General features: G+C 62.7%; 50 protein-coding genes and 1 pseudogene (2 of these 51 only partly in view). 25 read left to right on the top strand and 26 right to left on the bottom strand.

Annotated elements, in window-relative coordinates; all coding sequences use genetic code 11:
- From GTP69_RS10560 to GTP69_RS10535, 6 genes are all read left to right on the top strand, one after another.
- Window positions 1-102, top strand: partial view of a type II toxin-antitoxin system ChpB family toxin gene (locus tag GTP69_RS10560; protein ID WP_161054847.1) — the final stretch only. The gene continues 246 nt to the left of window position 1, outside the view; the window shows 102 of its 348 coding nt (coding positions 247-348); its start codon lies beyond the left edge, outside the window; its stop codon occupies window positions 100-102.
- A 212-nt stretch (window positions 103-314) separates the two neighbouring features.
- On the top strand, window positions 315-590 hold the full coding sequence (locus GTP69_RS10555; protein ID WP_161054846.1) for a hypothetical protein: 276 nt from the start codon (window positions 315-317) through the stop codon (window positions 588-590).
- Window positions 591-1,141: 551 nt separating this feature from the next.
- On the top strand, window positions 1,142-1,456 hold the full coding sequence (locus tag GTP69_RS10550; protein ID WP_161054845.1) for a hypothetical protein: 315 nt from the start codon (window positions 1,142-1,144) through the stop codon (window positions 1,454-1,456).
- A gap of 165 nt (window positions 1,457-1,621) precedes the next feature.
- Window positions 1,622-2,062 carry a hypothetical protein gene (locus GTP69_RS10545; RefSeq protein ID WP_161054844.1) on the top strand — a complete coding sequence of 147 codons (441 nt, stop codon included), beginning with the start codon at window positions 1,622-1,624 and terminating at the stop codon, window positions 2,060-2,062.
- A gap of 452 nt (window positions 2,063-2,514) precedes the next feature.
- Entirely contained in the window at window positions 2,515-3,039 is a 525-nt protein-coding gene (locus GTP69_RS10540) for a hypothetical protein (protein ID WP_161054843.1), read from the top strand.
- Between the two features lie 54 nt (window positions 3,040-3,093).
- A complete protein-coding gene (locus GTP69_RS10535; protein WP_161054842.1) occupies window positions 3,094-3,597 on the top strand; it encodes a hypothetical protein in 504 nt (167 codons plus the stop codon).
- A 164-nt stretch (window positions 3,598-3,761) separates the two neighbouring features.
- On the opposite strand, the pseudogene GTP69_RS31315 reads toward GTP69_RS10535, so the two are convergent.
- Window positions 3,762-3,868, bottom strand: a pseudogene (locus GTP69_RS31315) (aspartyl/asparaginyl beta-hydroxylase domain-containing protein); the annotation flags it as partial.
- Between the two features lie 136 nt (window positions 3,869-4,004).
- On the opposite strand from GTP69_RS31315, the gene GTP69_RS10525 reads away from it, so the two are divergent.
- On the top strand, window positions 4,005-4,373 hold the full coding sequence (locus tag GTP69_RS10525) for a response regulator (RefSeq protein WP_161054841.1): 369 nt from the start codon (window positions 4,005-4,007) through the stop codon (window positions 4,371-4,373).
- Here the strand turns inward: GTP69_RS10525 and GTP69_RS10520 are convergent.
- The 4 genes from GTP69_RS10520 to GTP69_RS10505 form a co-directional block, all read right to left on the bottom strand.
- The gene (locus GTP69_RS10520; RefSeq protein WP_161054840.1) at window positions 4,370-5,545 is read right to left on the bottom strand and encodes an MFS transporter; all 1,176 of its coding nucleotides are present in this window, start codon (window positions 5,543-5,545) and stop codon (window positions 4,370-4,372) included. The genes GTP69_RS10525 and GTP69_RS10520 overlap by 4 nt on opposite strands.
- Before the next feature lie 71 nt (window positions 5,546-5,616).
- The gene (locus GTP69_RS10515; RefSeq protein WP_161054839.1) at window positions 5,617-7,287 is read right to left on the bottom strand and encodes an alkaline phosphatase family protein; all 1,671 of its coding nucleotides are present in this window, start codon (window positions 7,285-7,287) and stop codon (window positions 5,617-5,619) included.
- 76 nt (window positions 7,288-7,363) lie between these two features.
- Complete coding sequence (mctP, locus tag GTP69_RS10510; protein ID WP_161054838.1) at window positions 7,364-8,842, bottom strand: monocarboxylate uptake permease MctP; 1,479 nt, start codon at window positions 8,840-8,842, stop codon at window positions 7,364-7,366.
- Window positions 8,842-9,021 (bottom strand): DUF3311 domain-containing protein, encoded by a 180-nt coding sequence (locus tag GTP69_RS10505; RefSeq protein WP_110849363.1) that lies wholly within the window; start codon window positions 9,019-9,021, stop codon window positions 8,842-8,844. The genes mctP and GTP69_RS10505 overlap by 1 nt, the downstream gene beginning before the upstream one ends.
- 414 nt (window positions 9,022-9,435) lie before the next feature.
- Between GTP69_RS10505 and GTP69_RS10500 the strand changes: the two genes are divergently transcribed.
- The 6 genes from GTP69_RS10500 to GTP69_RS10475 all read left to right on the top strand — a co-directional run bounded on the left by GTP69_RS10500 (window position 9,436) and on the right by GTP69_RS10475 (window position 17,399).
- Window positions 9,436-9,948 (top strand): hypothetical protein, encoded by a 513-nt coding sequence (locus GTP69_RS10500; protein WP_229260887.1) that lies wholly within the window; start codon window positions 9,436-9,438, stop codon window positions 9,946-9,948.
- Between the two features lie 179 nt (window positions 9,949-10,127).
- Complete coding sequence (locus GTP69_RS10495; RefSeq protein ID WP_371867889.1) at window positions 10,128-11,678, top strand: efflux transporter outer membrane subunit; 1,551 nt, start codon at window positions 10,128-10,130, stop codon at window positions 11,676-11,678.
- Window positions 11,679-11,710: 32 nt separating this feature from the next.
- Window positions 11,711-12,871: an efflux RND transporter periplasmic adaptor subunit gene (locus GTP69_RS10490; RefSeq protein ID WP_161054837.1), complete on the top strand. Its 1,161-nt coding sequence runs from the start codon at window positions 11,711-11,713 to the stop codon at window positions 12,869-12,871.
- A gap of 12 nt (window positions 12,872-12,883) precedes the next feature.
- Window positions 12,884-15,970 carry an efflux RND transporter permease subunit gene (locus GTP69_RS10485; RefSeq protein WP_229260886.1) on the top strand — a complete coding sequence of 1,029 codons (3,087 nt, stop codon included), beginning with the start codon at window positions 12,884-12,886 and terminating at the stop codon, window positions 15,968-15,970.
- Between the two features lie 8 nt (window positions 15,971-15,978).
- Window positions 15,979-16,998, top strand: coding sequence for a GGDEF domain-containing protein (locus GTP69_RS10480; protein ID WP_161054836.1), 1,020 nt, complete (start codon window positions 15,979-15,981; stop codon window positions 16,996-16,998).
- Between the two features lie 8 nt (window positions 16,999-17,006).
- Window positions 17,007-17,399, top strand: a complete 393-nt coding sequence (locus GTP69_RS10475; RefSeq protein WP_161054835.1) for a hypothetical protein — start codon at window positions 17,007-17,009, stop codon at window positions 17,397-17,399.
- Here GTP69_RS10475 and GTP69_RS10470 read toward each other — a convergent pair.
- The 10 genes from GTP69_RS10470 to GTP69_RS10425 form a co-directional block, all read right to left on the bottom strand.
- A complete protein-coding gene (locus tag GTP69_RS10470) occupies window positions 17,396-17,971 on the bottom strand; it encodes an NnrU family protein (protein WP_161054834.1) in 576 nt (191 codons plus the stop codon). The two genes, GTP69_RS10475 and GTP69_RS10470, sit on opposite strands and share 4 nt — an antisense overlap.
- Before the next feature lie 63 nt (window positions 17,972-18,034).
- Complete coding sequence (locus GTP69_RS10465; RefSeq protein ID WP_161054833.1) at window positions 18,035-18,916, bottom strand: MaoC/PaaZ C-terminal domain-containing protein; 882 nt, start codon at window positions 18,914-18,916, stop codon at window positions 18,035-18,037.
- Window positions 18,913-20,304, bottom strand: coding sequence for a serine hydrolase domain-containing protein (locus GTP69_RS10460; RefSeq protein ID WP_161054832.1), 1,392 nt, complete (start codon window positions 20,302-20,304; stop codon window positions 18,913-18,915). Before GTP69_RS10460 ends, GTP69_RS10465 begins: the two co-directional genes overlap by 4 nt.
- On the bottom strand, window positions 20,304-22,697 hold the full coding sequence (locus GTP69_RS10455; protein WP_161054831.1) for a TonB-dependent receptor: 2,394 nt from the start codon (window positions 22,695-22,697) through the stop codon (window positions 20,304-20,306). Before GTP69_RS10455 ends, GTP69_RS10460 begins: the two co-directional genes overlap by 1 nt.
- Before the next feature lie 54 nt (window positions 22,698-22,751).
- On the bottom strand, window positions 22,752-23,258 hold the full coding sequence (rrtA, locus tag GTP69_RS10450; RefSeq protein ID WP_161054830.1) for a rhombosortase: 507 nt from the start codon (window positions 23,256-23,258) through the stop codon (window positions 22,752-22,754).
- On the bottom strand, window positions 23,251-24,081 hold the full coding sequence (gene rhlP / locus GTP69_RS10445; RefSeq protein ID WP_161054829.1) for a rhombotarget lipoprotein: 831 nt from the start codon (window positions 24,079-24,081) through the stop codon (window positions 23,251-23,253). The genes rrtA and rhlP overlap by 8 nt, the downstream gene beginning before the upstream one ends.
- Window positions 24,068-24,772 carry a CPBP family intramembrane glutamic endopeptidase gene (locus GTP69_RS10440; RefSeq protein ID WP_161054828.1) on the bottom strand — a complete coding sequence of 235 codons (705 nt, stop codon included), beginning with the start codon at window positions 24,770-24,772 and terminating at the stop codon, window positions 24,068-24,070. Before GTP69_RS10440 ends, rhlP begins: the two co-directional genes overlap by 14 nt.
- A gap of 124 nt (window positions 24,773-24,896) precedes the next feature.
- Complete coding sequence (locus GTP69_RS10435) at window positions 24,897-27,050, bottom strand: TonB-dependent receptor (RefSeq protein ID WP_161054827.1); 2,154 nt, start codon at window positions 27,048-27,050, stop codon at window positions 24,897-24,899.
- 79 nt (window positions 27,051-27,129) lie between these two features.
- Entirely contained in the window at window positions 27,130-27,447 is a 318-nt protein-coding gene (locus tag GTP69_RS10430) for a hypothetical protein (protein ID WP_229260885.1), read from the bottom strand.
- Window positions 27,448-27,515: 68 nt separating this feature from the next.
- Window positions 27,516-28,211, bottom strand: coding sequence for a LuxR C-terminal-related transcriptional regulator (locus tag GTP69_RS10425; protein ID WP_161054826.1), 696 nt, complete (start codon window positions 28,209-28,211; stop codon window positions 27,516-27,518).
- Window positions 28,212-28,394: 183 nt separating this feature from the next.
- Here GTP69_RS10425 and GTP69_RS10420 point away from each other — a divergent pair, with 183 nt between their 5' ends.
- Entirely contained in the window at window positions 28,395-29,042 is a 648-nt protein-coding gene (locus GTP69_RS10420) for a response regulator (RefSeq protein ID WP_161054825.1), read from the top strand.
- An 8-nt stretch (window positions 29,043-29,050) separates the two neighbouring features.
- Here GTP69_RS10420 and GTP69_RS10415 read toward each other — a convergent pair whose 3' ends face one another.
- The gene (locus tag GTP69_RS10415) at window positions 29,051-32,056 is read right to left on the bottom strand and encodes a ligand-binding sensor domain-containing protein (protein WP_161054824.1); all 3,006 of its coding nucleotides are present in this window, start codon (window positions 32,054-32,056) and stop codon (window positions 29,051-29,053) included.
- A gap of 163 nt (window positions 32,057-32,219) precedes the next feature.
- On the opposite strand from GTP69_RS10415, the gene GTP69_RS10410 reads away from it, so the two are divergent.
- The 4 genes from GTP69_RS10410 to GTP69_RS10395 are packed head-to-tail and all read left to right on the top strand — an operon-like array spanning window position 32,220 to window position 35,446.
- Window positions 32,220-32,483 carry a DUF1427 family protein gene (locus GTP69_RS10410; RefSeq protein WP_161054823.1) on the top strand — a complete coding sequence of 88 codons (264 nt, stop codon included), beginning with the start codon at window positions 32,220-32,222 and terminating at the stop codon, window positions 32,481-32,483.
- On the top strand, window positions 32,483-34,411 hold the full coding sequence (locus GTP69_RS10405) for an amidohydrolase (RefSeq protein ID WP_161054822.1): 1,929 nt from the start codon (window positions 32,483-32,485) through the stop codon (window positions 34,409-34,411). The genes GTP69_RS10410 and GTP69_RS10405 overlap by 1 nt, the downstream gene beginning before the upstream one ends.
- A complete protein-coding gene (locus GTP69_RS10400) occupies window positions 34,411-34,803 on the top strand; it encodes a DoxX family protein (RefSeq protein WP_161054821.1) in 393 nt (130 codons plus the stop codon). Before GTP69_RS10405 ends, GTP69_RS10400 begins: the two co-directional genes overlap by 1 nt.
- Window positions 34,790-35,446, top strand: coding sequence for a YoaK family protein (locus GTP69_RS10395; protein WP_161054820.1), 657 nt, complete (start codon window positions 34,790-34,792; stop codon window positions 35,444-35,446). Before GTP69_RS10400 ends, GTP69_RS10395 begins: the two co-directional genes overlap by 14 nt.
- Here the strand turns inward: GTP69_RS10395 and GTP69_RS10390 are convergent.
- The gene (locus GTP69_RS10390; RefSeq protein WP_161054819.1) at window positions 35,443-36,081 is read right to left on the bottom strand and encodes a response regulator; all 639 of its coding nucleotides are present in this window, start codon (window positions 36,079-36,081) and stop codon (window positions 35,443-35,445) included. The genes GTP69_RS10395 and GTP69_RS10390 overlap by 4 nt on opposite strands.
- A gap of 49 nt (window positions 36,082-36,130) precedes the next feature.
- Entirely contained in the window at window positions 36,131-37,072 is a 942-nt protein-coding gene (locus GTP69_RS10385; RefSeq protein ID WP_161054818.1) for an MBL fold metallo-hydrolase, read from the bottom strand.
- A gap of 122 nt (window positions 37,073-37,194) precedes the next feature.
- On the opposite strand from GTP69_RS10385, the gene GTP69_RS10380 reads away from it, so the two are divergent.
- A complete protein-coding gene (locus GTP69_RS10380) occupies window positions 37,195-38,166 on the top strand; it encodes a LysR family transcriptional regulator (RefSeq protein ID WP_371867888.1) in 972 nt (323 codons plus the stop codon).
- A gap of 20 nt (window positions 38,167-38,186) precedes the next feature.
- Here GTP69_RS10380 and GTP69_RS10375 read toward each other — a convergent pair whose 3' ends face one another.
- The 4 genes from GTP69_RS10375 to GTP69_RS10360 all read right to left on the bottom strand — a co-directional run bounded on the left by GTP69_RS10375 (window position 38,187) and on the right by GTP69_RS10360 (window position 43,922).
- Window positions 38,187-39,134, bottom strand: a complete 948-nt coding sequence (locus tag GTP69_RS10375; RefSeq protein WP_161054816.1) for a tetratricopeptide repeat protein — start codon at window positions 39,132-39,134, stop codon at window positions 38,187-38,189.
- 41 nt (window positions 39,135-39,175) lie between these two features.
- Window positions 39,176-40,435, bottom strand: coding sequence for a D-amino acid dehydrogenase (locus tag GTP69_RS10370; RefSeq protein ID WP_161054815.1), 1,260 nt, complete (start codon window positions 40,433-40,435; stop codon window positions 39,176-39,178).
- Between the two features lie 48 nt (window positions 40,436-40,483).
- A complete protein-coding gene (locus tag GTP69_RS10365; RefSeq protein WP_161054814.1) occupies window positions 40,484-42,340 on the bottom strand; it encodes a DUF885 domain-containing protein in 1,857 nt (618 codons plus the stop codon).
- A gap of 79 nt (window positions 42,341-42,419) precedes the next feature.
- On the bottom strand, window positions 42,420-43,922 hold the full coding sequence (locus tag GTP69_RS10360) for an FAD-dependent monooxygenase (RefSeq protein WP_161054813.1): 1,503 nt from the start codon (window positions 43,920-43,922) through the stop codon (window positions 42,420-42,422).
- Window positions 43,923-44,029: 107 nt separating this feature from the next.
- On the opposite strand from GTP69_RS10360, the gene bla reads away from it, so the two are divergent.
- The 3 genes from bla to GTP69_RS10345 are packed head-to-tail and all read left to right on the top strand — an operon-like array spanning window position 44,030 to window position 46,690.
- Window positions 44,030-44,911, top strand: a complete 882-nt coding sequence (bla, locus tag GTP69_RS10355; protein WP_161054812.1) for a class A beta-lactamase — start codon at window positions 44,030-44,032, stop codon at window positions 44,909-44,911.
- A complete protein-coding gene (locus tag GTP69_RS31710) occupies window positions 44,908-46,185 on the top strand; it encodes a GNAT family N-acetyltransferase (RefSeq protein WP_371867887.1) in 1,278 nt (425 codons plus the stop codon). The genes bla and GTP69_RS31710 overlap by 4 nt, the downstream gene beginning before the upstream one ends.
- A complete protein-coding gene (locus GTP69_RS10345; RefSeq protein WP_161054811.1) occupies window positions 46,175-46,690 on the top strand; it encodes a hypothetical protein in 516 nt (171 codons plus the stop codon). The genes GTP69_RS31710 and GTP69_RS10345 overlap by 11 nt, the downstream gene beginning before the upstream one ends.
- 13 nt (window positions 46,691-46,703) lie before the next feature.
- On the opposite strand, the gene GTP69_RS10340 is transcribed toward GTP69_RS10345, so the two are convergent.
- The 4 genes from GTP69_RS10340 to GTP69_RS10325 are packed head-to-tail and all read right to left on the bottom strand — an operon-like array spanning window position 46,704 to window position 52,595.
- Window positions 46,704-47,255: a YdeI/OmpD-associated family protein gene (locus GTP69_RS10340; protein ID WP_229260884.1), complete on the bottom strand. Its 552-nt coding sequence runs from the start codon at window positions 47,253-47,255 to the stop codon at window positions 46,704-46,706.
- On the bottom strand, window positions 47,252-47,977 hold the full coding sequence (locus tag GTP69_RS10335) for a polysaccharide deacetylase family protein (protein ID WP_161054809.1): 726 nt from the start codon (window positions 47,975-47,977) through the stop codon (window positions 47,252-47,254). The genes GTP69_RS10340 and GTP69_RS10335 overlap by 4 nt, the downstream gene beginning before the upstream one ends.
- Window positions 47,974-48,546, bottom strand: a complete 573-nt coding sequence (locus GTP69_RS10330) for a 4'-phosphopantetheinyl transferase family protein (RefSeq protein WP_161054808.1) — start codon at window positions 48,544-48,546, stop codon at window positions 47,974-47,976. The genes GTP69_RS10335 and GTP69_RS10330 overlap by 4 nt, the downstream gene beginning before the upstream one ends.
- On the bottom strand, window positions 48,543-52,595 hold the full coding sequence (locus tag GTP69_RS10325) for a Pls/PosA family non-ribosomal peptide synthetase (protein ID WP_161054807.1): 4,053 nt from the start codon (window positions 52,593-52,595) through the stop codon (window positions 48,543-48,545). The genes GTP69_RS10330 and GTP69_RS10325 overlap by 4 nt, the downstream gene beginning before the upstream one ends.
- A 137-nt stretch (window positions 52,596-52,732) precedes the next feature.
- Here GTP69_RS10325 and GTP69_RS10320 point away from each other — a divergent pair, with 137 nt between their 5' ends.
- From GTP69_RS10320 to GTP69_RS10310, 3 genes are all read left to right on the top strand, one after another.
- The gene (locus GTP69_RS10320; protein ID WP_161054806.1) at window positions 52,733-54,235 is read left to right on the top strand and encodes an AMP nucleosidase; all 1,503 of its coding nucleotides are present in this window, start codon (window positions 52,733-52,735) and stop codon (window positions 54,233-54,235) included.
- A 163-nt stretch (window positions 54,236-54,398) separates the two neighbouring features.
- Window positions 54,399-57,035 (top strand): TonB-dependent receptor, encoded by a 2,637-nt coding sequence (locus GTP69_RS10315; protein ID WP_161054805.1) that lies wholly within the window; start codon window positions 54,399-54,401, stop codon window positions 57,033-57,035.
- A 71-nt stretch (window positions 57,036-57,106) separates the two neighbouring features.
- On the top strand, window positions 57,107-57,671 hold the 5' end (the start) of the coding sequence (locus GTP69_RS10310; RefSeq protein ID WP_161054804.1) for an MFS transporter. Its footprint extends 788 nt past the window's final position; 565 of the gene's 1,353 nt are visible here — the first part of the coding sequence; its start codon is at window positions 57,107-57,109; its stop codon lies beyond the right edge, outside the window.

Raw genomic sequence — 57,671 nt, 5'->3', positions numbered from 1 at the left:
CGTATGCTGGACTTGGAAGCAAGAAAGGCCAAGCGAGTTGAAACTGCGCCTGAGTATGTGATTGAAGATGCGCTGGCTCGGCTGCGCGCAATTACCGATTAAAGTTTGCTCTAGCTAAGACTCGTAATAATACCCGCGAACAGGTGAGCTGGAAGTTTGAAGGACCGGTATCGGCCAGAGCCAGTCCTTTACGAACCTGACACCACTATGAACACCAATTTAGACACTCCTGATTTTGATGAAGTGATTTCGCTTCGGGAGGCTTATCAATGTATGGAAGTTTTTATTGAGGCTTAGCTCACCTTCAAGATAATATGAACACACTTACTTCAACCGGATGGATTCTCGTAGCGCTTGCTGTGGTGCCGCTTGCCCTTGACGCATTCGCCGTGCGAAAGGTATTCGCCTCGTCGTTTTACGAGCCTGCGCAACAGTGGGCACAAACAGCTCTTATCGTGCTAGTACCTATATTCGGCGCTTACCTAACTTGGCATTTGGCTCGGGAGCACGTGCTGCTTTTTCAATCACCGCCAGTTGACCACGTTAAGGATATTGATCCCACCTGTGGAGATATTGATTATCATGGATGAAATTGCCGGGACGGCATACGGCCAATACCAGACGGAGCGTGTTTGATGAATTCAAAAATGGAGACTATGTTTAAAATAGTTTTTTTGGTGCTCATCTTTGTTGCTGAGGGGCTTGTTCAGGCTGAAGACAAGTCGCCTATGCCGTCGCCACACATGCAAGTTCCCGTGCTACTGCCGAGCGAGGTCGTTGGTCTGGCTTAAAATTATTTAGTCCATGTCAAAAAAATCCCCAGAAATAGATTTCGCATTAGCGACGTGGGATATAGATATTTCTCAATAATTCCTGCGCCGCCTGGTGTCATTGATATTGGCTGGAATATCGATTTCGAATGTGTTCCGGCGAAGTTGGATTGTGGTTATAGCGTCGGCGTGTCAAATTCGAAGTCCCCCAAAATAGTGATGTATCCTGTCCGTTAGAGCGCACTCATGTGCTGGAACAGCAAACCGGTAGAAGTCGGCCACTACCGGACATTCGAATTATGGATGAGAATTGACGCCTTTCGGCCAACAGCTGCCGTTCAAAATCATCCGATAGACTGGCAAGGCTAATCATGAATGAGAATGAAGGATCGCATCGCACGAGTCCTTGGGTGTCGCTACTGAAGACCGCTTTAAAAATTCTTGTAACATGGCTACTTTTGGCTCTTTTTGCATACGTCATGTTCTTGATTTCTCGAACCCTCGATTGTGAGGTCAACGAAGGAGGAACCAATCCATGTTATGTTCACGGAATTGATATTCAAGCATTGGTTATGATTCCTGCGATGCTTGTAGCGTTCGGAGCACCCCTATTCTTGTTGGGAGTCGGCGTTTGTATTTCGTTAGCAGCGGGTGTTTTTTTGATGGAAAAAATATTTAAAAAATGACGCTTAACGGCCAGAAGCGGACACCGAATATCTAAACAATGCTGTTACTGATATTTCGCAAATGAAGAATTTTAAGTACTGTCACTACGCGAATAACGACATCGCAAAGAAACTCAGTCAATAATTCATTAATTTCGCATCTTACTTTTTAAAAGGCGAGTCTAGATGGAATTTGAATCGATTAGACCGATAATTAGTGGTCTTCTGGGCGGTCTACTGGCGATTGCTTTCTGTATAGCGCTGGCTCGCTGGGTTCCCAGAATTTTCAATGGCAAAAACGCGGAAACGCTAATCAGACAAAATCGAATAAGCATCGGGATTGCGAATTTTTTGCTATTTTTAGGATTATTGGTGGGTATCTGTATATATATGTCGGGCTTCCTCTTAAACGATGATTGGCGGGGACTTGCTCTCGGTGCCGGCGGGGGCAGCATTGCCGCCTTGGCGGCACTTCCGTTGGTCGCGTTGGTGACAGGTAATCGTCCAAAAGAAGCTTACGTGGCGTTTGCAATTTCGCAAAAAACACCAGTGCCATTGCTATATGGGGTGCTTGTACTTGCTGTTGCTCTGTTTGTCACTGCTGCGACGAGCTTATTTATGAAGTAATCTGGGAAACTGGGGGCAACGCCCTTCTCAAGTCTACTCGGCTCTAGAAGTTGCCACGTAACCCGAAGGCTGCGTCGACATTCGGCCAGGAGTCGCCCTTCAGACGTGGGTTTGAAAAAGTTATTGGCATTGATGTAGCGGAAACCAATTGGCTTTCCCGCAGAAGTATCTAACTCGACTTCAATCGGCCAAAAGCAGACCATCTGAGGAACAAGTTGTTAATAATATCAAGTCAAGGAAACTGAATGAATTTTTATCCATGGCAAACGCTGATGGCCGACATCTTGTCATAAGTAACGCAATAGAGATTGAACAAGGCGTGGTCACTCATAACATATGATGTCATTTCGGCGAGTGCCGCAAGCGGCCACAACCGGACTTCAAACATATTTTCTGGTTTTCCCAATCGGCTGAAGTAATAATGTCCCTTCGAGACGTAAGTACACTCCACCATGAAAATATCGAATAACACTTCTCGACAAGGTATTCGTTGGCGCTGGCACTGTTTCCGGCTTGTTGGACTGGCGCTGATGCTAGCTGCCTTCTGGTTCAAAGATCGAGCTGTCGATTTAATCGCTACAAGCATCGTGGTCTTTGTCGGCGCTCTCGCGTCAAAGGCACTTGATGAGGATTTGCTCGTCGAAGTGTTCGATGATGGTGATCGATTGCGATTTGAACTAGATGAAGTGCATGTGTCTATTAGCCTTACGGATGTTAAGGAAGTCGTCTTTAAGGATGGGAGAGATGGAAAGGACACTGTCGCGATTTTGATTTGTCACGATACTCCATTTGGCCGGCAGGTTGAATTCATCCCAGAACCGAATCTCAAATTCCAGGGAAACCCGAAGCAGTGGTTCAATGACCTGCAAAAACGAGTATTCGAAGCGAAAGCTAACGTAGCTGTCGCTGTCAATGGAGAGTCTGCTGATGCCTCTTATAAATCCATCTTGGCAGCCGGTGATCAGAACCGGATGTGATAGTACGATGGCTCAGGCCATCTTTCTAACTTCGAACAAGAATTCGAGAACGCCATGCCTATCCCTAAATCAAAAGAAGAGCTAATAAAAATTTTTACCGAGCTCGGGGCTCGGTCCCCGGAATTGTGGGCCAAGTCTCAAATGGAAGAAGATATTCCTCAGCTGCTTCGCTTTCTGTTTTTGAAGAGCGCATGGCATTACGTCGTGGCTGAGGGGGATAGTTTTTGGATCGAAGAGCAGATCAAACTTGCTCGAAAGTGGCCGCAGGCACCATATGCCGGGCTCGGGCAAACATTAGAAAAGCTCAGAAACCAAGGTGCTGCGAACGAAGACCTAACGACTATTGCTCGTTGTCTGCAAGCGCAGATGATATTCTCGCTCGGTTACTTGCTTGATTCCGGGCCATCTGAACAGACGGCGGAAATTCAGGACGTCAGGTGGGGGCTTTTTCAAGTCGATAACGACGGACGTCCGCTCGGCCCCGCTATCTCAGGCCTTCATGAATCTGTGCTTGAGTTGGATCCGACCCAACGCGAAATGCGGCCCACCAAGAGCTGAATTAGTCTCCGACATTCGATGAGCTGGCAGGTCCGCTTCGGGGCGACAGCGTGCATCGCCCCGCATAGCGCTACTCTTCGGTGTCTTCCGCCATTTCTAGCGTTCGTCCGCTGTTGGCCTGACTGTCTAGAGCCAGACAATCAACCCCTCCAAACCGATAATTAGCGCCAGCTATGGCGCTGGCCGTCGACTTCGATGAAGCAGCGGTCATCGTTGGCGCCGACATGCCTAGGCGCTAGCGCAGCGAGTCCGCGTACTGGGCGCGGTGTGGTGCGGGTTGATCTTGGCGCCGTGCGGCCTGCCATCGGCGAGGGGGACGCAATTGCAACAGGGTGCGCTAGCGAACATTCCTTAGCTCATCCGTTTGCTACGATGCTTTCACCGATTAAATAAAAGGCGAGGCAAAAATGGCAAGCGCACAACAAGTTCTGGTAGTGGATGACAATGTCGATATGGTGGAGTCGCTGTCGGCTCTGCTGCAATGCCAGGGCTACGAGACTGCCTCTGCGCATAACGGCTACGAGGCTTGCGATTGGGTGCGTGATGCGATGCCGAAGGCGATCATCATGGACCTCGGCATGCCTTGGATGGACGGCTTTGGCGCGGTGCGCGCGATTCGCCGCATGCCTGGCGCCGAGACGGTGCCGATCATTGCGCTGACCGGTTCAGCCGACCGCGATTCGGCCAAGAAGGCCGTCGCGGCGGGCTTTACGCAGCACTTTTCCAAGCCGCTGAACTTCGATCATTTGAACCAGTATCTGAACAACCTCGGTTAAGCTGCGGCCGGCTGCGCGCCGACTGCGCGGCCGGCGAACACCAGTAGCAGGCCGGCGGCGGCCATGACGGCGCCGGCGACCGGCACTGCGGCGTAGCCCATGCCGGCCGAGATAACGTAACTGCCGATGGCGGCGCCCGCAGCGTTGCCAAGGTTGAAGGCGCCGACGTTGACCGACGATGCCAGTCCCGGCGCCTCGGCCGCCGCGTGCATCACGCGGATCTGTACCGGCGGCACAATCGCAAATGCCGCCGCACCCCACAGCACCACACCGATCAGCGCTCCCCAATGGCTGGTGAACAGCAATGGCAACGCCAGCATGATCACCGCTAGTGACGCCAGGAAGATCTTGGTGGCGCCATCCAGCGACCAATCGGCCAGCTTGCCGCCGATGCCGTTACCGAGCGTGAAGCCGACACCAATCAGCACCAGCGCCAGCGTCACAAACGTGCCAGAAGCGCCGGTCAGCGTGGTGAGGATAGGTGCAATGTAGGTGTAGACGGTGAACATGGCGGCCGAGCCCATGACGGTGGTGGCCAAGGCCATCAGCACCACAGGGCGGGTCAGCACGCGCAGTTCTTTGCGGATGTCCGGCATCGCCCCCATTTCGCCGCGGGGCAGTGCGACCACCAGCGCCGCCATCGCCAGCAAGCCCAGTCCCGCCGTGCCGGCAAACGCCATGCGCCAGCCGATCTGCTGGCCAATCCAGGTTGCCGCAGGCACGCCGCCGATATTGGCGATCGTCAGTCCCATGAACATGGTGGCCACGGCGCTGGCGCGTTTGTCCGGCGTGACCAGGTTGGCCGCCACCACGGAACCGATGCCGAAGAAGGCGCCGTGATTCAGGCTGGTGACCAGGCGCGAAGCGAGCAGCGTCCAGTAGCCGGGCGCCATCGCCGACAGCAGGTTGCCGACCACGAAAATCGACAGCAGCACCATCAGCGCATGCTTGGCGCGCAAACGCGCCAGCAGCAGTGTCATGATCGGTGCGCCGATCATCACGCCCAGCGCGTAGGCGCTGATCAGCAGGCCGGCGCTGGGGATGGAGACGTGGACGCCTTCGGCGATCACCGGCAGCAATCCCATAGGCGAAAATTCGGTGGTGCCGATGCCGAAGGCGCCGACGGCCAATGCCAGCAACGCCCAGGTGGGCTTCTTGTTCGTATCCGTCACTGTGTACTTTCAGTTAACCAAAGGGTCAACTATAGTAGAGTTCCAGATTTCTTGCAGAGGCCCGGCCGGGATCAGCGCAGCGTTTCTGTCAGCACGCGGCCTTCCGAACCGGCAGGCGGGCGGACGTGCAGTAGGTTGGCCAGCGTCGGCGCGATGTCGACCACTTCCGCGTACTGGCCGTAGGCGCCCGGTTTGATCCAGCGTTTACCCATGATCATCAATGGCACGTTGGTGTCGTAGGCGTACGGCGAGCCATGCGAGGTACCGCTGACGCCGGTGCCGAAGTACCAGAACGGCTTGGTGACCACCATCAGGTCGCCCGACGATTCGCGGTTCCAGGCGCGGCGCATCAGGGTGTTGATATGCGTGCCTTGCACTGCGCCGCTTTCAAACTGGGTGCGGGTGAAGGTGTCGACGATGCCGTTTTGCGCCAGCAGGTAGCGGGCGGCGGCGTTTTCCACGTCTTCGCGTTTCAGTTTGTTTTGCTCGGCCAGCGCGTAATCCAGATGGATGTTCGGCAGCGACCAGGCTTGCACCAGTTTAGACACGCCAAACTTGGCGGCCAGGTGCTGGTCCAGTGCGGCCATCATCTTGTCGCCGTCAATGCGCTGGGCGTCGAGGTGCTGGGTCTTGGCGAATTCCGGCGTGTTCGGGAAACCGTGATCGGCGGTCAGCACCACCAGCACGTTGTCCATGCCGACGCGTTTATCCAGGTAGTTGAAGAAGTCGGCCAGCATGCGGTCCAGGCGTTGCAGGTGGTCGTGCGACAGCTTGCTCTCCGGGCCGAAGGCGTGGTTGACGTAATCGTGCGCCGACAGGCTGACGCCCAGCAGGTCCGGCACGCCGGCCGGGTTGCGGCCAAGGTTTTCGCCTTCGACGGCGGCGCGCGCGAAGTCCAGTGTCAGCTGATCCAGGAAAGGACCGACACGCAGGCTGGCGTAGTAGCCGGCGTCGATCTCGCCGCTTTCGCTGTAGTAGGTGTATGGCAGGCGGTTATGCGAACCGGCTTTCGGAATGTTCAGGTCTTCCGGCGCGTCGCCGGCGTAGGCCGATTCCGGCAGCAGCGGCGCCCAGGTCTTGCCGTAGTAGCGGTCCTGCGGCTTGGTGGCCAGGTATTTCTGCGCCCATTCCGGGTGCTGCTTCATGTAGTAGGTGCTGCTGGCGAAGTCGCCGGTTTTGTCCATGTACATATAGGCGGTGCCGGTTTTGCCCGCCAGCAGGATCGCGCCGCGGTCCTTGCCGGAGACGGTGATCACTTTGCTGCGGCTGCCGGTGGCGTAGCGCAGTTCATCGCCCAGCGTGTTGACTTTGAGCTTGGTCGGCGCGGTGCCGTCGCTAGGCTTGGTCTCTTCGCCGATGTAGGTGTAGTTGGTGTCTTCGGTGCAGTAGACCGACTTCTTGGTGACCGGATCGATCCAGTTATTGCCGATGATGCCGTGCACGTAAGGATAGGCGCCGGTCAGCACGGCGCTATGGCCGATGGCGGTGACGGTGACGCCGTGCGCCTGGTGCGCATCGCTGAACGACGCGCCCTGGTCCAGCATGCGGCGCAAGCCGCCCTGGCCGAACTGGTCGCGGTAGCGTTGTACCTGCTCGTTCGGCAGGCCATCCACCACCAGCACCACCACCAGCTTGGGCAGGGTGGAGGCGGTGGTCGGCGCCACAGGGGCGGCGGAAACGTGGGACAGTGCAAGGCAGGATGCGGCGATGGTGATCGCGCGCAGGGACAGATGCTTGGTCATAGAGTGTCGTCAGGTTGGATAGGATAGTTTGGCGTGCGGGATACTATCCTATTCCTGTGACAGTTTTATGACAAGGTTAGGCCTTGCGCTTTTCTCCCGCCACCAGCTGCACGATGACGGCGATGACGATGTTTAGCAGCAGTGCCGTCAGGCCGGTGTAGGCGGTGTAGCCGTCGCCGCCGATGATGAAGGTGTGCACCGGTTTGATGCCGTCGCTGAACGCCAGCAGGCTGCCGGCGACGATGCCGACCGCCCAGCCGCTGAGCAGCGCGCGGGCGCCGAACCAGCCGAAGAACAGGCCGAACACCACCGACGGGAAGGTCTGCAAGATCCACACGCCGCCCAGCAGTTGCAGGTCGAGCGCGAACTTGGTCGGCAAGAACAGGATGAACACCAGCGCGCCGACCTTGACCACCAGTGACACCAGCTTTGCCACCTTGGCTTCGCCAGCCGGCGTGACGGCCGGATTGACGTACGGCTTCCAGAAATTGCGGGTGAACAGATTGGCCGCGCCGATCGACATCACTGCTGCCGGCACCAGCGCGCCGATGGCGATGGCGGCGAAAGCGAAGCCGCTGAACCAGCTCGGGAACAGGGCGTTGAACAGCGCCGGCACCACGTCGTTATTGCTGGCCACGGTGATATGGGCCGCATACGCCATGAAGCCGAGCAGTGCGATCAGGCCAAGCAGGATGGTGTAGGCCGGCAGGAACACGGCGTTCTTGCGGATGGTGTCCGCGCTGTTGGCGGCGAAGATGCCGGTCAGCGTGTGCGGATACATGAAGGCGGCCATGGCCGAACCCAATGCCAGCGTGGCGAACGGCAGGATCTGCGCCGACTTCAGCGTCAGGCCGGTGGCGCCGCCCTTGGCGGCGAAAGCGTCGCCGGCGGCGGAGAACACCGCGCCGTAGCCGCCCAGTTTCATCGGCACCAGCACCACCGCCACCAGCACCACGATGTAGATCATCAGGTCCTTGACGAAGGCGATCAGCGCCGGCGCCCGCAGGCCGGCTGCGTAGGTGTACAGCGCCAGGATGACGAAGGCGGCGGCCAGCGGCAGCTCGCCGGTCAGGCCGAGCGCCTTGATCACCACCTCCATGCCCACCAGTTGCAGCGCGATGTAAGGCATGGTGGCGACCACGCCGGTCAGCGCGATGGCGAATTCCAGTGGACGCGAACGATAGCGGCCGAACACCACATCGGCAGCGGTGACGTGGCCGGCTTTCTGGGCGACATGCCACAGCTTGGGCATGATGGTGTAGACAATCGGGTACACCAGGATGGTGTAGGGCAGGGCGAAGAAGCCATAGGCGCCAACCGCGTACACCAGCGCCGGCACGGCGATCACGGTGTAGGCGGTGTAGAAGTCGCCGCCGACCAGGAACCAGGTGATCCACGCGCCGAAGTTACGGCCGCCGAGGCCCCATTCTTCCAGGTGGTTGCCGTCCTTTTGCTTGCTGCCCATCCAGCGCGAGGCGCCGAAGCCCAGCACCGTCACCAGCACAAAGAAGAAGATGAAGACGCTGAGTGCGGTCCAGTTAATTTCAGTGGGCATTATTCAACTCCCTTCTTCTTGTCGCTCTGGTACACCACCCAGATGATCAGCGCCGTCAGCGGCACCCAGGCAAACTGATACCAGTAGAAGAAGGGGAAGCCAAACAGCGAGGGCAGTTCTTTGTTATAGAAGGGCAGCCAGAGAAGGCCAATGAAGGGTAGGGCTAGCAGGTAACGCACGGCGACTCCATATTCTATGTTGTCGCTGCATGGTATAAAAATGGCGAGAAGTTAGCTACCGCCTATCGAGGTATATATTGTAGCGGGGCTGTTACAAAGGAAATCTATCAAACTGTGATGGCGATTGATTTTCCTAATTGCAACAGTGCGGAAAAGCAACTGTTTGCCGGAAAAGAGCAGTTTTTTACAGTAGATGCCAGCACGAAATGGTAACTCTTGCCAAAACGCTGATAGAATGTAGTTGTGAGGAATCTCTTGCAGGAGTGAATGATGACTATGGTGAACAACATTGGTGGTGGAACGCTGTCGGCAGCTTTGGTTGCGGACAAGGCGCTCGCGCCCGTACGAGTTCAATCTGCCACGGATAGTGGTACTAACGCGGACCTGAGTGCATCGGTTGCCGCGTATTTCTCGTTGCCTGGCTTTAATGCCACCAGTCCCCTGCAGACTGATACCAGCAACTCTGCCGATAGCGGCGATCAGGCCAATGCCCTGGTCAAGGCGGTGTCGGAAGACGATAGCCTGAAAAGCGCGCTGCAGCAGTTTGACGAAGGCCTGAAAAAACTGGTGTCGCGTCCTGAAACGCAGATTTTCCAGGCGCGCTTTGGCGCCGACAATTCGGCCAACGGCGTGGATGGCGTGACTAACGCTACTCCTCCGGACCCGCTGCTGTCGCCTGAACCGCTGCCTGGCGTCGGTGAAGACGGCGTGCTGGGCGTGCCGCCGCCTGCCACCGAAATGGCTGCCGACACCAATCACGACGGCAAGGTAAGCGAAGAGGAGCGCATCCGCTACGAAGCGCCTCTGACCTACCGTAGTCTGGCCCACGCTGATGGCGCCGATGCGCAGACCAATGGTCCTACCGCTTTCTCGCTGACCGAAGTGAATAGCGCTTACGGTGCTGCCGGCGCTGCTGTCCCAGCCTGATTATTACCATCCCGAATTAGAAGGGTCTTGCCAGAAATGGCAAGACCCTTTTTTTTATCCCGTCCGGTAATAAGTCCACACCTGATCCATAAAAAATGCGAACATCATATGTGAATGTACATACATTAACCTTTAGTGTGCATCAATCTTAAATATTAGTAACAGTGCGGGAGATTGTAGTGAAAAGAAGAATCTTCAGGCAGTTCAATGCGCTGGCCTTGCGGGCCGGCGTGGCGGCGTTGATCGCCGCCGGTCTGGGCGGTTGCGCGCTCGGGCCGAATTTTAAATCCCCCGCTGCACCGGCCACTGCCGGCGACAGCTACACGCCAACGCCGCTGCCGCAGCAGACTGCGTCGGCGCCTGGCGTTGGCGGGGCGGCGCAGCAGTTCGCGTTTGGGCAGGAGATTCCTGCCCAGTGGTGGTCGTTATTCCGTTCGCCAGAGCTGGATCAGTTGATCCGCAGCGCGCTGGAGCAAAACCCCAATATGGCCGCAGCCGAAGCGGTGTTGCGGCAGGCGCAGGAGAACTACAACGCGCAAGCCGGCAATCTGGTCTACCCATCGGTCAACGCGCAGTTGGGCGGTGGGCGGCAGAAGATCAGCGCGTCCAGCGCGGGCGCCGCCGCTGGCGTTTATAACGTCTACAACGCTTCGGTCAACGTCGCCTACACGCCGGACGTGTTTGGCGGCACGCGCCGCACACTGGAAGGCGCGCAAGCCGCTGTCGATTACCAGCGTTTCCAGGTCGAGGCGACTTACCTGACGCTGAGCGCCAACGTGGTCACCACCGCCATCCAGGAGGCATCGCTGCGCGCGCAGCTGCAGGCCACGCGTGAAGTGCTGGATGCGCTGACCAAGCAGCAGAACGTGATCGAGAAGCAGTTCGAGTTCGGCGCCATTCCGCGCACCACGGTGCTCAGCCAGCGCAATCAGGTGGCGCAGATTAACGCCACCATCGCGCCGCTGGAAAAAGCGCTGGCGGCCGCGCGCCATCAGCTGTCGGTCCTGGCCGGCAAGCTGCCGGGCGAGGCGGGCATGCCGGAGTTTACGCTGGAGTCGCTGACACTGCCGCAGCAACTGCCGGTATCGCTGCCCTCGGCGCTGGTGCGCCAGCGGCCCGACATCCGCGCCAGCGAGGAAGCGCTGCACCAGGCTAGCGCCAATATCGGCGTGGCGACGGCGGCGCAGTATCCGCAGTTTTCGCTGACCGGCAGCTATGGTTCCAGCGCCACCACCTTCGGCAAGCTGTTTGACTCGCAGACCACCGCATGGAGCTTGCTGGCAGGCGTCGCGCAGCCGGTGTTCAACGGCGGTGCGCTGAGCGCACAACGCCGCGCCGCCGAAGCGGCCTACGATGCAGCATCGGCGCAGTATCGCGCCACCGTGCTGACCGCGTTCCAGAACGTGGCCGACACGCTGCGCGCGCTGGATGCCGATGCCGCCGCGCTCAAGTCGCAGGCGGAGGCTGAGGCGCTGGCCAAGGAAACGCTGGACCTGTCCGAGCAGCAGTACAAGCTGGGTGGCATCAGCTACCTGGTGCTGCTGGACGCGCAGCGCAGCTATCAGCAAACCCATATCAGCCTGGTGCAGGCGCAGGCCACCCGCTATGCCGATACGGCCGCACTGTTCCAGGCACTGGGCGGCGGCTGGTGGAATCGCGCTGACGGCGTGCCGGCCGCGACGGCGGTATCCGCCGCCGCACCATATGGCAAAGACGGTAAAAACCAATAAACGCATCATTCAAATCCGCAGGAGAACGATTCATGGCCAAGCGACCGACGACCAAGCGCATGCTCATCATGGTAGGGTTGGTGATTTTACTGATCGCTGTACTCGCGTTCGGAAAATTTTTACAGATTAAAAAATTGATCGCCAGCGCGCCCAAGCCGGCTGCGCAGGTGGTCACCGCCGTCAAGGCCGCCACGGCCGAATGGCAGCCGCAGCTGACTTCTGTCGGCACGCTGGCGCCGGTGCGCGGTGTCGATGTCACCACCGAGATCGCCGGCCTGGTGCGCGAAGTGCGCTTCAAGTCGGGCGACGAGGTGAAAGCAGGGCAGGTGCTGTTTGAGATGAATGCCGATTCCGACATCGCCCAGCTGCGCGCGTTGCAAGCCAACGCCGATCTGGCCGCCACCACGCTCAAGCGCGACAAGCTGCAACTGTCGGCGCAAGCCATCAGCCAGGCGCAGGTCGACGGCGACGAAGCCGACCTGAAAGCCAAGCAGGCCCTGGCCGCGCAGCAGAAAGCCCTGGTCGACAAGAAGACCATCCGCGCGCCGTTCGCCGGCAAGCTGGGGATCACCGCCGTCAATCCGGGCCAGTACCTGAATCCGGGCGACAAGCTGGTGACGCTGCAAACCATCGACACCGTGTACGTCGATTTCTTCGTCCCGCAAAAGCAGCTGGCCAGCCTGTCCATTGGCCAGAAGCTGAACCTGACCAACGACGCTTATCCGGGCGTGGGTTTTGCCGCCAAGGTGACCTCGATCAGCCCGAAAATCGATGCTGCCACCCGCAATGTGCAGGTGCAGGCCACGGTGCCGAATGCCAAGCGCCAGCTGTTGCCGGGCATGTTCGCCAACGTCAGTCTGGATCAGGGCGAGCTGAAAAAATACCTAACCTTGCCGCAGACCGCCATTACCTACAACCCGTATGGCTCGACCGTGTTCCTGCTGTCGCCGCCGCCGGCCGATTCCAAGGATGCGCTCAAGGATGAAAAAGGCCAGGCTTACCTGGTGGCGCAGCAGGTGTTCGTGACCACCGGTCCGACCCGTGGCGACCAGGTGGCGATTCTCACCGGCTTGAAGGAGGGCCAGACCGTGGTCACCAGCGGCCAGCTGAAACTGAAGAACGGTACGCCGGTCGTGATCGACAACAAGGTGCAGCCGGCGAACAGCCCGAATCCGACGCCGCAGGAACACTGAGGATAACGCGCCATGAATTTTACCGATATCTTCATTAAAAAGCCGGTGCTGGCCAGCGTGATCAGTTTACTGATCGTGGTGCTGGGCCTGCGCTCGCTGTTCAGTCTTCCGGTCAACCAGTATCCGAAGACGCAGAATGCGGTGGTGACCATCTCCACCACCTACTACGGCGCGGATGCAGCCACGGTGGCGGGCTTTATCACCCAGCCGCTGGAATCGGCCATCGCGCAGGCGCAGGGGATTGATTACCTGTCGTCGTCGTCCAACAGCGGCGTGTCGACCATTACCGCCACGCTGCGCCTGAACTACGATTCCAACCGCGCGCTGACCGAGATCACCACCCAGGTCAACTCGGTCAAGAACCAGTTGCCGCAACAGGCGCAGCAACCGGTGCTGACGGTGCAAACCGGCCAGACCACCGACGCCATGTACATGGGGTTCTACAGCGACACGCTGCCGACCAATAACGTGACCGACTTCCTGGCGCGCGTGGTCAAGCCGAAGCTGGATTCGATCCAGGGCGTGCAGACCGCCGAGCTGCTGGGCGCGCGCCAGTTCGCACTGCGCGCATGGCTGGACTCCGACAAGATGGCGGCGCATGGCGTCACCGCGGCGGAAGTCAGCCAGGCGCTGGCCTCCAACAACTACCTGGCCGGCCTGGGTTCGACCAAGGGCCAGGCGGTGACCGTGCCGCTGACCGCCGGCACCGACCTGCACACGGTGGAAGAGTTCAAGCAGCTCTCCGTCAAGCAGCAGGACGGCGCCATCGTGCGGCTGGAGGATATCGCCACCGTCACGCTGGGTTCCGAGAACTATGACTTCAACGTTGCCTTCAGCGGCGTGCGCTCGGTGTTCATCGGTATCAAGGTAGCGCCGGACGCCAACATCCTGGACGTGGCCAAGCGCGTGCGCGAAGCCTTCCCCGGCATCAAATCGCAGCTGCCGACCGGCCTGACCGGCGAAATCGTCTACGACTCGACGGAGTTCATCAACACTTCGATCGATGAAGTGGTGAAGACGCTGATCGAAGCGCTGGTGATCGTGACCATCGTGATCTATCTGTTCCTCGGCAGCTTCCGCGCGGTGATCGTGCCGGTGGTGGCGATGCCGCTGTCGCTGATCGGCACCTTCTTCGTGATGCTGCTGCTGGGGTATTCGATTAATCTGCTGACGCTGTTGGCGATCGTGCTGGCCATCGGCCTGGTGGTGGATGACGCGATTATCGTGGTGGAGAACGTCGACCGCCATATGAAGGAAGGCATGTCGCCGATGGACGCCGCCATCCAGGCGGCGCGCGAGTTGGGTAGCCCGATCCTGGCGATGACGGTGGTGCTGATCGCGGTGTATGTGCCGATCGGCTTCCAGGGCGGCCTGACCGGCGCGCTGTTCACCGAGTTCGCGTTTACGCTGGCCGGTGCGGTGGCGGTATCCGGCATCGTCGCGCTGACGCTGTCGCCGATGATGTGCGGCCACTTCTTCGATCACAAGCAGGACGAGGGCAAGTTCGTCAAGGCCATCGACCGCGTGTTCGCCAAGGTGCATGACGGCTATCTGCGCGTGCTGGGCAGCCTGCTGAATACGTGGGTGGTGCTGATCGTGTTCGGCTTCATCGTGTTTGCCCTGCTGATCATCCAGTTCAAAATGTCGCAGTCCGAACTGGCGCCGGAAGAGGACCAGGGCATCGTGCTGTCGCAGGTGGTGGGTGCGCCTACCGCCACGTCGGACCAGATGCAGACTTACGCCAAGCAGATTTTCGACGTGGCGAAATCGCTGCCGGAATACGATCAGATGTTCCAGATCACCGGCGTGCCGACCACCAATGCCGGTATCGGCGGCGTGCTGTTTAAATCGTGGGACAAGCGTAGCCGCTCGGCGCATGAGATCCAGACCGAGTTGCAGGCCAAGTGGAACCACATCGCCGGCGGCCGCGTGGCGGCGTTCCAGTTCCCGGCGCTGCCGGGCAGCTCGGGCTTGCCGGTGCAGTTCGTGATCACCACCACCGAGCCGTTTGAGAATCTGAATACGGTGGCGCAGGCGGTGCTGGACAAGGCGCGCAAGGACAACAAGTTCTACTTCGTCGACGTCGACCTGAAAATCGACACGCCGCAAGCCAAGGTCGAAGTGGACCGCGACAAGCTGGCCACGCTGGGCCTGACGCAGCAGGACTTCGGCAACGCCATGGGCGCGGCGCTGGGCGGCGGCTACGTCAACTACTTCTCGATTGCCGGCCGTTCGTACAAGGTGATCCCGCAAGTGCTGCAGGTAGACCGCCTGAATCCGGACGATGTGCTGAACTTCTACATCAAGACGCCGGCCGGCGACATGATCCCGGCCAGCACTGTCGCCAGCATCAAGTACAGCGTGCAGCCGGAATCGATTACCCGCTTCCAGCAGCTGAACTCCGCAACGATTTCCGGCGTGACCGGTTCGTCGCAGGGCGAGATCCAGCAGTACCTGCGCGACGCCCTGAAAGAAGTGGCGCCGTCGGGTTACACGGCTGACTTCTCCGGCGAATCGCGCCAGTATGCGGCGGAATCGGGCGGCTTCCTGGCGACCATGCTGTTCGCGGTGATCATCGTGTTCCTGGCGCTGGCGGCGCAGTTCGAGAGCTTCCGCGATCCGATCGTGATCCTGTTCTCGGTGCCGATGGCGCTGTTCGGGGCGATGACGTTTATCTTCCTCGGCTTCGCCTCGATCAACATCTACACCCAGGTGGGGCTGGTGACGTTGATGGGCCTCATCTCCAAGCACGGCATCCTGATCGTGGAGGTGGCCAATCACCTGCGCGAATCCGGCAAGTCCAAGCGCGAGGCGATCGAGGAAGCGGCGGCCACCCGTCTGCGTCCGATCTTGATGACGACGGCGGCGATGGTGTTCGGCGTGATCCCGCTGGTGATCGCGTCGGGCGCCGGCGCGGCCGGCCGTCACGCCATGGGCCTGGTGATCTTTACCGGTCTGTCGATCGGTACCTTGTTCACGCTGTTCGTGGTGCCTGCCATGTATATGTGGCTGGCCGGCGAACATAAAGCGCACACCGAACCAGCGGACGTGCCGCCCGAAGGCCCGACCCAAGGTCCGACCCCTGAGCCGGCCCACTGAGATGCGTCATGAGTAGCACCGACAAACCCGGCGCCGGACGCTGGGGCTGGCTGTCGGGAGGGCGCCAGCGGCGTCAGGAAGAAGTGATCCTGATGCTGCTGTGTGCCCTCAGCATTCCGAGCATTCTTCCCTTTGGTATTTACCGGCTGCTGCAAGGCAGCTGGGCTTCGGCCATTGTCGACCTGGCGCTGGTGCTGGCCATGTCGTCGGTGATCGTGCATGTGTGGCGCACCGGCCGTTATCAGGTGGCCAGCGTATGTGTCACCATTTTCTACACCGGCGGCATGCTGACCACAGTTTATCTGCGCGGCGTGGGGCTGGTGTACTGGGTGTATCCGACCATGATCTCGGCATACTTCGTGCTGCGGCCATCGGTGGCGCTGGCGATCAACAGCGTCGGGCTGGCGGTGCTGGTGGCGGTCTTGCATGGGCGGGTGGAAGTGCTGAACCTGGCCACCATCATTGTCACGGTCGGCCTGGTCAACCTGTTTGCCTACATATTCTCTTACCGCACCGGCGTGCAAAACCGCCGGCTGCATAATGCGGCGGAGCTGGATTTCCTGACCGGCGTGGGTAACCGCCGCGCGCTGGAGCGGCATCTGGCCGAATACGCGCAGGAGCGCAGGCCGCAGCTGGAATCGAGCTTGCTGCTGCTGGATCTGGATCATTTCAAGCAGGTCAACGATCAATATGGCCACGCCGCCGGTGACAAGGTGCTGATGCGGTTGGCGGAGTTGATGCGGCGGCATACGCGGTCGTCGGACCGGATTTTCCGTTACGGCGGCGAGGAGTTCGCGATTATCGCCAGCGGCGCGGGCCTGAATGCGGCGGCCAGCCTGGCCGAGGGCTTGCGCGGCGCGGTGGCGACAGCCACGCTACAGGAAGATCATCCCATCACCATCTCCATCGGCGTGGCCTACATGGACAAGGCGCTGACGCCGGCGGACTGGCTGGCGCAGGCCGACAAGATGCTGTACGCTGCCAAGCAGGGCGGACGCAATGCGGTCCGCGTGGCGGAACCATCCTGACCAACTCCATGCCTATCATCCTCACTACTTTGCTGGCGGCGCACACGCTCGCTGCTGCTGCGGCGCAGAAGGAAGCGGTCGCCGAGCTAATGCCGCCAACGCAGGTTGCACCTGCGCAGCCGGCGCTGACGGATGACGTGATCAAGAAAGCGGTGCGAGAGACCGTCGCCGAAACGCCGCAGCCGGCGCCACCGCTGGCGGTCAATCCGCAAGCCGGCGCTTTCCGCGCCAATTCCGTGGAAGCGCGCATGAGCGCCGCCTTCGAGCAGGCCAAGGTGCCGGACTGCCTGCATTCGGACGCGCTCAAGCTGCAACCGGCGCATATCGGTCCGGTCAATGTGGTCGGTCCGTACTCGCTGCCGTGGGTGATTGCCGCCGTGGTGCGCGGCAAATGCAATTAGAACGGCCGCACGCCGATCAGCGGCAAGTGCAGCCATAACGCGAAGATGATAGCGCTGGCGATTCCGGCCACGATGGTGAGCGCGGTGGCGCCGCCGCTGCCTTGCGGGTAGATCGTGCCCAGCGCCGCATCACGTTTGCGCGAGGCGCGGAACAGCAGGATCGCCCATACGAGGAAGCTGCCGAACAACAGGATGTCGTGCAGCGTGCCGTTGGCGATCAGGTGGGCCAGCGCCCAGGTCTTGATCCCCAGCGTCATCGGATGGTGTAATTTTGCCTTGATGCCGTTGCGCGGGATGTAGGCGGCGGTGATGAAGACGAAGGCGATTACCGCCAGCAGCGCGGCGAGGTGGCGCGTAAATGGTGGCGGCGTCCAGATGACGATGGGCGCCTGGCGCGCCAGGCTGTAGCCCCAGATGATCAGCAGCAGGCTGGTGATCGATACCACGGAATACAGCGCGCGCCATGGCAGGAGGCCCATACGGGCGCGCACGCGGTTGCGCCAGTCTTCCGCAAAGATGCGGATCGAGTGCAGTCCGAGAAAAATTATCAGGCCCAGTATCAGTATCGTCATCGCGCGTTCCATGGTTGTCTGCTGGCGTGACGATACACCGGCGGGCGGTGGCGCGCAACGCTGCTAGCGCAAGTTTCCCGCCAAATGAACAGTATCGCCGACACCAGCCAAACGCACGGGGCGCCAGCCATCAGCGCCAGCCGGCGCTATCTGCACCGACAGCGTTGGGCAGGGCAGGGGCACAGGCTTGACGAAGCGGACGTCGATCTCGCGGAAGCTAATGCCTTGCTGCCTCAGGATCTCGTAGCTGCGCACAAAGCTGCCGAAGCCGTGCAGCACCAGGCTGCGGAACACCGAACGCCGCGCCAATGGGCCGCACCAGTGGATCGGATTGAAGTCGCCAGTCAGCAGCGCAAAGCGCAAACCATCGCGCGCGTCGGCGTGCCATGTACCGGCGGTTTGCCACTGCGGTTCGTCCGGCCGTACTTGCGCCGCCTTCGCTGGACGCGGGCCTGGCAGCAAAAAGCTCATATGCAGGCGGGCTTCCACCAGCGACGGCTGCTGCGTCGTGCCGGTGATGATCTCCACCACCACTTTGATGCGGCCGGGCGTGTGCTCAATCTGATCGACGATGGCGCTGACATGCAACGGCGTGTCGCGCGGCAGCGGGCCATGCACACGCAAGCTGACGCCTTGATTGATTACACTGGTCAGCTTGTACGGCATGCGCAGCAGCAGCTCGCCAACCAGCGGCAAACTCCATTGCGACACCATATGCGGCGGCAGCTCGCCCTCATATGCGCTCGCCGCGCCCGACCAGGCAATGTACTGCGCCACCAAATCCGCCGCCGGCGCATGGATCACCCGCGTCACCGCATCGGTGCCAGGCGCTGGTGGCCGAGATGCCGGCGCGATCGCGTTGAGCACAGTGTGGCCGACGACGCGCGCGCCTATCAGTAGCATCGGCAACTGATGGCGCAGCAGGCGGTACGGCACGCCCGTCATTGCTGAACCGCTTTCACCACCGCCGCCAACAGTGCCTGTGGCTGATACAGCAGCCGATGCGGCGTCAAGCCAAGCCGCACCAGCACCAACTGCTGCGACGGCACGATGGCGATACTCTGCCCATCATGCCCCTCCATCCAATACGTATCGGCAGGAAGCTGAAAACGCGCATCCGGATTCTGCCCCTCCGGCGTAGCACCCGAAGGCCCATACCGCCACACCAAACCCTGGCCATACGCGCCACCCGACGCCGGCGCCACCTGCTGCATCCCGCTGACAAAACCATCCGGCAAATAACGCTTGCCCTGCCAAACGCCGTCCTGCAACAGGAACTGGCCAAACCGCGCCCAATCCTGTGTGGTCGCGTACATATAGCTGGAACCAACCAGATTGCCGCGCGCATCGGCCTCGATCACCGCGCTGCTCATACCCAGCGGTGCGAACAAACGATTATGCGGCAGCGACAGCACCGCAGCCGACACCGCAGCCTTGGCGTCGCCACCAGCAGCCCGCTGCCAGATACGCGACAACAGCACCGTGCTGCCACTCGAATAATTCCACTTGCTGCCCGGCGTCTTTTCCAGCGATTGCGTCGTCGTGAAAGCCGCCATATCCGGCTCTAGGTACAGCATGCGTGTCGCATCCGAGACATCGCCATAGCCCTCATTCCACCGCAAGCCGCTACTCATCGACATCAACTGCGCCAGCGTAATCTGCGCGCGCTCATCGCCAGCCGGCCAGAAACCGCTCTGCTGCAAGGACAGCTTGCCATCCGCGATCTGCATCCCGGCCAGCGCCGCACTGACAGTCTTCGTCATCGACCACCCCAGCAACGGCGACGCCGCCGTGAAGCCAGCGCCATAACGCTGCGCCACCAAGCGCCCGCGATGAATCACCGCCATGCCGCGCATGCCCGGACCGGCCAGCACATCCTGCGCCAGCAAAGCCTGTACCGCCGGATTGGCATCTTCCATCGAACCAGTAGGCCACGGCACATTAGGCGATGGCCCCCAGATCTTGATCGGATTGAATTGATACTGCGAAGCCTGCGCCGCATCACCATCAGGCGCAACCGCGCAGCCGGTGCCGGGGCGGTACACCGCCAGACCGTCGCCAACAAAACCAAAGAACTGCGCCCGCACCGTCTTGCGTTGCTGGTCCACCTGCACCTTCAGATACCTCAGCACCGGATGGCCCGGCGCCTGCACATCATCGGCCAGCACGGCCTGGCCGTCACGGCCGGCGATAAACACATTTGAGCAGACGATCTTTGCGCCGTAATTGGCGCCCACCCGCAGCAACTCGGGCGGCTTTACCGCCAGCGTCGCCACACCGCCCGCCGCAATCACCACCACTGCCGCGGCAGCCAGTAAGAGTTTTGATGCCATTACAAGCTAGCCCTGAATTCAACGCCGATCGCGCGTGGCGGCGTGATGTTGGAATACGGCGCACCGTATTGTTCGGTCTGACCCGCCAGCGTTTGCACATAACGCTGGTCGAACACATTATTGACGATCAGCGCCACGCCGTAGCGCGAGCCTGGACTGTCCCAGCCCACGCGCAGATCGAACTTGCTGGTGGTGGTGCCGGTTTTCAGCGTCGCCGTGCGCAGGCAGCTCAGCGTCGCCGTATCGCTATTGCAGCGCCGCGCCGTGGCATGCGTGCCCTGGAAATTGACGCTGGCGCGGCCGGACGCCGCTTCCCAATTCAGATTGACGCCCGCCATTGCGCTCAGGCGCGGCGTGCCGACCGGCTGGCCGCCCAGATCGAGCGACACATTGCCGGCAGCATCCAGCCGCTGATAGCGCGTGTAGGTCTGATCGATATATTCAAAGCCACCGAACAGCATCACGCGCGACGAGATACGAATGCGGCCATCGACATCCAGTCCGTGCGCCTTCTGGTCGCTGGACACCACGTTATAAGTCGGCAGCGTGCCCACGCTATACAGCTGGATGTCCTGCAAATTCTTGAACTTGTAGACGAACAGTGAAGCGTTGATGGTGGCGCCAAGATTCGGCAACGCCAGTTTCACGCCTGCCTCGAAGTTGGTCATCTTCTCCGGCTCAAAACTGGGATCGCGGCCGGTGCTGGTGGTGGACGCGGGATTCGGCGGCGTGAAGATATTGAAGCCGCCAGCCTGATAACCGCGCGACAGGGATATGAACAGCAGCGTGTCCCGGTCCAGCTTATGGTCCAGCACCAGGCGCGGACTCCAGTCGGTCCAGTCCTTCTCGCGCGACACCGGCGACGACGTCAGTTGCGCCGCCGTCGCAAAAATCACATTGGACGGGAAGGTCGCAGCATTGACGCCGGCCAGCGGGCCAAAGCGATTGAGGAAATCGTCCAGTTGTGACGACACCCGTCCCGGCACATACCACGTCATGCGCTTGCTGTCGCGGGTGTAGCGCAGGCCGACGGTGGCGTTGGTCTGCGGCGTCAGGTGCCAGATGGTGTCGCCGTAGATCGAAGCGGAGCGGGTGCGCACGTCGCTGTAGTGGTCCTCATCCCACGAGAATACACTGTCTGCCTTGATCCCCGCCAGGCCGGCCGCCGCCAGACCGCCGAACAGACGGGCGAAATTCGCCGCACCACCTGTGAACTGGCTCAAGGTGTCCAGCGTGCCGGTGGTAACGTAGGCGCCAGCGTCCTGATGCTCGTTATTGTGATAGAAGCTCACGCCCGCCAGCCAGTCCAGCCGGTCGGTTTTGCCGGACAGCTTGAACTCCTGCTGCAAGCTGCGCGCGCGTTTGGCATCCTGCGTGGTGAGATACAGGTTGGCCCGCGCGCCGCCGTCGTTGTCGGTCAGGTTGTGGGTCTGGAAGCGGCGGTAGGCGGTGATGGAATTGAAGGTCATGCCGCCCAGCGGCGCCTCGATGCGCAGCGTGGCGCCGTCGAACAAGCGGCCTTCGCTGCCTTGCTGGTCGTTGGCCAGCGGCGCGTCCAGCGGATTGACGAAGTTGGCAATATAGGCGGCATCGTACACGCCGCGATAGGCGGCCAGCGGCAGCGCCGGATTCTTGATCACACCGAACGCCGGACGGCCGTACTGCTCCATGTTCTCGTGCTCCCACGCGAATACCACTTTGGCGGCGTCGAAGTCCTTGCGCAGCGAGATGCGGGTAGCCCAGTCCTTGTCGCCGCCGGACTTCTTGCCGGTGGCGGTGTTGTCGGCCCAGCCCTCGCTGCCGTTACGTACCGCGACGATGCGCGCGGCGAAGGTATCGGTGATGGGGAAGTTCATCATCACGTCCGCGTTGGCGCGGCCGAAGTTACCCAGCTTGACGTGGGCTGCGGCATCCAGTTCCTTGCCCGGTTCATTGGTGGCGATGGCGATGGCGCCGGCCGCGCTGTTACGGCCGAATAGCGTGCCTTGCGGTCCCTTGACCACTTCGATGTGCTGGACGTCGATAAAGTTCATCAGCGCACCGCCGGTCTTGCCGGTGTAGACGCCGTCGACGTAGATGCCGACCGGCGAATCGGTGGCGATGCCGAAATCGCCGGCTTGCACGCCTCGGATGCCGAAAGTCGGCTGCGTCGGCTCGATGGTGTCCACTAGCAGGCCAGGGATGTAGCCGTTCAGGGCCGCCAGATCCTTGGCGCCGACAGCGTCGATGTCCTTGGTGGTGAGGACTTGCATGGTCATCGGCACGTCCTGCACCAGCTGCTTGCGCGACTGGGCGGTAACCACCACCGACTGGACGTCATCGGCAGCCCATGCCGGGGGCGCCAAAAAGGCCGCAGCCAGACTGCCGGCGATGACGGTGCGATGTGTGTTCATGTGGTCCTCCTGATCCGGAGGATTATGCCTGCAACAATGGCAGATACTCAAGGCCTAACGTGAAGACGTTCGGACCCGAAGCGCTTTGACCGTCAAGACAGCTGCCGCCGCCCCGAGCAAGTGTGCTTGCCACGCAACGCGTACGCCGGCCGGCAGGTCGGACCAGCCGGTGGCATAGCCGAGGGCTTCCGCGCCGATCTTCACGGCCAGCGCGGCGCCGAGCAGCGCCAGTGCGGCACGAGCGCGGGGACCGGCTTGCGGCCACAAGGTGCATGCCGCCAGCACCACCAGCATTACGGCCATGCCGGACGCGCCGCGGTAATAGATCAGATCCGGCGCCAGAAGCAGCAGGCCGCCGGAAATCAGCGGCGCGGTCAGCGCCACGGCAAGGCACAGCCTTCGCCATCCCAACGCGGGCAGGGCCACCGCGCCCGCCGACGCTGCGGTGGCGAGATCGATCAATGCATGCTGCGTTGAGTAGTGGACCAGATGGCAGGTCCACAGTCGCCAGATTTCGCCCGCCAGAATGGCATGACGGTCGAACTCCAGCAGTTCAGGCATGGCGGCGAACCGCGTACGCCACGCCGGCCAGCAATGCTGCCAGCGCAAGGCTGATCCAGCCCATGGCGCCGCCGCCTTTGTAGCCGGCCTTGTTCTCGACCTGATAGTTGGCGTTGTTCTTGATCCGTTCGCGGAAGCCGTCCAATTCCGTTTGCAGTTGCGGGATCAGCTGGTCGACCGCGCGTGCATAGCCTTCGCCTGCAGCCAGCCGCTGTTTTTCACTGAGACCTGCCCACGTCGCGCCGCCTTTGACGCGGCTGGTGCCCGGCGCGCGGAACAGCAGCTTGTGGCTCTGGACGTCGAACACGGCGGCATCAACCATGGTTTGCACGTCATACTGGTCGCCGTGGATCACGTAGGCGCCGATGATGGTCCAGTACAGCACCGACAGCGCGTTGGTGTCATTGAACTGCACCTGGTCGTAGGAGAGCAGGGTGACCACCTCCACGTCGAACATGCGCGCCACCTGTTCCAGGTTGGTGAAGCCGCCCTTGGCTTGCAGGTACTGGCTTGGAATGATTTCGATCTTGCCGATGTACTGATGCTTTGCGAACGAGTCGCGCACGCGCTCCAGCAATTTGATCTTGGCGGCTTCCGACAAGCCGTTGTTCCAGTTCGCGCCGGGCACGAAGGCAATGCCTACCTTGACCGGCGGCCGCAGTTTGACCACGCTTGGCGCCAGGGTCGGAGCCTCTTTCGCATTCGGATAGAGGTAGTCGACCAGGCTGCCGGTCTGCTTGGCACCATCAGGACTGCGCCAGCCGACGCAGCCACTCAGGCCGGCGGCGACCGCAATGATCAACAGGGCTTTAAGAAATCGCATGTGCTTCTCCGTTCGGTTGCTGGTTCAGGATCTTGTAGCAGCTGATGGCGCCCATCAGCGGTATGCCGATATGGACCACGATCAGCCACCACAGGCTACCGGTCAGCACATAGCCCACGCTGAACAAAATAGCGGAGACGATGCTGAGGGTGATTTGTTTGGGATTGCTGTAGCCATGGCCGGCGCCATACGCCACGCCGGCGATCAGCACCGCGCCCCAGGTGCCGACCAGGGGTGTCAGCACCAGCGTGAGAAAGCCGCGATACAGCAGCTCCCAGCCGCCGCCGATGAACAGCGTGGTCAGCACGAACAGTTTCATTTCGCCGGAGGTGCGTGGCAAGGCGTCGCTGGCGCGCACCTGCTCATACATCTGCGCGACTTTTTCGGGAGGCATTTTCGCTTCGCGCGCCTTGCCGGCGTAGTGCAGCAGGGGCAGGCCGATGATCGGAATCAGCAGGCACCAGAGGGCGGCGCCGGAGGCCGGAACGCCCAGCCCAAGGTCGGATGCGGTGTGGCCACTCCACCAACAGGCTGCCACCAGTGCGATCAACGTCAGGCCTATGCTGCGGATGGTGCCGAGGTAGCGCTGCGCGCGCGACCGCTTGGGCTTATCGCTCTTGTGAATGCTGCGCCATAGCTGTTGGGAAGGGAGAGCCAGGACCAGATAAAACGCCAGCGCAAGATCGATCATATTCGGGCCACCTTAAGGAAAGGACAACGGCCGATTATACGTTACGAAATATGCAATCTGAAAGCGCTGGCGTTCAGGTATCAGTGGGTGCTGCACGCAGTATCGCCGTGCAGCACCGCCGACTTTAGAAGCTGGTCGACAAACCAGCGTAGATGGAGCGGCGTTCGCCGTACTGCGGTGCACCGACGCCGACGCCCGAACCGTCACGCAGCAGGTAGACTTTGTCGAAGGCGTTGATCAGCGCCAGGCGGCCTTCCACGGTGCCGACCGGGGTCGCTTTCCAGGTGTGGGTCAGCGCCAGGTTGACGGTGGCGTAGTGCGGCAGGTGGCCGGAGTTCGGCGCGCCGTTGTCAGGCGTCAGACGCAGGCCGCTGCCGTACAGGAAATCGCCGCTGACCTGCGAATCGCCGAAGTGGTAGTGGGCGCCGCCCGATACCGTTACCGTCTGGTCGTGGTCCACGTGGATGTAGTGGTTGGCGATGTAGGCCAATTCGTCCGGGCCAAACAGCGATTGGCCGGAAGTGATGTTGGTGCCTTCCGCCTTCTGCGTGGTCACGTTGAGGAAGGTGCCCCAGTTTTTCTCGCTGTAGACGCCGGACAGCTCCAGGCCCTTGGCGTAGCCGCGATCGTAGTTGAACGGCGACAGGATCAGCGCCTGGCCGAACTGGCCTTCATCCAGCATGTTGCGGATTTTCTTGTAGTAGGCGTCCGCCGTCACGGTCAGCTGTGGCGTCAGCTGGTGGCTGATGCCGATGTCGTAGTAGTTGGTGCGTTCGGATTTGACGTTATCCGACACGCCCACTTCCGGCGCGTTCGAGGTGCCGGCGTATTTGTCGATGCTGGACTGCGCCGCCAGTTCCTGCGGCGGCGGCGTGAAGTAGCGCGAGTAGCCGGCGTGCAGCGCCGTGCCCTTGGCCAGCTGGTAGGCCACGTTGATGCGCGGGCTCCATTGCTGCTCGTTGACGAAGGCATCCACTTTATCGAAGCGCACGCCGTAGTTGACGGTCAGCGGCGCGGTGATGTGCCATTCGTCCTGCAGGTAGATGCTGGACAGCTTGCCGGTCTTGCTGCTGTTGTCGATGATGGTGCGCGGATCGGTGCTGGCCTGGGTGCCGTCGTCGTTCAGGTCAAACACGCCCACGGTGTTGTCGCTGTGCGTGGTCTGGCGGGTGTAGGCCAGGCCGCTGCGGATGGTGTGCTGGTCATTCAGCTTGTAGCTGGCGTCGAATTGCAGGCCGTTGGCGGTGTTCGAGCGCAGCGTGTTGGATGCGACGCCGTTGTAGGCCAGGTCGCCGATCGCGTCTGGCGTGTAGTGCAGTTCCGAATACTGATGGAAGGCCGAGACCTGGTAATTCAGGTCGCCCAGGCTTTTTTGCAGCGACAGCACCAGGAAGCGGTTTTTCTCGCGCTGGTTTTCGTCCAGTTGCGCCGAGTCGGGCGCGGTGGCACCGGTGACGGCGAATGCCGGTTCCTGATTCGGATTGTTCGGAATCTGGAAGCGGCCGTTGTAGGTGCCGAACATCAGGCCCAGGCGGGTGTTATCGTCCAGGAAGTAGGACAGCACGCCGAACGACTTGGTCTGGTTGGTCTTGTCGTGCAGCGCGCTGGTGGTCGGCAGCGGATTCTCGATCCCCAGCTTGTTGGTCAGGTAGCTGCCGGACAGATAGTAGTTAAAGGCGCCCTGGGTGCCGAAGAATTCCGCGCTCGGCTGGATCTGATCGTGGCTGCCGACCAGCACACCCACGCGGCCGCCCGATTGCGGCAGGCCTTCCTTGGTCTGGATGTCGACGATGCCGGCGGTGCGCAGGCCGAATTGGGCCGGCAGCGCGCCGGTGATGAAATCGGTCGATTCGACGAAACGGGTGTCGATCGACTGGCCGAAACCGCTGATCGATTCCGGCAGCTGCACGCCGTTGACGCGGTACTGCACGTTGGCGTGGTCGTCGCGCACGTGGATCGAACCCGAGCCCTTGGAATCCTGGCTCACGCCCGGAAGACGCAGCAGCACTTCGTTGAACGGCGTGTTGTCGCCCTGGCCCAGCTGGTCGACCATATGTTTGTCGATGCTGTAGATGGTGGTGCCGACGTTCGGCGACAGGTCGATGCGCGCGCTCTTCAGGTGAGCGGCGGTGACTTCCACTTGCTGCATCGGCGCGGCGTCCGGCGCGGTGGCGCTGGCATTGGCGTCAGGGGCGGCATCCTCCGCATAAGCATGGTTGGCATAGAAAGCGGCGGCGATCAGCAGGGGCAGAATACGGAGTTGTGGCTTGTGTTGCATGTTAAATCCTTGAATATACAGACGTGACGATGCACTGGTCCCCTCGCGCAGGAGTGGGCAGCAATGCAGCGATTAAAATTCAGATGGAGAAAACAGCAACGCCGGGCGGCGCGTGAGACGGTGGCATGAGGTAGCCGGTTTGCGCAGCGCGCACCACAGTGCGTGGCGCCAGCACCGGCAGGCTGCTGCTTTGCAGCGCGACCGGGGCCACCAGCAAAGTGGCCGGCGGCACGCCGCCGGCAGGCAGGTGAACCACCGCGCAGGCCGCGCAATCCGGCTCATGCTCGGTGTAGGCGTGGGTATGCGAACTCGCGCCGATCAGCTGCAACGCCAGGAACATCAGCACGAAGAACATCATGACGCGTTGATAACGCGTCTGGCGATGTGGAGTGCTCATAGTGATGGCCGGGGCATGCATCCCCTGATTTTACAGGGGATCTACCATGTTAGACAACGGTTTCCGCGTTAGTGCGCCTGGGAGGCGGCCGAATCGCCCACCAGGCCGCGCCGCGTGGCCAGCACCACGGCATGGGTGCGTGCCGTTGCGCCAAGCTTGTCAAAAAGGCCTTTGACGTGGGTTTTGACGGTGCCGACGCCGATGCCCAGCTCCCGCGCGATCGACTTGTTGCACTGGCCCTGGGCCAGCAGTTGCAGCACGTCGGTCTCGCGGCTGGTCAGGCCGATGCGGGTAAAGCTGTCGGCCACGCAGCGGCTCAGGTCCGCGCTCAGGTAGCGCATGCCGCGGCTCAGCGTGCGCACGGCGGTCAGCAGCTGTTCCGCATCCGAGTTTTGCAGCAGGTAGCCGTGCACGCCGGCCATCATCGCGGTGCGCACTTCCCATTCGCGTTCCAGCTGGGTGACGATCAGCACGCGCGGCTGGCTGTCGCCGTGGTGGGCGTTGGCGGCGCGGCGCATGTGTTCCAGGCCGTTGCGGTGATCGAGGACGATCACGTCGGCGCCGCCAAGGCTGGCCGCCTCGCTGCTGGCAACGGTGATCTGCATGTCGCTGTTGGCGCTCAGCAGGGCGGCCAGGCCGGCGTTGACGATCGGGTCCGAATGTGCGATCAGCACATGGACTTTATCGCCTTGCTGGACGATGCCGTTGGTGTTACCGGTGCCGCCGACGGCAGACTGAGGCCAGGATCGGGTATCCACTCGCATGTCACTCTCCTAAATTGAAAAACTGGTGACTAGAAGATTAAGCTTTTCCAGCGCGTTTGCCACGCCCCGATCCGGGAGGATGGCCATCCCTAGATGGAGGTATAGCCAGACCCTTGCGCCTGTGGCATCCTTGCGCTACATGCCAGAATTTTATCCACGATGTACGAGAAGTACGAGACGCCTATGACTGCCCCGCCTATCAAGATCCTGAGCGTGGACGACCACCCGATGTTCCGCGAAGGCATAGCCAGCGTGATCGCCGATGAGGAGGACATGCAGCTGCTGGAAGAGGCCACCAACGGCGTGCAAGCCGTGGAAGCTTACCGCCGCCTGCAGCCGGACGTCACGCTGATGGACATCCAGATGCCGGACATGAACGGCATCGACGCCACCATCGCCATCCGCAAGGAATTCCCCAACGCCCGCATCGTGGTGCTGACCACGTATGAGGGCGATGTGCTGGCGCAGCGCGCCATCGCCGCCGGCGCCGCCGGCTACCTGCTCAAGAGCATGCTGCGCAAGGAGCTGCTGGCGACCATCCGCACCGTGCACGAGGGGCGCCGCAGCATTCCGGCGGCGGTCGCCAGCGGCATCGCCGAACACTGGCACGAAGGCGCGTTGAGCAAGCGCGAAACCGAAGTGCTGCAACTGGTGGCCGGAGGCCAGAGCAACAAGCGCATCGGCATGCATCTGGCGATTTCGGAAGAAACCGTCAAGGTCCACATGAAGAGCATCCTGGCCAAGCTGAATGCCAGCGACCGCACGCACGCGGTCACGCTGGCCATCGAGCGCGGCATCCTGGACCTGCATTCCTGCGGCGTGATCCAGTAATCCAATACCTATGCGGCCTCGCGCATCAGCCAGCGCCGCAGCGTGCCTGGCTTGCGTTCATACACGGCCGCTCCCGGCGCGCTGACCTGTGCCACCGTGCCCATGCCGGGACGGCACCACAGATCCAGCGCCGCATCGATTTTCATGGCCCGTTCGCGCATGCCGATCAGGCCCCAGTGGCCGGGCAGCTCGCCGGCCGCGAGTACTTTTTCATCGATGCCGCGGCCGTCATCGCGCACCACCAGCGTGAAGTGATCGGCCGCATAGCCCAGTTCCAGCTCGATGCGGCTGGCGCCGGAGTGGCGGAAGGCGTTCAGTAGCGCCTCGCGGCCGATGTGGTACAGGTGTTCGCGCGCGGACTCGGTCAGCGTGGCCTGTTGGCCGGTGACGATCAGCGCGAAGTCGGCCGCGTGCTCCTCGCGCAGGTGCTGGCTCAGTTCACCGAACATATGCGGCAGGTCGTCCAGGTGCGGCACGCTGCGCAGGCCGCGCACCTGGTTGCGGCCTTCGGCCAGCACCTGGTCGGCCTGGTTCAGGATTTTCTCCACCAACTGATAGGCTTCGCCGTCGGGCGGCAGGCGCTTGAGCAGCGTCTGCACGCGCAGCATCAGCCCCTGCACGCTTTGCAGGAAGGTGTCGTGCAGCGTGCGGGCGATGCGTTCGCGCTCGTCGGCGCGGTCCTCCAGCCGCGTGCGCAGCTGGCGGGTGACGTGGCGCAGGCGCAGGCGGTACACCGCTCCTAGCAGCGCCGCCAGCACCAGCACGCACACCAGTTTGAACCATGCGGTTTCCACGAAGGTGGGCGGAATGCTGAAGGCCAGTTGGGCCTCCTGCGGATTCCATACGCCGTCTTCATTGGCCGCCATGACGCGGAAGCGGTATTCGCCCGGATCGAGGTTGGTGTAGAAAGCCTGGCGGCGCGCACCCGGATCTTGCCACTCGTTGTCGACGCCGTCGAGGCGATAGCGGAAGCGCACCCGCTCCGGAATGCTCAGGCTCAGCGCCGTGTAGTCGATGCGCAGGTTGCTGGTCGATTTGGGCAGCATCAGGCCGGGCAGGGGGCTGTAGCGCTGCTCACCGACCGCGATGTCCTGCACCAGCACCGCCGGCGGCACCGGGTTGCGCGTGATGTGGGCCGGATTGATCCAGTTGATGCGGTTGGCGGTGGCCATCCACAGCAGGCCGTCGTCGCCCATCACCAGCGACGGCATTGGCCGCAGTTGCGAGGCGGCGCCCAGCAGGCCATCGTGGGCATCGAAGCGTTCGTATTCCACTTCATAGCCCGGTGTACTCATGGCCCGCGCCACCTGCGCGGCGGTGATGCGGCTCAGGCCTTCGGTGCCGAACAGCCACAGGTCGCCCTGCGCGCTGCGGGTAATGCCGGACACGCCGCGGAATATCTCGCCGCGCAAGCCGTGCAGAGTGGCGAAGCGCTGGCCGTCAAACCAGGCCACGCCACGTTCGCCGCCGGCCCACAGTTCCGTGCCGATGCGGTGCAGGGTCAGCACGTGGCCCAGGTCCAGTCCCTGGTCGGCGCTATAGATATCGACTTTGCCGTCGGCCAGGCGCACGATGTAGTTGCGAATGTAGCCGGCCCACAGCGCACCGTCACTACCGGTTTCCAGCGAGGTGGGGAACTGGTCGCCCATGCCAGGCGTGGACAGCGGCAGCGCCGGCTGGCGGCGCCACTGGCCGTCCTTCAGCAGATACAAGCCCTCGCGCACCACCGACACCCACATGCCGCCGCCGCTGGCGCGGATCAGCGCCTGCACCTCGTAACTCTGCGCTTCCGGCGGCAGCGGATAGCGTTCCACGCGGCCGCCTTCCACGCTCCAGACTTCTTCGTCATTGCCGGCCCAGAGCACGCCGTCCGGATCGCGGTACAGCGCCGAGATATGCCCGGACAGCACGCTGCGCCGTTCGCCCTCTGGCCCCAGCACGCGCAGCGCGCCGACACGGTCGCCGGCCCAGACGCCGCCGCCGGTCACCGGCGCAATCGCCGGGTGGTTGAATACCATTTGCAGCGGTAGCGTCAACAGCCGGTTGTGGCGGAAGCGGTTCAGGCCCGCCGACGTGCCGATCCACACATTGCCTTCGCGGTCCTGGAAAAAGCTCTGCGGCAGGCCGCCGCTCAGATCCTGCCGTTGCGACTCGCTGCTGCCGGCGTTGCGGCGTTCCAGGCCGCCGGCGCGGAAGATCCACTGGTTGCCTTCGCGGTCGAAATACATATTGCTGCCCTGGAGTGCCGTGCGCGCGCTACTGTCGCCGCTGGGCGCCTCTGGTTGCAGGCGATAGTAACTGTCGACGTCCGAGGCCCACAGCGCGCCATCCGGCGCCAGCGCCATGCCGCTCAAATCCCCGTGCGGCCAGGCCGGCATGAACTGCGCGCGGCTGTCGGTGCGGCTGAAGATCCCGCCCTGCATGGCCACCCACTGGCGCCCGCTGCGGTCGAACAGCACCTGGCGCGCGCGCCGCGCCGGCAGGCCGAAGTCGGCGCCGATGGTGACGAAATGGTCGCCGTCCAGCCGCGCCAGGCCGTCGCGCGCGGCGATCCACAGCACGCCGTCCGGCGCGCGCGCAATGCTGGTGATGGCGCCGGACGGCAAGCCCTGGCCGGCGGCGAAGTGGCGCACCTGGTTGTGGCTGAAGTAGCTGATGCCGCCACCGACGCGGTAGCCGACCCACAAGCCGCCTTCCGGCGGCGCATATAAAGTGCGGACATTCGACGACAGCAACGCGTGGCCTTCGACGCTGTCGACCCGTTCATAGCGTTTGCCGTCGAAGCGGTACAAGCCGGTGCCGGCGGCCAGCCATAGCCAGCCATCGCTGGTCTGGGCGATACTGAGGATGTCGACCGGCGCGCTATCGAGCGCGCCCCAGGAGGTATGGGTGAATTGTTCCAGCAGGCGTGCCGGCGGTTGCTGTGCCAGCGCCGGCGGCAGGGCGCACAAAAGCAGGCCGCAAAGGGCGGCAACGGCGGCATGCAGGAGCAGGGAAGCGCGTGCAGTCGTCATGGGGTGTAAGGTATTGGGAGTATGGTCATTTTAGCACCTATTCAAATGCAAGGTGACCCCTCCCAAAAGAGGGGGGAAATGTCAATCAATCCCGGTGATGCCATAGGAGAGAGACATGACTACACTATGCGCACGTCTTAAATTACCGGAGCTCCGCTAAATCATGAAAATGTATATTTTGTCGCTGGCCGTCGGCCTGCTGGTCGGCCTCCTTTACGGCTTCCTTAACGTGCGCTCGCCGGCGCCGCCTGTGATCGCGCTGGTTGGCCTGCTTGGCATCCTGCTGGGTGAACAGCTGCCGCCGCTGCTGCGCCAATTGTGGCAGCCGGAGGCGCCGAAAGTATCGTGGATCGAAGACCACGTCAAGCCGCATTGTTTTGGCCAACTGCCATCCGCACAAAAGTCTGATGAAACCCGGAGCACCTAATGACGCAAACGCATACCACCCCTGACCTGATCCTGCACCGCGGCCTGTTCACCACGCTGGACCGCAGCAACCCGCACGCCGAAGCCGTCGCCATCAAGGATGGCAAGTTCACCGCCGTCGGCCGCGCCAACGAGGTGATGGCCCTGGCCGGACCGAATACCAAGATCATCGACCTGCACGGCAAGCGCGTGCTGCCAGGCCTGATCGACAACCACTGTCACATCATCCGTGGCGGCCTGAATTTCAACCTGGAGCTGCGCTGGGACGGCGTGCGTTCGCTGGCCGACGCCATGGCCATGCTGAAGGCGCAAGTGGCGATCACGCCGGCGCCGCAGTGGGTGCGCGTGGTGGGCGGCTTCACCGAACACCAGTTCGCCGAGAAGCGCCTGCCGACCATCGAGGAACTGAATGCGGTGGCGCCGGATACGCCGGTGTTCATCCTGCACCTGTACGACCGCGCGCTGCTGAACGGCGCCGCGCTGCGCGCCGTCGGCTACACCAAGGACACGCCGGAACCGCAGGGCGGCCAGATCCTGCGCGACGCCAACGGCAATCCCAATGGCCTGCTGCTGGCCAAGCCGAACGCCTCGATCCTGTACGCCACGCTGGCCAAGGGGCCAAAGCTGCCGCTGGAATACCAGGTCAACTCGACCCGCCACTTCATGCGCGAACTGAATCGCCTGGGCGTGACTGGCGTGATCGACGCCGGCGGCGGTTTCCAGAACTATCCGGAAGACTACCAGGTGGTGCAGCAGCTGTCGGACGCCAAGCAGCTGACGGTGCGCATGGCCTACAACCTGTTCACGCAGAAGCCCAAGCAGGAGAAGGAAGACTTCCTGAACTGGACGCAGAGCGTCAAGTACCAGCAGGGCGACGACTACTTCCGCCACAACGGCGCCGGCGAAATGCTGACCTTCTCGGCGGCTGACTTCGAGGACTTCCGCCAGCCACGCCCGGACATGCCGGAGTCGATGGAAGACGACCTGGAAGGCGTGGTGCGCGTGCTGGCGCAGAACCGCTGGCCATGGCGCATGCACGCCACTTACGACGAAACCATCAGCCGCGCGCTGGACGTGTTCGAGCGCGTCAACCAGGACATTCCGCTGGAAGGCCTGAACTGGTTCTTCGACCACGCCGAAACCATTTCGGACCAGTCGATCGACCGCATCGCTGCGCTGGGCGGCGGCATCGCCGTGCAGCACCGCATGGCCTACCAGGGCGAATACTTCATCGAGCGTTATGGCCACGGCGCCGCCGAAGCCACGCCGCCGATCAAGAAGATCATCGACGCCGGCGTGAAAACTTCGGCCGGCACCGACGCCACCCGCGTGGCCTCGTACAATCCATGGGTTTCGCTGGCCTGGATGATCACCGGTAAAACCGTCAGCGGCGCGCAGCTGTACCCGCGCGCCAATTGCCTCGACCGTGAAGCGGCGCTGCGCATGTGGACCGAGAACACCACCTGGTTCTCCAACGAAGAAGGCAAGAAGGGCCGCATCGAAGTGGGCCAGCTGGCCGACATGATCGTGCCGGACAAGGACTTCTACGCCTGCGCCGAAAGCGAAATCTGGGATCTGAGCTCGGAGCTGACCATCGTCGGCGGTAACATCGTCTACGCGGCCGGCACCTTCGCCAGCCACGACCTGCCGCCGCCGCCGGCCATGCCGGACTGGTCGCCGGTGCGCCGTTTCGGCGGCTACGCCGGCTGGGGCGAGAAGCAGGGCACCAGCCGCGCCGCGCTGAAGGAACTGGAACAGCGCCAGTTGCAGCAGAAGCGTGAGCGCGAGCAGCAGGCCGCTGCCTGCGGTTGCGCCAACAACTGCAATGTGCACGGCCACCAGCACGCCAACTCATGGGGCAGCAAGGCGCCGGTATCGGACCTGAAGAGCTTCTGGGGCGCGCTGGGTTGCGCCTGCTGGGCAGTCTGATGCGCTCGCAGTGGATTGAGCGATTCTTTCTGCTGCTGTTGTGTGCCGCCTATCTGCAGGGCGGCATCAACAAGCTGATGGATTTTAATTCGGCCATCGGCGAGATGCAGCATTTCGGCCTGTCGCCGGCGGCGCCGCTGGCGGCGCTGGTGATCGCGCTGGAGCTGGGCGCCTCGGTGGCCATCATCGCCGGCGTGTATCGCTGGCTGGGCGCAGGTTTCCTCGGCGTGTTCACGCTGATGGCAAGCTTCGTCGCCAATCGCTTCTGGGAGATGGGTGGCCAGGAGCGCTTCATGGCGGCGAATAGTTTTTTCGAGCATGTGGGTTTGACCGGCGCTTTCCTGCTGGTGGCCTGGCTCGATTTCAAGAAAGGTAGTAATGGAACGCGGTGATACTAAACAAGGCGTAGCGCTCGGATTTTTGGCCGGCTACGTCGATACGCTGGGCTTTGTCGGCCTGTTTGGCCTGTTCACGGCCCACGTGACAGGCAACTTTGTGCTGATCGGCCGGGCCTTGATCGAGCCTTTTGAAGCCGTCGGCATCAAGCTGCTGGTGTTCCCGGTGTTTATCCTGTTTGTCGCGATGGCGCGGCTGGCGATTGTGCATTGGGATCGCAACGGCAGCAAGACGCTGCGCAACAGTTTCCTGTTCCAGCTGTTCATGATGCTGGCGACCGTGATCTGCGCATGGCAGGCGGCGCCGGTGGTAGAGGCCTCGGCGCCATTGACGTTATTGACCGGCTCCCTGTGCGCCGGCGCGATGGCGATCCAGAATGCCTACGGCAAGCTGTTGTTGAGCAAAACCTCGGCCACCACCGTCATGACGGGTAATGTGACCGGGCTGGTGATCGAGCTGGTGGATTCCATGCGGGGCGACCCGGAAGCCATCGGCCGTTGCCGCAAGCTGACCTGGCCGGTGTTGGCGTTTGCCGCCGGCTGCATGAGCGGCGGCGTGGCGTTCGTGCAGTTTGGCTTCCACGGCCTGCTGCTGCCGTGCGCCATCCTGGTAGCCCTGGCCGCGACGGCCAAGGACTAAATTGAAATAATGCCGCGCTTGAGGGCGATCGTTACCGCGTGGGTGCGATCGTTGGCGGCCAGCTTGGCCAGCACGTTCTTCATGTGAGCCTTGACGGTTTCCTCGGAAATCGTCAGGCGCTCGGCGATGCGGCGGTTGGAATGCCCACTCGCCGCCAGATTCAACACTTCCATCTCGCGCGAGCTCAACGGACCCTGGCCCATGTGCTGGGCCAGTTCCATCGCGATCTCCGGCGGAATGCGGCGCTGTCCCATGTGGACGCCGCGCACCGTGTCCAGCAAATCCTTGCGCAGTGTGCTCTTCAACAGGAAGCCGGCGGCGCCGCCTTGCACGGCGCGCAAAATCTGCGCGTCGCCCTTGTAGGTGGTCAGCATGACGACGCGGGCATTGTTATGCTCGCGCCGGATCTCATGCAGGGCCTGCACGCCATCCAGCTCCGGCATGGCGATGTCCATGATGGTGACATCGGGCCGCAGCTGGGTGTAGGCGTCCACGGCTTCGCGGCCGTTGCAGGCTTCCCCCACTACTCGCATATCCGGCTGGCTGGAGATGGCCTCGCCCAGGCCGGCACGCAGCAGGGGATGGTCGTCGACGACGAGCACAGAGATGGAATTAAATGAGGTACGCGTGTCCATGATGATCAGTATTCCTGAAGTTGCTGACGGATTGCTGACGGGGTGCTTACTAGCGCAACTGGGAGTAGGCAACCGGCAGCCAGTCGTAGCCCTTGCCGTCCACCCGCAGGTGGCCCAGGCCGGGGAACGACAGGTGACCGGCGCCAACCAGCGCGCCTTCCTTGGCGACCGCCTGGAACACCTTGGTGCGCGAAGCCAGGGCCGACTTGGCGTCGCTGTCAAAGCCGATCGTCACTTCCGGGTGGTCCAATTGTACCGCTGCCACGTGGATCAGGTCACCCACCAGCACCATTTTTTTGCCTTTGCTTTCGAAGGTGTAAATGGTGTGGCCCGGCGTGTGGCCGTAGGCCGAGGTGGCGCGCACGCCCGGCGCCAGCTCGGTGTCGCCGCTGAACGGTTTCAGGTGCTGGGCAGTCGCATACGGGGTCAGCGAGGCCATCGCGCCCTGGAAGAAGCCTTTGCTGTCGGCCGGGGCCTTGTCCAGGTTGGCCTGGCTCAGCCAGAAGTCGGTGTCGTGCTTGTCGGCGCGGACGATGGCGTTGGGGAACACCAGCTTGCCGTCGGCCGCCAGGCCGCCGACGTGATCCGGGTGCAGGTGGGTCAGGTAGATTTCATCGATCTGCTCAGGCTGGTAGCCGGAGGCCTTGATGTTGGCCAGAAGCTTGCCCAGCGTTGGGCCGAACAGGCTGCCGGCGCCGCTGTCCACCAGGATCAGCTTGCCGCCGGTGTTAACCAGGAAGGCGTTGACCGAAGCTTCGGTCGGCACCGACTGGTAATTGCGGGCCAGGGCTTTCTTGGTGACGTCGGCCGGCTCGTGCAGCAATTTGTCGAACGGCAGGTCGACGGTGCCGTCGCTGATAGCGGTAACTTCGAAATCACCCAGCATGACGCGGTAGAAGCCGGGAGCGTTGGTGCCGGCCAGCGGCGCGGCGGCAAAGGCAGGGGCAGCGGAAGCAAAGGCCAGCGCAGCGAACAGTGGTGTGAACTTCATATTGGCGTCCTTAACAATTCAGTGATGAACGAAGTATGCATCTTTGCAAAAAATGGCACAATACGGAATAAAGCAAAGAGTCTTTGCAGATTCGACAAAGATGTATGGCTATGGAGAGAACTGTGATAACTGGCCTGAAATGCTTTGTGACGGTGGTGGAACTGCGTAGCTTGTCCAAGGCGGCGGTGCACCTTGAGATGGCGGTATCGTCTGTTTCCCGAAAGATAGATGCGCTGGAAGCGGAGCTGGGCGCGCGGTTGCTGTTGCGCAGTTCGCGCCAGGTGATTGTGACCGACGCCGGCGAACGCTTTTTGCCGCGCGCCCGCAATATACTGGCTGAACTGGCGGATGGCAAGAACGCCGTGCAGGAACTGGACAGCGAACCGCGCGGCCTGCTGACCGTGACGGCGCCGGCCGCGTTCGGCCGCTTGCACGTGGCGCCGGCGATTGCCGCCTTCCTGCAGCGCCACCCGCTGATCGAGGTCGACCTGCATGTGAGCGACGATGTGGTGGACTTGTCGGCGCGGCGAGTGGATGTGGCGGTGCGCGCCGGCGTGCTGCCGGCCAGCGACCTGGTGGCCACCTGGCTGGCCGGCATGAACCGCGTGGTCAGCGCCAGCCCGGCCTATCTGGCGCGCCATGGCTGGCCGCAGAAGCCGGAAGATCTGCTCGATCATCAATGCCTGACTGTGAATGGCAGGGTGGCGCCACGCGGCTGGTGGCGCTTTGAGGGCGTCAATGGCAATCAGCCGTTGCCGGTGCGGGGCAAGCTGCGCTGCGACGATACCGACTCATTGCTGCATGCGGCCATCAGCGGCGCCGGCATTGCGCACCTGGCCAACTGGCTGGTGAGCGACGCCATCGTGGCCGGCCAGCTGGTGCCGGTGTTCCCGATGCCGCCGGTCGAACGCAGCGAGATTGCACCGCGCCGCGATCCGGCCGATCCGGCCATCCATGCGGTGCACATGCCGGGCCGCTCAAACCAGGCCAAGGCGCAGCTGCTGATACGTCATTTGAAGGAATATTTCGGCAGTCCGCCGTATTGGGACCTCGCGATGGAGGCCGCCGGGGCGGGCGAACGCCACGCCCCGTGAAGGAGAGAGGGTGGGGAGGGTTAATCCCAGTCGCCACCACCACCACCGCTGCCGCCGTCATCCCAGCCGCCGCTGACGCCGAAGTCGTTGCCGCCCATGTCGTCGCGGCGCAGCAGATCGTCGCGCGCCGCTGGGTCGTCATAGACGATGTCGTTGCGCGACTGGTCTACATTGCTGGCGTTGGCCTCGTGGCCGCCGGTGAACTGGCGTGCCAGTGCCTCACCCGCGACGATACCCGCACCCACCGCCGCACCTGTTGCCAGGCCGCCCATGATGCGCGAACCCATGCCAGGCTGCGCCGGCTGCTGCGGATAGCCGCCTTGCTGGCCCCAGCCGGCCTGGCCGTAGCCCGGTTGTGGCGGCACGCCGCCCGGAGCATAGCCTGGCGCCGCGCCAGGGTTGTAGCCGGCCGGGCTGTAACCGTCATTAACAGCTGCCTGTTGTTGGCGACGCGCCATGAAGCGGGTCGCCAGCCAGATAAAACCCGCCAGGCCGGCGCCGATGATCAGGATGCCGCCCCAGCCGATGCCGCTGCTCTGCGGTGCGTTGGCGTAGCCGCCGCTGCCGTAGTTGCTGCCGCCATTGCCGCCGGTAGTCGCATGGTTGCTGCTGCGTTTTTGCGAGTAATCCGTCTTCTGGCCTTCAGCCAGCAGCGTGCGCAGCTTGCTCACGGCCTCCGGCTTGACCTTTGGCAGGCCGGGTGACAATTCCTCGGCCTTGGCCAGCGAAGTCTGGGCGGCAGCAAACTTGCCTTGCTTGGCAAGCAACTCCGCTTCGACAAAATGCGCGCTGGCGCTCTTCGGATGGGCCGCCAGCACCTGGTCCATCATGGACTGGGCTTCGGCGAACTTGCCGGCATTGGCCGCCGCATAGACCTCCTGGATGGTGGGCTCGGCGGCAAATACGGGGGCTGCCAGCGCCAGGGCGCTAGCCAGCAGAGTGATACGTGCAATAGATTTAGCCGTCATGTCATACCTCCTAGTGAAGACGAGCCTAAGATGACGCCAGTTTACGCCATTTTCAAGGGGCTGGCGGTGCGTTGCCGCACCGCCTCCCAAGAGGAGGAGATGGCGCTGGCCACGAGATCGGCGGTGGCGGCCGATAAAGTCCAGCCCAGATGACCGTGGCCGGTGTTGTAGAACACCCCCGGCGCCTTGCCGGGACCGACGCGCGGCATCAGATCCGGCATCATCGGCCGCAGCCCGGCCCACGGCGTGATGCTGCGCGTGCAGACCTCGGGGAAGTTTTGCCGCACCCAGTCGGTCAGCGGCGCGATGCGGTCGGCGCGGATGTCGCGGTTATGGCCATGGAATTCGGCGCTGCCGGCCACCCGCAGGCGATCCTCGCCCAGCCGGCTGCATACCAGCTTGACCGTGTCGTCGACCAGGCTGACGTTCGGCGCGGCGGCGCGGCTGGCCGCATCGTCCAGCTGCACGGTGACCGAATAGCCCTTGACCGGATAGACGTTGACGCTGTCGCCGACTTGCGCGGCCAGCGCGCGGCTGGCGGCGCCGGCGCAGATTACCACCGCGTCATAGCGGCTGGTCTCGGCGCCTTCGCCTTGCAGCACGGTGACGTCGACGCCGTCCGCACCGGCGTCCAAATGCACCACCTGCTGGTGATAGCGCAGCTGCGCACCGAGGCGCTGCGCCGCCTGCGCCAGGCCGGTGGTGAACTTGTGGATGTCGCCGCTGCTGTCGCTGTCGGTGAAATGGCCGCCGTAAAATTCGCCGCGCAGGGCCGGTTCGATGGCGCGCATCTCGTCCGGTGTGACGGCGCGGCGCGTCACGCCACCACGCGCCAGCAGCTTGCTGACCGCCACCGCATGTTCGAACTCCGCGCGGTCGCGGTGGATGTGCAGGATGCCCTGGCGCTGCAAATCAAATGCGATATGTTCATCTTCTGCCCACTGGAACAGATGGTCGCGCGCCGCCACCGCCATACGCGCCAGGGCAATCGTGTTGTGGTGGTAGTTGGGCATGGCCGACACAAACTCGGCAAACCAGGACAGCTTGTGCCAGGTGGGATGCAGGTGCACCAGCAGCGGTGCGTCGCTGCGCAACATCCATTGCAGCGCCTTGCCGATGGTGGCGCGGTGATTCCACACTTCCGCATTGGAGGCCGACAGCTGGCCGCCGTTGGCATACGAGGTTTCCATCGCCGGATAGCGATGACGTTCCAGCAGGGTGACGGCGAAGCCGCGCTTGGCGAGGGCATAGGCGGTCGTCACGCCGGTGACGCCGCCGCCGATGATGGCGATGGTTTTCATGATGGTGCTGACAAGCTTACAAGAAAACCATCGACCTACAAAAGATTTTTATGCCTTCTGTTGTTTGGTGATATAGCGATCGATCACGGTCGGCAGCACCGTCAGCGGCACGCCGCAGCTTTCCACCAGCGCGTCGTTGAAGCCGGCCAGGTCGAACTTGCCGCCCAGGGCCTGCCTGGCGCGTTCGCGCTGGCTGATGATTTCGTTATGGCCCATCTTGTAGCCGCAGGCCTGGCCCGGCGATACCGTGTAGCGGTCGATTTCGCTGGTCATGGCTTGCTGGCCGCGGCCGGTGTTCTCGACCAGGAAGCGGATCGCCTGCTCGCGCGTCCACTTCATCGCGTGCATGCCGGTGTCGACCACCAGGCGGCAGGCGCGGAATTGCTGCGCTTGCAGGTAGCCGATCTGGCTGAACGGATCGTTGGCGTACAGGCCGAATTCGTCGACCAGCTGTTCCGAATACAGGGCCCAGCCTTCGACAAACGCGTTAAAGCCAATCAGCGAGGAAATCAGCGGCAGGTCGGCGTGATGCTCGGCCAGATAGGCGCCTTGCCAGGCGTGGCCCGGAATGCCTTCGTGCGCGGTCAGCGTCGACAATTCAGACTTCGGCCACAGCTTGGTCGATTTCAGGTTGACGTAGTAGATGGCCGGGCGCTTGCCGTCCAGCGACGCAAAGTTCATATAGCCCAGCGGCGCGCCGGCTTCGATATCGATCGGCACGCGCTTGATTTGCAGCGGCGCTTTCATGTCCAGGTGCGAAATTTGCGGCATCAGCTTGCGCACCGCGTCGACGCGCTCGTTGCAATAGGCGATCAGCTCCGCGCGGCCCTTGTCGTTGTCGGCGTAGAAGCGGCTCGGGTCTTTGGAGAGACCGAGCAGGCGCTGGCCGACCGTGCCCTGGGTGATGCCCTGTTTTTTCAGGATGGCGTCGATGCGCGCTTGCAGCTGCTTGTTCTGTTCCAGGCCGATGGCGTGGATTTCCTTGGCGCTGTGGGTGGTCGAGGTGCCGAGGCGCAGCGCCCACTCGTAGTAGGCCGCGCCGTCCGGCAGGCGGTGCACGCCGGCCACGTTGGTGGCTTTGGCGGCGGCCTTGCTGAAGGTGGCGATCTGGCGGTCCAGCGCCGGATAGACCGAGTCTTCCACCAGTTTCAGTGCGCGCGCGTGCCAGTCGCCGGCGATGTTGAGTTTCTGTGTGCGCTCGGTGATCGAAGTCACCAGCTTTTGACTGGCGGCGGCGGTCTTGCGGAAGTCCTGCAACTGGCCCAGCGCGGTCTTGCAGATGAAGTCCGGCGGCGCGATGCCCTGGCCGGATTGTTCGGCGATGCGGGCGGTTTCCTGGTCCAGCAACCTGGCCATGCCGGCCAGGCGCGCCAGGTAGGCGTCGGCATCGGCGGCGTTGGCGATCTGGTGCTGCGAGTCGAGGAATTCCGGAATGCGGGTCAGCGTGCCATCCTGCTGCGTGACCGGGAACGGCGCGGTGCCGCCATTGAAGCCGCTGGCCGCGCCGCCGAACGGGAAGCGCAGGCCTTGCACGCCCGATTCGGCGGCGTAGGCGATGGTGTCGTAGCGGATTTGCGCATCGGCGCTGAGCGTCGCGCGGTTGATGCCGCGCAGGCGGCTCTGGATCGATTTGACTTCGTCGGCCCAGGCTTTGTCGCCGGCCGGCGACAGGTCTTCCAGCTGCGCCTTCAGCGCGGCGCGCACGCCGCTGTCCAGTCCCAGGCCGGTGGCGCTGGTCGGCGACAGGCGCAGGACTTCATCGGCGATATCGTCCAGCAGCTTGGAGAAGCTGGCGTCGGCCGGTGAAGCGGTGGCGGCCCAGGCCAGGCCGGGGACGGCGCCGACGGCGGTGGCGGAGAGGGCGGCCAACAGCAGGTCGCGGCGGGAAGGGTTGTGAAGACTCATGGCATCCTTTGATGGGGTAAGGTAAAGAATCGGCGCGACGCTGACCTTAGCGTGTGCGCCGCCGGGATGTCAATGGCATTTAGCTATCGCTGCCGAACCGCAGTTGGAAGCGCGTGGCCAGCGCTTGTAGCGCGTCGGTTTCCTGGCGCGGCAGGGCCAGTGCAATGTGCATGTCGGGGCGGACCAGGTAGGCGGCATCTTCCAGCAGGCCGGCGTGGGCGGCGGCCTCGGTCCATGGCCAGGCGTGCAGTGGCAGGTGCAGCGCCTGCGCGGCGGCGGCCAGTTGCGGCGTGGTTTGGCCGTAGACGTGCAGTTGCCAGTCCAGCGATTGCAGCGGCCGGAAGTTATCCGCCACCCACGGCAGCCGGTCGCCGCCGATGATGTCGCCGGCGCGGCCGCCGCTGAGCTGGCTGTCGGGATAGTGGATCATGATTTGCGACAGGGTCTTGAACAGCGTACGGCGGGCGGCGCCGAAGCCGCTCAGCACCGGAAATAGGTGCGGCAGCAGCCAGTGGCGCAGCAGCTGTCCGCCGGCGCCTTGCGACACCATCATCTGGAAGGCGCGGTCGGTAGTGGCGACCAGCTTGCGGGCAAAGACGATGCGTTCGCCCTCGTAGGTGTCCAGCAGCGCGGCGTCGGCGCGGTCTTGCAGCACGTGGGCCAGTTTCCAGGCCAGGTTGATGGCGTCGCCGATGCCGGTGTTCATGCCCTGGCCGCCGGCAGGGCTGTGGATGTGGGCCGCGTCGCCGGCGATGAAGCAGCGGCCGACGCGGAAGCGCGCGGCCACGCGGTGGTGCACGCGGTAGGTGGAGAACCAGTTGACCTGCTCCACGCTGATGCCCAGCAGCGGCTCCAACATCGGCCGTACCGCTTCAAAGTCGGAATCGGGCGGCGCATCGGGCGGCAGGATGCCGATCAGGCGCTGCATGCCGCGCGAGCGCACCGGCAGCATCAGCGCGAAGGTGTGGGCGGCCAGATGGGCCACCAGGTCATGGTTGGGCGGGCCGGCGGTGTGCACGTCCGCCACGTAGTACAGGTGTTCGTAGGTGCCGCCGGTGAAGGTCAGTTGGAGCGCATCGCGCACGCGGCTGCGGGCGCCGTCGCAGCCGCACAGATATGCGCTGCTGCAGGCGATGCGGTCGCCCTCATGCTGCAGCACCGCGCGCACGCCCCATTCGTCCTGCGTGAAGGATTCCAGCTCGGTGTTCCGTTCCACCTGCACGCCCTCGGCCTGCAACTGCGCCACCAGCAGGCGCTCGTGGTCATCCTGCGGGAAGGCCAGCACGAAGGGATAGGGACTGAGGCCGGCGCCGATGTCCTTGAGCGGCAGCTGGGCGATGTCCTGGCCATGTTCGCGCAGGTGGATGGCTTCGATCGGGATGCCCTGGTTGATCACCACATCGGCAAAGCCCAGCTGGCGGTAAAACTCCAGCGTGCGCGCATGCACGGCCATGGCGCGCGAGGCCTGACCGGGGCCGCTGTTGTGGTCAATGATGCGGACGACGACGCCCCGTCTTGCCAGCGCAATGGCAAGCACCAAGCCGGTCGGACCGGCGCCGACGATGAGCACCTGAGTAGCCATGCAGTGAGTTTAGCGCCACCATTTATCGCGGTGCGCGCAATTGAAGCTTGGCGTTTTTGGCAAGTATGTGATATGTTTATTTTTACTTAACTCTTATTCCTGGGCCGATGACCGATTTCACAACCCGCCGCGCGCTGATGCTGGCGCTGGCCAGCGCACCGTTGGCGCGTGCCGCCGACTTGCTGGATCAGGCGCCGACCACCGCGCCCGTGTCGCGTACAGGGTTGCTGGCGCGGCTGGAAAAGGAATCCGGCGGGCGGCTGGGCGTGGCGGCGTTTAACACGGCCGACGGCCGCCAGTTGCTGCATCGGGCCGACGAGCGCTTCCCGTTGTGCAGCACCTTCAAGATGATGCTGGCGGCGGCCGTGCTGGCGCGCGATCCGTCGCTGCTGGAGAAGCGCATCCGCTACGAGAAGAGCGACCTGGTGCCGCATTCGCCGGTTACCGGCAAGCGGGTGGCGGAGGGCATGACGGTGGAAGCGCTGTGCGAGGCCACGCTGCAGTACAGCGACAACACGGCGGCAAACCTGCTGATGAAGCAGATCGGCGGCCCGGCGGCGGTAACGGCCTACGCGCGCTCCATAGGCGACAGCGAATTCCGGCTGGACCGCTGGGAGACCGAACTCAATTCCGCGATTCCCGGCGATGTGCGCGACACCACCACCCCGCAGGCGATGGCGAAGTCGCTGCAAAAACTGGTGATGGGCGAGGCGCTGCCGCTGCATTGCCGACGCCAGCTGAAGGACTGGATGATCGGGAACACCACCGGCGCGACGCGCATCCGTGCTGGCGTGCCGGCCGGCTGGATCGTCGCCGACAAGACCGGCGCCGGCGACTACGGCACCGTCAACGACATCGCCGTGATCTGGCCGCCGGGCCGTCCGCCGATACTGCTGGCGGTCTACGTCACGCTGCCGGGCAAGGACGACAAGGCGAGGGTTGAGCTGCATGGCGAAGTGGCCAAGGTGGCGATCGAGGCGTTCCGGTGAGTACGTCCCCGCTCGGCTCCGGTGCCTTGGTTGACGCGGCCCTGCTGGCGCGTCGCGAAGGCCGCTATGACGAAGCGCTGCGGCTGCTGCTTGAATTATTCGCGCTGGCAGACAGCACGTATATCATCGTCGCTGTCGAATGGCCCCTGTTGATTGAACAGTATGCGCCAGCGCGCGAGGCGATGGTACGCGAGCGTGACGAACAAAGTCGTCGCTTGTTAGCGGGCGAGCTTACGTTCGGCGAGTCTGGCGACAGGCCGCGCGATCGCTTCTCGATTATCGATGACATGAACGAAGCGCTGAAGGATAGCCGTGCCACCTATGACTTGTTCCTGCAGCTGCTGAGTGCCCAACCGGAAGTATCGAAACGCATCGCCTGGCGGGCGCTGCCTGCCATCGTCGAAGCGCAGGACTACGCGCTGGCGGAGCGCTATGTCACAGATCCGTTGTCGTGGCTGGCGGAGCTCAACAGGCTGGCGGAGAAGCTGCCGCTGATGCCAGCCGGTGGCGCACCGCGCCTGGCCGCCGAACTGTCGAATTATGTCCGTGACCTGTCGCTATGCGAAGCGGTATCGCGCGGACTGGGACGCGTTGCCGAAGCCGATGCGCTGCGCGCCGCCGCCATCGACGGCATTACGGATTACGCCATGCGCGCAATGGCGCTACGTGAACTGGCCGAACCCGGTGCCATCTTCCGCGAATTTGACAAAGCCAGAGCGCGTCCTGACATGACCGACATCCGATACACCAGAGAAGAAGATTGGCAGGAACTTAAGCGGGTGAGACTGGCAGCCTTGCTGGATGCGCCGCAGGCCTTTGGCGTCAGCCACGCCAGCGCCGCAGCCTACACCGACGAAGCATGGCGTGACCGCGCGGCGGGGCGTGGCAAGGCGCGCTTCATCCTCGCATTCGATGGCCAAGAAGCCGTTGGCATCGTCGGCCATGTGCCCAACGACCAGCAGGAACTGGAGCTGATCGCCATGTGGGTAGCGCCATCGCATCGCGGCACGCCGATCGCCATGCAGTTGGTCGACGCGGTAAAAAGCCACGCCGCTGCGCAAGCGCACCAGCGTATCCTGCTCGACGTTGCACCGACCAACCAGCGCGCCGCAGCCTTTTATCAAAAACTCGGTTTCACCTTTTTGCCCGAATGGGAGCCGCTGGAAAGCCACCCGCATATCCAGCTTCAGAAAATGGAGTGGACTGTCCGCCCCGCCGACGAAACCGAAGTGCGCGCACTGGCGCAGCGTGGTGAATCGATGGATGGCCAATAGCGTGAGCAGGCGAACTTACTTTGGGCTCGGCTGGTATGTGTGCCTTACGGCGCTTGCGGCGGCGATGGGATTGTCGTTTGCCATGCATGCAATCAACGTCGTCCTCGTCATGGGCGCCGTTATGGGGGGCGGTGCATTGGCATTGCTGGTGTTTCGTATCAGGCCGAAGTTCGTAGGTATAGCCGTGGGATGCCTTGCCGTAGGTTGCTGGTCATTGCTGGCGCTTGGTTTCGGCGCGATGGCGCTCTTTGGCGAAAGTTCCCCTCTTGAGGTAACGCTCGATGATGGTCAGGTTTGCCGCGAGTCCGTATATGGATTTGCTGCAGGCGATTCGGGAGAGATACTGGAAATTTACAAACGCTACGTGTTCATTGATTACAGGCTGTATCATCAAGTCCATTCCGAGGTCTATCCCGATACCGCACCAGCTGTCCCGGAAAGACTGTTGAATGTGGTCCCTGAATGCCATGCCAGAATCAACAAAGCACGATCGGCGGGCGCGTAATGTTGTATGCAACTTAGTCAGTCAAGCCCTTGCCATCAAGGATGCGCTGAACGCTTTTTTCGATGCGCGAGATCCGCGTGGCCGCCTGCTTGGCCGAGGAAAAGTGCAGCAGGTAGGCCCGCTGACGCCCTGGCGTGAGGGCTTCGAAGGCAGTGCGCAGTGCGGGTAGTTCGTCCATCTTGTGCTCCAGCTCTTCGGGGAAGGAGAATTCGGCGGTCTGCTTCATCTCTACCTTGGCGCCGGATTTTTCCAGTGCGATGGCGTCCTTGATGTAGGTCTTGAGGGTCTTCTCCTGCCGCGTGATGTCGGCCAGCGTGGTGAAGCGGATCTGGCGCGCAGCCTGCACGTTTTCGGTTTGCTGGATCAGGATGTTTTTCGGATCCTTCATCAACGCGCCTTTGAAGAACAGCAGTGCGCAGTATTCCTTAAAGCCGTGTATTAGCACGACGTTGTGGCCGTCCAGCGTGAAGCAGGCCTGGCCCCACTTGACGGTTTCGTCCAGGCCGCAGGCGCTGACGATGGCGCGCAGCGCTTCAAACTCCGCTTGCCATTTGTCGGTGCTCATCGCGCGGCTTCCCATTCCAGGTGGACTACTTTGTAGCCTTTGTCTTTCAGGACTTTGAGCAGCGTGGGCAGGGCTTGGGCCGTCGGGCCGTTCGCATCGTGCATCAGGATGATGCCGCGGCCGGCTTTGTCCAGGCTTTCGGTCAGGCGTTGGGCGAGGATGGCGGTGGTGTCTTCCGGTATCCAGTCGTTGATGCCCATGTCGATCGAGGCGACGGTGATGTTGTCGCGCTTGAGCGCTTCCAGCAGCGTTGGCGTCTCTTCAAGGTAGGGGAAGCGGTAGGCCGGCGTCTCGACGCCGAAGGCGGCCTTGTAGGCGGCGCGACTCAGTTTCAGGTCGTCCAGCTGCTGTTCAGTGGTGAGTGACGCCAGGTGCGGGTGGGTGTTGCTGTGGATGCCGGCGGAGTGGCCTTCGCTCATCAGCCGGCGCGCCAGGTCTGGCTGCTGGACGATATGTTCGCCGATCAGGAAGAAGGTCGCTTTGGCGCATTGGTCGGCCAGCGCTTTGAGCACCAGCGGGGTGTTGTCGACGGACGGGCCGTCGTCGAAGGTCAGGACTACTTCGCCCTTTGCCAGCGGCAGCGCGGTGTGCTGCTGCGCGCCGTACTGGGCGCCTTCGCGCTTGAGCGTGATGGTGCGGGCGGTGTTGAGCTGGTCCGGGCCGCATTCGGCGGCGCTGGCGTGGACTGCGATGGCTGCGAGGATCAGGGCGATGAATCTCATGCGATTTTGTCTCCAATATGGATGTGGCCTGCCAGATTCGGGGCCGGCAGGATCAGCGATATGGTGGCGCCGGGGAGTTCGGCTTGCCATTCGCTGAGTTGTTGCGCATGACATTTTAGCGCGGCTTCGCGTTGTGTCCACGCTTGTGTGAAGGCGAGGGGGCGGTTGGTGGTGTTTTGCAGCGCTGCGGCGACGGCCGGGCCGAGGTAGTCGCGGGCGACGGCTCGCCAGTCGGGGATGTCCTCCACGCGCATGATGTCGGCGCCGATGGGCCCGTGAAGGTTGATGGCGGCCAGTGCGCAGCCGTCTTCGTGGCTGAAGGAGATACCGATGCGGCTTTCAACACCGGCTAGCAGAATGTGTGGCGGCGTGCCGGGTGCGGAGGCGATGGTGATGTCGGCAGCCGCCATGCGCAGCACGGCAGCCAGCGCCTCGCGCGCGGCCAGACGGATTTGCCGGCGCGCGGCGTCGCGTTGCGTCGCGTTGTTGGTGGCGACCAGGATTGCGAACAGGCCGTCCTGCGGCGTCGGTGTGGGGCCGGGCCAGCGTTGGACGGCCAGGCTTTTCATTTGCGCAGCGGAGCGGCCGGGCAGCCGGCCCAGTTGCCGTTGGCCGGAATGTTCTCGCCCTTCATCACCAGCGTCAGCGCGCCAAGGCGGGCGTTGTCGCCGACGGCGGCGCTGTACAGCACCGATGCGCGTGGCCCCATGTAGACGCGTTCTCCTATCACGACCTGATCGATCTTCATCACGCGATCCTCGAACAAGTGGGTCTGCGGGCAGGTCAGCGCATTGAGTTCACTATGATCGCCGATCTGCACGCAGTCGAATTCCGTGATGTCGGTGGTGTCCATGTAGACGCCTTTGCCGATGCGGCAGCCCAGCAGGTTGAAGGCAATCGGCAGCCACGGCGTGCCACGCAGGTAGCGCATGAAGTTCGGTACGGCGATGCCTTCATACAGATTGGTCACGCCTTCCGACAGCCACACAAACGGCGTCCACATCGGCTCCGATTGTTTGCGATAGCGCCCGATCAGCAGCCATTTCAGCAGCACCACAAATACGTAGTTCCCCACGCCGTAGGCCAGGCCCGCCAGCGCCAGATCCCAGGTCACCTCGCTCCAGCGGCCGGCGCCGGCGGCCGGCATCACCGCCAGCACCAGCGTGTAGCCGACCGCGATCACCAGCGCATGCGGCGCGACGATGCGGAACGCTTCAATTAGCCCGCGTCCCAGGCGGCGCATTGGCGATGGGTGGAAGGTCAGGTGCTCTGGATAACCGCTGGTCTGCTCGCGCGCCGGCAGGTTGATCGGCGGGGAGCCGAGCCAGGTGTCGCCATGCTTCATCTGCTCATTGTCCGGCGCCCGAGAATGAACGCCGATCAGCACATGCTCCGGCAGGATGGTGCCGTCCGGGATGTAGGCGCCGTTGCCGACGAAGCTGCGATTGGAGATCACGGTCGGCTTCATCACCATCCAGCCGCCATCGATTTCTTCGTCGCCCAGCATGACCGCATCGGCGATGAAGGTTTCGTCGCCCAGCGTCAGCATGTCCGGCACCACGCCCAGCGCGGTGGAGATTTCGGCGTCCTTGCCGACTTTGGCGCCGAGCAGGCGATACCAGTACGGCGCAAACACGGTGGCGTAAATCCCGTGCAGCACATTCAGGCTCGATTCCTGGATCTGGCTCACCAGCCATTTGGCGCAGTAGGTATTGCCGTGGATCGGGAACTGGCCGGGCTTGAGGCGCGGCAGCGCGCTCCAGCGGATGCCGGCCGAGATCAGCGCCGTCAGCACAATCAGCACCGTGCTGGCCGGGAAGGCGAGCAGGAAGTAGCGCAGCAGCTGGATGCGCATGTCGTCGCCCTGAATCCACGGCATCCAGCCCGCTTCGTCAAACCAATCGATCAGCACAAAGCTCGGGAACACCGGCATGAAGAACAGCGTGACGATGCCGAGGATGCCAATCACGAAGAACAGCGCTTCGGCAGCGCGGCGCGCGGCGGTGACCGGCAAGCGTGCCGGCAATCGCGTAGTGTCGAAGGCGCGCATGTCGCGGGCCGGCGAACCGGCCCAGACGCGGCCGGCCGGCACCACTCCGCCGTCGCTCAGCGCCGACTGGCCTTCCAGGTGGCCCAGCGCTTCCACGCGGGTATTGCCTTCCATGATGGCGTAGGAACTGACGCAGGCGTCTTGTTCCAGCGTGATCTGACCGAGGTGCAGCTGGCCGCGTTCGACGCGGGCGTTCTCGAAGTTGACCGCGTTGCCGATGCTGACCTGGTCGCCGATGTGCAGCAGGTCCGGCGCGCGCAGCGTGTAAGAGCCGATGATGACTTCCTTGCCGACTTTGGCGCCGAGCGCGCGCAGCCACCAGGCGTTGAGCGACGAGCCGCTGAGCAGGTAGGCCGGCGCGGCTTCCACCAGGCGGTCGGCCAGCCACCAGCGGTAGTAGGTCAGGCCCCACAGCGGATAGACGCCGGCTTTCAGGCGGCCGGCGATCAGCCATTTGCCGGCGATGGCGACGGCGAATTCGCCGATGGTCGCCAGCAGGAACACGCCGACCGAGGCGGCGATGGCGCGAGGCACCGAGTCGCCCGGGTCGCCGGTGAAGAAGTGGTAGGTAAAGAAGGGCGCCAGCCATTGCGCCATGCGCAGCGTGACCAGCGGCGGCATGGCGGCGGCTTGGGCGATGCCGCAGATCCAGCGTTTGATGGTGGACGGCGGTGTCCATGGCTGTTCTTCGGTGGTGCTGCCCGGCGCTTCTGCCAGCACTTCGGCGATCTTGCCGACCTGGCGCTGCTGGTAGATGTCGCGCACGGTAATGTGGGCGAAGCGCGGATCGGTGCGCAGCGCGGACGCCAGGCGGGCGGCGAAGAACGAGTGGCCGCCAAGGTCGGTGAAGAAGTCGGCCTGGCGCTGGATCGGCTGGCCGGGGAAGAGGGTGGCCAGTGCTTTGAACAGGGCTTCTTCGGCCGGCGTTTCGGGCAGGTCGGAGTCGGCGGCGCTGCCGGCTGGCGGGGCGCTGAGTGGTGTGGCTTTGAGCGTCTTGCGGTCGATTTTGCCGGAGGTCAGGCGCGGCATGGCGTCCAGCATTTCGTAGCGGCCGGGGACCATGTAGGGCGGCAGCTTCTCCGTCAAGGCGGCGCGCAGGACGCGGTTGTCCAGCGTGACGCCGGCGTCGGCGACCAGATAGGCCACCAGTTGGTCGATACCGTCGTCTTTGCGCAGCAGGACGGCGACGGTGCCGACGCCCGGTTGCTGGGCCAGCAAGGCTTCGATTTCGCCCAGTTCGACGCGGAAGCCGCGGATTTTGACCTGGTCGTCGGCGCGGCCAAGGCAGGTGACTTCTTCATCAGGGCCGATGCGGGCCAGGTCGCCGGTGCGGTACAGGCGCTCGTCGTGCGGGCCGGTCGACCACGGATTGGGCAGGAATTTTTCCGCCGTCAGGTCCGGGCGGCCAAGGTAGCCGGCGGCCAGGCCCGGGCCGGTGATGCACAATTCGCCGACTTCGCCGTAGGGCAGCAGGCGCAGGACCGGGCCTTGCGCAGGCGCCGCGTCGGGCGCGGGATCGGTGTTGGCATCGATGACCAGCAGGCCGTAGTTGGGCAGCGGGCGGCCGATGGTCACCGGGTAGCCCGGTTGTAATCGCGCCAGGCTGGCCGATACCGTGGCTTCGGTCGGGCCATAGGTGTTGAACATCTGCCGGCCTTCGCGCGACCAGCGCGTGACCAGCGATTCCGGACAGGCCTCGCCGCCGAGATTAATCAAGCGAAGACTCGGCACTTCCTGATTGAACAGCGCGAGCAGCGTCGGCACCGCGTGCAGCACCGTCACATGGTTTTGCTCCAGCATGCGTGGCAGCGTCTCCGGGTCGCCGCTGATTTCCTTGGGGCCGATCCACAATGTGGCGCCGACCAGATACGAAATCCAGATCTCTTCAAACGACATATCGAAGGCCACCGAAAAGCCCTGATACACCTTGTCTTCGGCCCGCACGCCCAGCACTTCATTCTCGCTGCGCAGGAAGTGGCAGATGCTGCGCTGGGTGATCAGAATGCCTTTCGGCTTGCCAGTCGAGCCGGAAGTGTAGATAACATACGCCGGCACATCCGGCGATACCGCGCCGCGCCGCGCCAGCACTTCGCCGGCGGCGGGAGCGGCCAACAGCGCTTCGGAGGTCCACACGGGACGGCCCGATGCCGCAAAATCGGCCAATGCGGCCAAACGCGGTGCAAAGGCGGCCGAGGTTAGTACGCCGGCGCCGTCTGCGTCGTCCAGGCAAACCTGCAAGCGCTCGACCGGCGTATCTTCATCCACTGGCAGCCAGGCCGCACCGGCCTTGGCGATGCCCGCTTGCAGCACCAGCAGCTCGATCCCGCGCGGCAGCCACAGACCGACGATCTGGCCCGGTTGCACGCCGGCCGCAATCAGCCGCGCCGCCACCAGATCCGCTTGCGCGTTCAGTTCACGATAACTCAGCTGGCGTTCGCCGAAAATCAGCGCGATCTGGTCGGGGGCGCGCGTGGCGCTGGCTTCCAGCAGGTCGGCGAGGATTTCCTCGCGCAGCAGACTTTCCTGCTGCGGGCCAAAAAGGACGTGCGGTGTTGCGGCTTGATTCATGCGGTGGCTTTTCTCCGTGTCAGGGCGTCATTGTACGGTACGCCAGATGGTTCCCATAGAGGGAGAATGCAAGTTCCGCTTACAGCCTTTACAATAGGAAATACAATACGAATACCCGCCAAAACTGAAGGAGCCGCATGACTACCACCCGTCCATTCATCGCCCCCATGCAGTTTGACGACGCCCAAGCTGCCTACGACCAGGTGCGGGCCATTTACGACGCCAACATCGCTTATCTGCGCGACGCCATGAAGCGCTTTGTGGCTGGCGAAAACGTCGGCGACCATGTGCGCGCCTGCTATCCGTTCGTTCGCGTACATACCGACACCGTGGCGCGCGCCGATTCGCGGCTGGCGTTCGGTTTTGTCGCCGGTCCCGGTACCTACGAAACCACGCTGACGCGGCCCGACCTGTTTGCACGCTACTACCTTCAACAATTCAAGCTGCTGCTGAAGAACCACGGCAGCCATCAGGTCAAGATCGAAGTGGGCGTCAGCGCGCAGCCGATTCCGATTCACTTTTCGTTCGCCGAGCATGAGCACATCGAAGGCAGCCTGACCGCCGAGCGCCGCCTGCTGATGCGCGATGTGTTCGACCTGCCGAACCTGGCCGCGATGGACGACGGTATCGCCAACGGCACCCACGAGCCGCCGATGGGCGAGGCGCAGCCGCTGTCGCTGTTCACCGCGCCGCGCGTCGACTATTCGCTGCAACGCCTGCGCCACTACACCGGCAGCTCGTGCGAGCACTTCCAGAAGTTCGTCCTGTTCACCAACTACCAGTTCTACATCGATGAATTCATCAAGCTGGGCCATGAATTGATGGTCAGCCCGGCCGGGGAGCCTGGCAACGACTACATCGCCTTCGTCGAACCGGGCAACCTGGTGATGCGGCGGGTGGGGCAGGCGGTGGAGCCGGGGGATGTGCATGGTTCGCCGCTGCCACGCCTGCCGCAGATGCCGGGCTATCACCTGATCCGCGCCGACGGCACCGGGATTTCGATGGTGAATATCGGCGTCGGCCCGGCCAACGCCAAGACCATCACCGACCATATCGCCGTGCTGCGGCCGCACGCCTGGCTGATGCTGGGCCACTGCGCCGGCCTGCGCAACACGCAGGAACTGGGCGATTACGTGCTGGCCCACGGATATGTGCGCGAAGATCACGTGCTGGATGAGGACCTGCCGCTGTGGGTGCCGATTCCGCCGCTGGCCGAGGTGCAGGTGGCGATTGAAGCCGCCGTGGCCGAAGTCACGCAACTGACCGGCCACGACCTGAAGCGCGTGATGCGCACCGGCACCGTCGCCAGTACCGACAACCGCAACTGGGAGTTGATGCCGCAGCGTACGCCCGAACGTCGATTCAGCCAGAGCAGGGCGATTGCGCTGGATATGGAAAGCGCAACCATTGCCGCCAACGGTTTCCGTTTCCGCGTTCCCTACGGCACCTTGTTGTGCGTGAGTGACAAGCCGATGCATGGCGAGATCAAATTGCCCGGCATGGCTAACCAATTCTATCGCGACCGGGTTGACCAGCACTTACGCATTGGCATTCGTGCAGTTGAACTTTTGCGGGCGCTTGGTGTGGATAAACTACACTCTCGCAAGTTACGCAGCTTTACCGAAGTCGCGTTCCAATAGCCGCAAGCCCGGTCCAGGCCTGCTTTCAGCGGGCTTGATACTTTTTTCGGTATCAAAAACCCGAAAAAATTGATTGGTTAGTTTTTTCTCCAGCCCATAAGATTTGTTCAATCAGCGCTGCCCCTGAGCAGCTCTGTATAAAAACAGACAATACTGGAGACTTATGAAACACACAGTAACCGGGACTTCGATGTCCCAGGCAACCCATCGTCTCGTCCTCAAATCCAGCGTCGCAGTGCTGGCCGCCGCCGGCCTGTTGAGCGCCTTCCCAGTAGTAGCACAAGAGACCACCCCGGCCAGCGACGCCGCGCAACCAGCGCCCGAAGCCACCGTGACAGTCACCGGCGTGCGCCGCGCTGCGCAAACCGCGCAAAAGATCAAAAAGGATGCCGATAACGTTATCGATTCGATTGTTGCTGACGATATCGGTAAGTTTCCAGATACCAACGTCGCGGAGACCTTGGCCCGCGTCACCGGCGTGCAGGTGCGCCGCGACGGTGGTGAAGCCAACACCGTGCTGATCCGTGGCCTGCCGGGCATCGCCACGCTGCTGAACGGCCGCGAGCTGTTCACCACCACCGGCCGCTACATCCAGCTGGCCGACATTCCATCGACCATGCTGCAACGCGTGGACGTGTACAAGTCGCAGTCGGCCGACCTGCCGGAAGGCGGCATCGCCGGCGTGATCGACGTGCGCACCAACCGTCCGTTCGACTTCAAGGGCTTTACCGCCTCAGTCAATGGTGGCGCCACCAACAACTCGCAAGCCAAGCGTACCGATCCGAACGTCAGCGGCCTGATCTCCAACCGCTGGAAGACCGATTTCGGCGAAATCGGCGCGCTGTTCGGTGTTTCGTATGTGCGCAACCATTACTCGGAAGAGCGCGCTTTCAACACCAAACCGATCGACAAGAGCTGGCTGCTCCCGAACCTGACCGGTCCTGACCTGATGGGCCTGCAAGCCATCGGCGGCGACCGTCGCCGCACCGCGGGCAATTATGCGCTGCAATGGAAGCCGAACCAGGATCTGGAAGTGTACGCCGAAGGCCTGGCTACCCATTACCTGGACAACTATGAAACCGACTACCTGGTGGCGCTGCCATGGTGGGGGTCTGGCGACACCATGTCCGGCACCAAGATTCCTGGCTCGAACCAGCTGCAAACGCTGACGTCCAAAAACGTCAACACCATCATGTCGACCCAGGCCAACCGCAAGGACAACGTGACCCAGCAGCACGCCGTTGGCGCCCGCTGGAACGCTGCGCCGGGCCTGCGCCTGAGCACCGAGCTGGCACGCACGCTGTCCGACTTCGACTGGCAGAATCCGATCCTCGATACGCTGACCACCATGCCGACTTCGGTGGTGACCACCAATGCCGGCGGTGGCGCGAATATCTCGTATGGTGGCCAGGACATCACCAGCCCGGCCAACTACCGCATCGACCAGCTGTTCGACCGTTATGGCCATGACCACGGTTCGTCGACCGACTGGCGTGCCGACGGCACCTACACCATGGCGGACGAAGGGCTGTTCAAGGACTTCGGCTTCGGCGTGCGCGCCGCCAAGCGCACCGCAGCGTCGATCAAGTCTTTTGAAGGTACCTCGGTGGCGCCGGATGGCGTGCCTGTCACCAGCCTGCCAGGCCTGAACTGCACCGCCAGCATGCAGAATAACTGGGGCAGCACCGCCTGGTACACGCCATGCGCGAGCTACCTGCTGAACAACACCGGCGCGGTGCGCCAGGCCGTCACCGGCAGCTCGGCCGGCAGGGCGATGGACCCCGGTTCCTATTTCGCCGACGAAGAAAAGAACTACGCCTTCTACGGCAAGGCGCACATCGGCTGGGAAACCGCCGGCATTCCAATCGATGGTGTGCTCGGCATGCGCGTCACCAAGACCGACTCGGACCTCCTGGGTAACTCGCTGGTGGGCACCACCTACGTGCCGACCTCGAAGACGTCGAGCGACACCGCCTATCTGCCTAGCGCCAACTTCAAGGCATCGCTGCGTCAGGACGTGATCGCCCGTTTCTCGGTATCGAAGACGCTGACCCGCCCGGACTTCGCCCAGCTCAATCCTGGCACCGCCTATATCAACGCCAACGGCACCACCAACCTGGCGACGGCGTCGGGCGGCAATCCTGACTTGAAGCCGTTCACCGCGCGTAACTACGACGGTTCGCTGGAGTGGTATTTCTCGTCCACCGGCATGGCCAGCGCGGCACTGTTCCGCCACGAGTTCAAAGGCTACATCCAGACCAAGGTCATCAAAGAGACCTTCAATGGCGCGACCTACGACACGACCCGTCCATTCAATACGGATGACGGCTACCTGCAAGGCGCCGAACTCGCTTACCGTACGTTCTTCGACAAGCTGCCAGGCTTGTGGAGCGGCTTCGGCGTGGAGGCGAATGCCACCTACACCGAAGGCCAGACCAGCACCTCCAGCGATCCAAACCTGAGCGACAAGCCGTTCGCCGGCATGTCGAAATGGTCGTACAACGTGGTGGGCCTGTATGAGAAGTATGGCGTGTCGGCCCGCCTGGCGTACAACTGGCGTTCGAAGTTTGTGCAGCTCTACAACGACGGTGGTCCAGGCCTGGACCTGATTGCATCGCCGATGTCGTCGCTGGATGGTTCGCTGGGCTACAAGATCAACGAGAATACGTCGATCACGCTGACCGGCTCCAATCTGCTGAACTTCAAATACACCGACTACTGGAGCAACAAGGCGCTGTACCCACGCGACACCCGTCGTTATGATCGTTCGGTTGGCGTATTCCTGAACTGGAAGATCTAAACAAATAGCTGTTATGTCGGCCGCGTCCCCGCCTGAGCGAGGGCGCGGCCTCGCACTTTGAGGTAATCAATATGTCGAATCAAAAAATGTCGGTGCTGGAGAAGGTCGGTTTCGGTTCGGGCGACATGGCGCTGAATGTGGTGATCTCGTCGATGATGTTGATGATCACCTTCTTCTACACCGACGTCTATGGCCTGAAGACCACCGACCTGGCTTTGCTGTTCGTGCTGGTGAAGATCATCGGCGCCTGCAGCGATCTGGTGATGGGCCAGATTACCGATGCGGTCATGACGCGCTGGGGACGTTACCGTCCGTGGCTGCTGTTCCTCGCCGTGCCGTATGGCCTGAGCGTGTTCTTCGTCTTCACCACCCCTGACTGGGGCTACAGCGCAAAACTGGTATGGGCTTATTCGACCTATATCATCATGACCGTGATGACTTCCGGCGTGGGCGTCTCGTATATCTCCCTGCCCAGCACCTTGTCCAACGACCCGCAGCAGGTGCTGTCGGCCAATGGCTACCGCCTGTTCCTGGCCAAGGTCGGCGCCTTCATGGTGACCGTGGTGGTGCCGGTGCTGTCCGAGCGCTGGGGCGCCGGCAATGCGGCGGTCGGCTATCAGGCCGCGATGGCGCTGA

This window comes from Duganella levis (genome assembly GCF_009857605.1).
Lineage (GTDB): Bacteria > Pseudomonadota > Gammaproteobacteria > Burkholderiales > Burkholderiaceae_D > Rugamonas > Rugamonas levis.
This window is presented reverse-complemented; position numbering and strand designations above follow the sequence as displayed.

Coding starts and splice junctions, on each gene's coding strand:
- rrtA (WP_161054830.1), bottom strand. CDS start 23,258: ATGCCTGAACTGCTGGAGTTCGACCGTCATGCCATTCTGGCGGGCGAA.
- GTP69_RS10435 (WP_161054827.1), bottom strand. CDS start 27,050: ATGCAACACAAGCCACAACTCCGTATTCTGCCCCTGCTGATCGCCGCC.
- GTP69_RS10555 (WP_161054846.1), top strand. CDS start 315: ATGAACACACTTACTTCAACCGGATGGATTCTCGTAGCGCTTGCTGTG.
- GTP69_RS10535 (WP_161054842.1), top strand. CDS start 3,094: ATGCCTATCCCTAAATCAAAAGAAGAGCTAATAAAAATTTTTACCGAG.
- GTP69_RS10385 (WP_161054818.1), bottom strand. CDS start 37,072: ATGAAGTTCACACCACTGTTCGCTGCGCTGGCCTTTGCTTCCGCTGCC.
- GTP69_RS10460 (WP_161054832.1), bottom strand. CDS start 20,304: ATGGCATCAAAACTCTTACTGGCTGCCGCGGCAGTGGTGGTGATTGCG.
- GTP69_RS10525 (WP_161054841.1), top strand. CDS start 4,005: ATGGCAAGCGCACAACAAGTTCTGGTAGTGGATGACAATGTCGATATG.
- GTP69_RS10420 (WP_161054825.1), top strand. CDS start 28,395: ATGACTGCCCCGCCTATCAAGATCCTGAGCGTGGACGACCACCCGATG.
- GTP69_RS10330 (WP_161054808.1), bottom strand. CDS start 48,546: ATGAAAAGCCTGGCCGTCCAACGCTGGCCCGGCCCCACACCGACGCCG.
- GTP69_RS10360 (WP_161054813.1), bottom strand. CDS start 43,922: ATGGCTACTCAGGTGCTCATCGTCGGCGCCGGTCCGACCGGCTTGGTG.
- GTP69_RS10335 (WP_161054809.1), bottom strand. CDS start 47,977: ATGAGATTCATCGCCCTGATCCTCGCAGCCATCGCAGTCCACGCCAGC.
- GTP69_RS10400 (WP_161054821.1), top strand. CDS start 34,411: ATGCGCTCGCAGTGGATTGAGCGATTCTTTCTGCTGCTGTTGTGTGCC.
- GTP69_RS10485 (WP_229260886.1), top strand. CDS start 12,884: ATGAATTTTACCGATATCTTCATTAAAAAGCCGGTGCTGGCCAGCGTG.
- GTP69_RS10455 (WP_161054831.1), bottom strand. CDS start 22,697: ATGAACACACATCGCACCGTCATCGCCGGCAGTCTGGCTGCGGCCTTT.
- GTP69_RS10320 (WP_161054806.1), top strand. CDS start 52,733: ATGACTACCACCCGTCCATTCATCGCCCCCATGCAGTTTGACGACGCC.
- bla (WP_161054812.1), top strand. CDS start 44,030: ATGACCGATTTCACAACCCGCCGCGCGCTGATGCTGGCGCTGGCCAGC.
- GTP69_RS10390 (WP_161054819.1), bottom strand. CDS start 36,081: ATGGACACGCGTACCTCATTTAATTCCATCTCTGTGCTCGTCGTCGAC.
- GTP69_RS10490 (WP_161054837.1), top strand. CDS start 11,711: ATGGCCAAGCGACCGACGACCAAGCGCATGCTCATCATGGTAGGGTTG.
- GTP69_RS10365 (WP_161054814.1), bottom strand. CDS start 42,340: ATGAGTCTTCACAACCCTTCCCGCCGCGACCTGCTGTTGGCCGCCCTC.
- GTP69_RS10405 (WP_161054822.1), top strand. CDS start 32,483: ATGACGCAAACGCATACCACCCCTGACCTGATCCTGCACCGCGGCCTG.
- GTP69_RS10395 (WP_161054820.1), top strand. CDS start 34,790: ATGGAACGCGGTGATACTAAACAAGGCGTAGCGCTCGGATTTTTGGCC.
- GTP69_RS10410 (WP_161054823.1), top strand. CDS start 32,220: ATGAAAATGTATATTTTGTCGCTGGCCGTCGGCCTGCTGGTCGGCCTC.
- GTP69_RS10315 (WP_161054805.1), top strand. CDS start 54,399: ATGAAACACACAGTAACCGGGACTTCGATGTCCCAGGCAACCCATCGT.
- GTP69_RS10430 (WP_229260885.1), bottom strand. CDS start 27,447: ATGAGCACTCCACATCGCCAGACGCGTTATCAACGCGTCATGATGTTC.
- GTP69_RS10340 (WP_229260884.1), bottom strand. CDS start 47,255: ATGAGCACCGACAAATGGCAAGCGGAGTTTGAAGCGCTGCGCGCCATC.
- GTP69_RS10465 (WP_161054833.1), bottom strand. CDS start 18,916: ATGACGGGCGTGCCGTACCGCCTGCTGCGCCATCAGTTGCCGATGCTA.
- GTP69_RS10370 (WP_161054815.1), bottom strand. CDS start 40,435: ATGAAAACCATCGCCATCATCGGCGGCGGCGTCACCGGCGTGACGACC.
- GTP69_RS10540 (WP_161054843.1), top strand. CDS start 2,515: ATGAAAATATCGAATAACACTTCTCGACAAGGTATTCGTTGGCGCTGG.
- GTP69_RS10515 (WP_161054839.1), bottom strand. CDS start 7,287: ATGACCAAGCATCTGTCCCTGCGCGCGATCACCATCGCCGCATCCTGC.
- GTP69_RS10345 (WP_161054811.1), top strand. CDS start 46,175: ATGGCCAATAGCGTGAGCAGGCGAACTTACTTTGGGCTCGGCTGGTAT.
- GTP69_RS10475 (WP_161054835.1), top strand. CDS start 17,007: ATGCCTATCATCCTCACTACTTTGCTGGCGGCGCACACGCTCGCTGCT.
- rhlP (WP_161054829.1), bottom strand. CDS start 24,081: ATGCGATTTCTTAAAGCCCTGTTGATCATTGCGGTCGCCGCCGGCCTG.
- mctP (WP_161054838.1), bottom strand. CDS start 8,842: ATGCCCACTGAAATTAACTGGACCGCACTCAGCGTCTTCATCTTCTTC.
- GTP69_RS10470 (WP_161054834.1), bottom strand. CDS start 17,971: ATGACGATACTGATACTGGGCCTGATAATTTTTCTCGGACTGCACTCG.
- GTP69_RS10545 (WP_161054844.1), top strand. CDS start 1,622: ATGGAATTTGAATCGATTAGACCGATAATTAGTGGTCTTCTGGGCGGT.
- GTP69_RS10425 (WP_161054826.1), bottom strand. CDS start 28,211: ATGCGAGTGGATACCCGATCCTGGCCTCAGTCTGCCGTCGGCGGCACC.
- GTP69_RS10480 (WP_161054836.1), top strand. CDS start 15,979: ATGAGTAGCACCGACAAACCCGGCGCCGGACGCTGGGGCTGGCTGTCG.
- GTP69_RS10550 (WP_161054845.1), top strand. CDS start 1,142: ATGAATGAGAATGAAGGATCGCATCGCACGAGTCCTTGGGTGTCGCTA.
- GTP69_RS10415 (WP_161054824.1), bottom strand. CDS start 32,056: ATGACGACTGCACGCGCTTCCCTGCTCCTGCATGCCGCCGTTGCCGCC.
- GTP69_RS10325 (WP_161054807.1), bottom strand. CDS start 52,595: ATGAATCAAGCCGCAACACCGCACGTCCTTTTTGGCCCGCAGCAGGAA.
- GTP69_RS10375 (WP_161054816.1), bottom strand. CDS start 39,134: ATGACGGCTAAATCTATTGCACGTATCACTCTGCTGGCTAGCGCCCTG.
- GTP69_RS10440 (WP_161054828.1), bottom strand. CDS start 24,772: ATGATCGATCTTGCGCTGGCGTTTTATCTGGTCCTGGCTCTCCCTTCC.